Source organism: Streptomyces sp. NBC_01171, from assembly GCF_045039805.1.
Taxonomy (GTDB): domain Bacteria; phylum Actinomycetota; class Actinomycetes; order Streptomycetales; family Streptomycetaceae; genus Streptomyces.
Genome location: NZ_CP108609.1, coordinates 4100179 through 4157685, shown reverse-complemented (window position 1 = coordinate 4157685; position 57507 = coordinate 4100179). Strand labels below are relative to the sequence as shown.

Sequence of the window (57507 nt, the reverse complement as noted above, 5' to 3'; positions counted from 1 at the left end):
CTTGTGCAGGACAAATGCACTATGCGGAGTTGGCGTCCGCTTTACGAACACGTGGTACGGCCGAACGGGCGCGTGCATCACCCCAGTTCGGGTGGACCATGACTCCGTGCGCCCCCTGTGCACCGCCCCCCGGGGTGAGGCGGGGCTTACCTGGCACAGGACTCGGGCATGCACGCGAATAGAGTCGAAATGGCGCCCCCGCACACCCCCTACCCCCGTCTTCCGAGGACACGATTGCCATGCCTCGTCCGACCGTCGCACAGCTCGCCTACGGTTCCTGCACCGTGGTCCTCTCCACCGTCGCCATGCTGGCCCTGTCCCAGACCAGTTCGGGCATCGGTGTCGCCGTCATCGCGCTGGCCGCGCTCGCGCTCGGGCTGCTGGTCGCCATGACGGTGCCGCTGCCCCGGCCGCGCCCGACCCGGTCCGCCGCCGCCACCGGACCGGCACCGGCCGAGCCCGCCCGGCTGGCCGAGCGCCGCCACCCGGTCGGCGCCTCGGCGGAGTCGGTACGCGGCCGCGCGGCGTCCTGAGAGCGGCCGCCCGCCCGAGACCACACGCCGGAGCGGCGGGCCGGGGACTCCTCCCCCGCCCGCCGCTCCGGCGCGCCGCGCCCCGGCCCGGTCAGGTGGTGGCGACCACCACCGTCTTCGCCGCCTTGTCGTGCAGGCCCTGCTTGTACGGGCGGTCGAAGTAGCTCCAGCCGCCGCAGATCGCGGTCCATACACAGGCGCAGCAGAAGGCGAACGGCAGCCACAGCACCAGCGCCCGGATCAGCGAGGACTGCCGGGAGGGGGTGGCGCCGTCGTGCAGGTTGGCCACCCGCATCTTGAACCAGCGCATGCCGAGCGTCTGCCCGGTGCGGGCGATCAGGATGGTGTCGTAGGCGATGTACAGCACGGCGGCGATGATGGACTGGCCGAGCGACTTGCCGACCTCCATCCGGTCCCCGTTCACATCGTACTGGTGCACCCCGAAGGCCCAGGTCAGCAGCCAGACGGCGATACCGACGATGATCATGTCGATGATGCGGGCGACGGTGCGCTTGCCGCTGTCCGCGAGCGGGGGCATGCCGGCGAGGGGGTCGCCGGGGCGGCCGGGACCCTGGGGGCCGCCCCCGTACGGGCCACCGCCTCCGTAAGGACCGCCGCCATAGGGCCCACCCGACCCGTAGGGGCCGCCCGTCCCGTAGGGGTCACCCGACCCGTAGGGGCCGCCGCTCTGGGGCGGGGGCTCGCCGCCGGGCGGCGGGGGCTGCTGGGCGCCGTACGGGCGGTCGTACGGCGAGCCCGACCCCTCGTCCGACGGGGGCCGCTTCCTCAGCGGGTCGTCGTCGGGGGGCTGCGGTCCGGAGCCGGGGGGCGGTTCACTGCTCATGGCACCGAGTCGACCGCGAACGCGGGGCCGCCGCACCCGGCGGGGGCCGTACGGGGGACGCTATTCGGCCACGAAGGTGTGCGCCGCCTTGTCGTGCCAGCACTGGCGCCACGGCCGGTCGAACAGCCCCCACAGCACACCGATCACCCCGATGACGAGGAGGCCGGGCAGGCTGTAGACCAGCCAGCGGCGCAGCGCGGCCCCGAAGGACGGGGGCTCGTGCCCCTCGATGTCCCGCACCTGGATGCCGCACAGCCGCTTGCCCAGGGTGCGGCCCCAGCGGGCGGTCGGCAGCACCTCGTACACCACCCCGAAGACGATCAGGACACCGAGCACGAGGGCGAGCGAGACGCCGGTGGTGCCGTCGAGCAGCCAGACGGTGACGGTACGGCCGGACAGCCGGGCCGCCTCGATCTTGCTCTGCGTGTGGTCGACGGCGCGGACGCCGAGGGGCACCGCGGCGGCGGCCGTGACGGCGCCGATGAAGAGGTTGTCGATCAGTCGGGCGGCGAAGCGCCTGCCGAGTCCGGCCGGGCGGGCCTCCGCCTGGCGCCGGGCCGCCGCGAGGAACGGGTCCTCCACCGGCGGCTTCCACGGCGCCACGGGCTGCTCCTCGCCCGCCCCGGCCAACTGGTGCACCTGCTGTGCCCAGGACGCCTGCCCGCCTCCGGGACCGGGGGCGAGGGGGCCTCCGGCCCGGGGCGGGAGTACGGGGGTCACGGGGGCGGGCGCGGCCGGCTGCGGGAAGCCGGGCCGGTCCCCGCCGGGCTGTCTGCGGGGCTCCGCCGGGGCGGGCGTCCCCTGCCCCGGCACCTGGGGCGCGACGGCTGCCCGGGCCGCCGGGCCGCCGGCCGCGTCCGGGGCGGTCCCGAATCCCACCGGTCCGGCCGCAGGCCCCTGAGCCGCGCCTGGGGCCTGCCCCTGCGCCCTCGTGGCCCCGGCCTCCGCGGCGTCCCCCGCCCGCACCCGCCGGAACGTCATCGTCCCGTCGTCCCGCTGAACCCCCGCCGCCGGACCCGGAGTCGGCCGCCGGAAGAGGAACGTGTCCGGGGGTGCCTCGCCCTGGGCCGCCGGACCGTCGGCGGAGCCGCCCTCGTCGAAGAAATGCGGACCCGTCTCCTCCACAGGGGGCGTGTCGGGGCCGGAGGTTGACGGCGCAGTGAGCGGTTCGCCGTCCGCGGGGGCGGGGCGGCTGGTGCCCGGCACCCAGGCGGTGCCGTTCCAGTAGCGGACGTAGCCGGGGATGGACGGGTCCGGGTAGTAGCCCTCGCGGGGCCTGTCGTCACCGTGGGCCGGCGTAGGGGCGCTCATGTCCGTCGTCCCGTATCTGCTCGGGGGTGGAAGGGAGCCTCCACATCTATCAGACCCGGGGCGCCCCTTACCCCTCTCCGGCCGGAGCCGACCCCTTCCGGGCGATGCCGGGGACCTCCCCGGCGCCGGTTGGAAAGAAATTTCCGGGAACCCGCGTAATGACCGCGCCCCTGCCCCCTCTCTCCTGGCACGGGCCCGTCCGAGCGGCCCCCGGTCACATGAAGGAGACAGGTCATGGAGCACACGGTGGTGGAGCGCGAACTGGAGCTGCGGCTCATCCTCTCGCCCGAGCGGAGCATCCCGGTCCCGGCCCGGCTCGCCTACCGGTCCGACGACCCCTGCGCCGTCCACATCACCTTCCACATCAACTCCGACTTCCCCGTGCACTGGACGTTCGCCCGCGAGCTGCTGGTGGAGGGCGTGTTCCGGCCGTGCGGGCACGGGGACGTGCGGGTGTGGCCGACGAAGGTGAACGGCCGCAGCGTGGTGCTGATGGCGCTCAGCTCGCCGGACGGCGACGCCCTGCTGGAGGCGCCCACCCCGCAGGTGTCCGCCTGGCTGGAGCGGACGCTGCGGGCGGTGCCGCCGGGCGCCGAGGCCGCCCAGCTCGGGATCGACGACGCGCTCGACCAGTTGCTGGCCCGGTGAGGGGCCACGGCTCAGAAGAGCTTGCCGGGGTTGAGGATGCCGAGCGGGTCGAAGACGTCCTTCACGGCCCGCTGCATCTCCAGTCCCACGGGGCCGAGTTCGCGCGCCAGCCACTCCTTCTTCAGCACGCCCACCCCGTGTTCGCCGGTGATGGTGCCGCCGAGTTCGAGGCCGAGCGCCATGATCTCGTCGAAGGACTCGCGGGCGCGGCGGGACTCGTCCTCGTCGAGGGCGTCGAAGCAGACGGTGGGGTGGGTGTTGCCGTCACCGGCGTGCGCGCACAGGCCGATGGTGAGGTCGTACTTGGCGGCGATCCGCTCGACGCCCTCCAGCATCGCGCCGAGCCTGGAGCGGGGCACGCACACGTCGTCGATCATCGTGGTGCCCTTGACCGCCTCCAGCGCGACCAGCGACATCCGCCGCGCCTGGAGCAGGAGTTCGGACTCGGCGGCGTCGTCGGCGACGACCACCCCGGTGGCCCCGGCCGCCTCGCACAGGGCACCGACGGCGGCCAGGTCGGCGGCGGGTTCGGGGGTGTCGAAAGCGGCCAGCAACAGCGCCTCGGTGGTCTCCGGCAGACCCATCCGGGCGAAGTCGTTGACGGCCTTGACGGTGGTGCGGTCCATCATCTCCAGCAGCGAGGGCACATGCCCGCCGGCCATGATCGAGCACACCGCGTCACAGGCGTCGGCGGCGGTGGCGAACTCGGCGGCCAGCACCAGTTGCCGGGGCGGCTTGGGCCGGAGCCCGAGCACCGCGCGGACCACGATGCCGAGCGAGCCCTCGGAGCCGACGAAGAGCCGGGTCAGGTCGTACCCGGCGACGCCCTTCGCGGTGCGGCGGCCGGTGGACATCAGGCGGCCGTCGGCGAGGACGACGTCCAGCCCGAGGACGTACTCGGCGGTCACCCCGTACTTGACGCAGCACAGGCCGCCGGACGCGGTGCCGATGTTGCCGCCGATGGTGCAGGTCTCCCAGCTCGACGGGTCAGGCGGGTAGTACAGGCCGTGCTCCTCCACCGCGCGGGAGAGCACGGCGTTGACGACGCCGGGTTCGACGACGGCGATCCGGTCGACGGGGCTGATCTCCAGGATGCGGTCCATCTTGGTGAGGGACAGCACGATGCAGCCCTCGGAGGCGTTGGCCGCGCCGGACAGCCCGGTGCGGGCGCCCTGCGGGACGACGGGCACGCGCAGCGCGGTGGCGGTGCGCAGCACGTGCTGGACCTGTTCGACGGTGCGTGGCAGGACCACGGCGGCGGGGGCCCCGGCCGGGCAGAAGCTCGCCATGTCGTGCGCGTAGGAGGCGGTGACGTCGGGATCGGTGAGCACGGCCCCGGCGGGCAGCCCCGCCAGCAGCGCTTCGGTGAGGGTCTCGGCGGGCGCGATGTCGCCGTCGCGGGGTGCTTCGATACGGCTCATGATCACAGCGTGTCACTCGGGGCCATCGGTGTGAACCCCGCACGCGCCGCCCTTGGGCCACCCGGATGTGCTCGTCATATTGACGCACAGTGAACGGCATGGCGAAGAGACAGTACGGCGACGCGCGGCCCGGTACGTCCCTGGTGGCCGAGCCCCCGCCGCGCAGCCCCCGGCGATGGCTGCGCCGCACGCTGCTCACGGTGGCGGCGGGCGGGGCCGCGGCGGGTGTGGCGCTGACGCTGCTGCCGCGCGAGGCACCGCAGCGGGCCCCGCACCGGCCCCCGGCGCCCGCGCCCGGACCGCAGGCGCGGGCGCTGACGGCGGTCACCACCGGCGTCCCCGCGGCGCTGCCCGACCTGACGGAGCTGATCACCCGGCAGGAGAGCGGGGTACGGGCCCGCCCCGCCGACGCCCGCGCCTGGGCGGTGCTCGGCACGGCCTACGTGGCCCGGGCGAACCGCACGGGCGACGCGGCAGACCTCCCGCGCGCCGAGCGGGCGCTCGGCGCCTCGCTGACGGCGCGCGGCACGAAGAACACCGAGGCGCTGGCCGGGATGACCGCGCTGGCCAACGCCCGCCGGGACTTCGCGTCGGCCAAGCGGTACGGGGAGCAGGCGCTGAAGCTGACCCCGAAGCGCTGGTCCGCGTACCCCCCGCTGATCGACGCGTACAACGGGCTCGGTGACTACACCGCCGCCCGGAACACCCTGGACAAGCTGATGGCGCTGCGCACCGCCCCCGCGGACCGGCCGGCCGTGATGGCGCGGGCGTCGGCCGTGTACCGGGACCGGGGCTGGCGCGAGGACGCGCTGGCCCAGCTCACGGACGCGGCGGCGGCCGCCGGTACGCCCGCGGAGCAGGCGGCCTACCGCGCCGGCGTCGGCCAGTTGGCCTGGGAGCGCGGCGAACTCCCCGAAGCGCTGCGCCAGTTCACCGAGGCCCTCCGCCTGGACCCGGCCGAGGCGACGGCGGGCGCCGGCAAGGCCCGCACCCTCGCCGCCCAGGGCCGCACCGCCGACGCGCTCACCGCGTACCGCGAGGCCCTCGCGGAGCGACCGGACGCGGAAGTCACGCTGGAACTGGCCGAGTTGTACGAGGCGCTGAACCGCACCCAGGACGCCGAGGCGCAGTACGAGCTGATGCGGAAGCGGGCGGAGAAGTCGGCCTCCGACGGGGTCGACGAGGAGCTGCTGCTCGGCCGGCTGGAGGCGGACCACGGCGATCCGCAGGAGGCGGTGACCCGGCTGCGGGCGGAGTACAAGCGGCAGCCCGGCATCGAGGTGGCCGACGCACTGGGCTGGGCGCTGCACCGGGCGGGTGAGGACGAGGAGGCGCTGACCTTCGCCACCACGGCGACCGACAAGACCAAGGGCGGCGGGGTGCGCAGCGCGCTGCACGACTTCCACCGGGGCATGATCGAGTTCGAGCTGGAGCGGTACGGCTCCGCCCGGCGGCAGTTGGAGGACGCCCTGCTGGTCAACCCGGCCTTCTCGCCACTGTGGGCGCCCGAGGCGCGGGCCGCGCTGAAGGACATGGGTGAGGTGACCGAGGGGCCACTGCCCGCCGACGTGCTGTGAGTTGGGGGCGCGACCGCTCCTCGCGCCCCCAACTCAGCCTGTGCGGAGTCGGGTTACAGGTTGCCCCGCTTCTCCTGCTCCCGCTCGATGGCCTCGAAGAGGGCCTTGAAGTTGCCCTTGCCGAAGCCCATCGAGCCGTGGCGCTCGATGAGTTCGAAGAACACCGTCGGCCGGTCCTGGACCGGCTTGGTGAAGATCTGCAGCAGGTAGCCGTCCTCGTCCCGGTCGGCGAGGATCTTCATCTCGCGCAGCGTCTCGATCGGCACGCGGGTGTCGCCGACCCACTCGCCGAGGGTGTCGTAGTAGGAGTCCGGGGTGTCGAGGAACTGGACGCCGGCCGCGCGCATGGTGCGTACCGTCCGCACGATGTCGTTGGTGGCCAGTGCGATGTGCTGGACGCCGGGGCCGCCGTAGAACTCCAGGTACTCGTCGATCTGGGACTTCTTCTTGGCGACGGCGGGCTCGTTGAGCGGGAACTTGACCTTCAGGGTGCCGTCCGCGACGACCTTCGACATCAGCGCGCTGTACTCGGTGGCGATGTCGTCGCCCACGAACTCCTTCATGTTCGTGAAGCCGAGGACGTTGTTGTAGAACGCCACCCACTCGTCCATCTTGCCGAGTTCGACGTTGCCGACGCAGTGGTCGATCGCCTGGAAGGTGCGGCGGGCGGGCGGCTCGACGATCGGGTCGGCGGCGACGAAGCCGGGGAGGTACGGGCCGTCGTAGCCGGAGCGCTCGACCAGGGTGTGCCGGGTCTCGCCGTAGGTGGCGATGGCGGCCAGGACGACAGTGCCGTGCTCGTCCTTCACCTCGTGCGGCTCGGCGAGGGGGCGGGCGCCGTGCTCGACGGCGTAGGCGAACGCGGCGCGGGCGTCCGGGACCTCGATGGCCAGGTCCACCACGCCGTCGCCGTGCTCGGTGACGTGCCGGTCGAGGAACTCGCCCCAGGGGGTGGCGGGGCGGATCACCGAGGTGAACACGAACCGGGCGGCGCCGTTCTCCAGGACGTAGCTCGCCGTCTCGCGGCTGCCGTTCTCCGGGCCGGAGTAGGCGACCAGGCGCATGCCGAAGGCGCTGGAGTAGTAGTGCGCGGCCTGCTTGGCGTTGCCCACGGCGAAGACGACCGCGTCCATTCCCTTGACCGGGAAGGGGTCGGCCTGCCGGGCGGTGTCGGGAGTGTGCTGAGTGGTCTGCGTCATGCTCGAAGGGTGGCCCCGCTCTGCAAGGTGCGCAATAGTTCGCGTATTCGCTGGTCACTCTGTTCAGCCTTACGGCGGTACCGGCGGACTTTCTGTACAGGATGACCATCCGGGGAGGGCGTCGTGGCGATCGATCATCTGGACGGGCAGATCATCGTGCTGCTGGCCGAGGAGCCGCGGATCGGTGTGCTGGAGATGTCCCGGCGGCTGGGGGTGGCGCGGGGCACCGCCCAGGCCCGGCTGGACCGGCTGCGCTCGCGCGGGGTGATCCGGGGGTTCGGGCCCCAGGTGGACCCCTCGGCGCTCGGCTATCCGGTGACCGCGTTCGCCACGCTGCAGATCCGGCAGGGGCAGGGGGCGGACGTACGGGCGTACCTGGACGGGGTGCCCGAGGTGCTGGAGCTGCTCACCACGACCGGCACCGGGGACATGCTGTGCCGGCTGGTGGCCCGCTCCAACGCCGATCTGCAACGGGTCATCGACCGGGTGGTCGGCTTCGACGGCATCGTGCGGGCCTCCACGGCGATCGTCATGGAGAACCCGGTGCCGCTGCGCATCATCCCGTTGGTGGAGCAGGCGGCGGGAGAGTTCGAGGGGGACTAACAGCTCGGGATCTTGCCCGTGCCCTTCTCCAGGGCGACCAGGGAGTCCACGGCGCCGTCGAGGTTCGTGACCGGGACCAGGCGCAGGCCCTTGGGCAGGTTGGTGTGGGCGTCGGCGCACTCGGCCTTCGGCACCAGGAAGACGGTGGCGCCGTCGCGCCGGGCGGCCTGCGTCTTCAGGGCCACCCCGCCGACCGCGCCGACCTTGCCGTCCGCGTCGATCGTGCCTGTACCGGCGATGGTCCGGCCGCCGGTGAGGTCGCCCCCGCTGCCGTCGCCGTCCAGCTTGTCGACGATGCCCAGGCTGAACAGCAGGCCCGCGCTGGGCCCGCCCACGTCGGCGAGGCGCAGGGTGACCTTCACGTCGTCGGGGTCCTTGCGCAGATGGTCCAGCGCCGCGGTGGTCGCCGCGTCCTGCGACTGCCGCATCTGGGCGGTGTTGTGCTTCTCGATCTCCTTGACGGTGTCCCCGGTCGGGTACACCGCGTCGTACGGCATCACCGCGCGGTCGGTACGGAACCAGTTGTCGACCACCTGCCCGAGCGACACCCGCGTCCCCGGCGAGGTCGCCTCGATGGTCGTCATCCGCAGCTCGCCCGACGTCTTCCGGGTCTGCGCCCCCGCAACCGTGATCACCGGCGTCCCGTCGTTCTTCCCCAGCACGTTCGCCGTCATCCCCGGCTGAGCCACCGAGAACGGCAACGGCGCGAACACCGCGACCGCCACCAGCCCCACGACAGGCAGGGAGCACAGGGCGATGGTCCGGGAACGCGAGAGACGTGAGAGCACGGAGTAAATCTAACGCGCGGCTGCTGCTGCGAGCGGGGCCGGTACGCGCTACCGCAGCGCGTCCGCCACCTCGCGGGCCGCTTCCACCACACGGCGGCCCACGCGTTCCGGGACGGCGTCGGTCAGCATGACCACGCCCACGCTGCCCTCGACGCCGGTGACGCCCAGGAGGGGGGCGGCGGCGCCGCTCGCGCCGGCTTCCAGTTCGCCGTGGGTGAGGGTGTAGCCGGGGTCGGCGGCCGGGGAGTGGCGGGCGGCGAGGATGGCCTTGCCGGCGGCGCCGCGTTCCAGGGGGTGACGGAAGCCCGCGCGGTAGGCGACGTGGTAGTCGGTCCAGGTCGGCTCGACCACGGCGACGGCGAGCGCCTCCGTACCGTCGACCAGGGTCAGATGGGCCGTGGCGCCGATGTCCTCGGCCAGTGAGCGCAGTGCGGGCAGGGCCGCCTCCCGCACCAGCGGATGCACCTGGCGGCCGAGCCGCAGTACCCCCAGCCCGACGCGGGCGCGGCCACCGAGGTCGCGGCGGACGAGCGCGTGCTGCTCCAGCGTGGCCAGCAACCGGTACACCACCGTCCGGTTCACCCCGAGCCTGCCGGACAGCTCGGTGACGGTCAGGCCATGGTCCGTGTCGGCGAGCAGCTTGAGGACACGCAGTCCCCGGTCGAGCGTCTGGGAGGTCTCCGCGGTCACGACGCCCCCTCCTTCTGCGGTGAGGTCGGCGCCCTCCGAGCGGCGCGCGTCACCGAGCCCCGTCGGCGACGCGTATCAGAGGCCGCCGATCGGCAGGACGGCCCGGCGGCTGTCGGACCCGTCGCTTCACGGCTGCGCTCCGCGGCGGCGCTGCCACGGGGCGTGTGCGTAGCGGGACAGTAGCGAGCCGGTCCGCTCAGCGGAAGACTCGGTCCAGAATCCGGTCAGGGCCCGTTCCGGCCTGCCAGTGTTCGTCCGCATACGCGCCCCGGGCGCACGCTTCAGCGCATCCGGGTCGCCCACTCCCCCATCTTGGCGATGCGCTGCTTGAGCTGTCCGGCGGTCGCCTCGGCGCTCGCCGGGCCGCCGCAGACCCGGCGCAGCTCGGTGTGGATCACCCCGTGCGGCTTGCCGCTCTGGTGGACGTAGGCGCTGACCATGGTGTTGAGCTGCTTGCGCAGCTCCATCATCTCCTTGTGGCTGACCACCGGCCGCCGCTCGGCGGGCAGCTCCAGCAGGTCGGCCTCGGTGTCCGGCCGCTTCTTGCTGTGCGCGATCTGCCGGGCCTGCCGCTTCTGGAGCAGCAACTGCACCTGCTCGGGCTCCAGCAGCCCGGGGATGCCGAGGTAGTCCTGCTCCTCCTCGCTGCCGGGGTGGGCCTGCATGCCGAACTCGGCGCCGTCGTAGAGGACGCGGTCGAAGACGGCCTCGGACTCCAGCGCCTCGAAGGAGAACTGCTCCTGCTCGCCGGTGTCCTCGTCCTGCTGCTTGTTCGCCTCGTCCATCTCCTTCTCGGACTCGGCGTACGGGTCCTCCTCGCCCGCCTTCTTCGGCTTGTCGAGGGCGTGGTCCCGCTCCTTCTCCATCTCGTTGGCGAAGGTCAGCAGGTCGGGGACGGTCGGCAGGAACACGGACGCGGTCTCGCCGCGCCGCCGGGACCGTACGAAACGGCCGACGGCCTGGGCGAAGAACAGCGGGGTGGAGATGGTGGTGGCGTACACGCCGACGGCGAGCCGGGGCACGTCGACGCCTTCGGACACCATGCGGACCGCGACCATCCAGCGGTCGTTGCTCGCGCTGAAGTCGTCGATGCGCTTGGAGGCGCCCGCGTCGTCGGAGAGGACGAGGGTGGCCTTGGTGCCGGTCAGCTCGCGGATGAGCTTGGCGTAGGCGCGGGCGGAGTCCTGGTCGGAGGCGATGACGAGCGCGCCGGCGTCCGGGATGGCCTTGCGGACCTCGGTGAGCCGCTGGTCGGCGGCGCGCAGCACGCTCGGCATCCACTCGCCGCGCGGGTCGAGCGCGGTGCGCCACGCCTGGCTGACCGCGTCCTTGGTCATCGGCTCGCCGAGGCGGGCGGCGATCTCGTCGCCCGCCTTGGTGCGCCAGCGCATCTGGCCGCTGTAGCTGAGGAAGATCACGGGGCGGACGACGTGGTCGGCGAGCGCGTTGCCGTAGCCGTAGGTGTAGTCGGCGGCGGAGCGCCGGATGCCGTCGTTGCCCTCCTCGTACGTGACGAAGGGGATCGGGTTGGTGTCCGAGCGGAACGGCGTACCGGTCAGCGCGAGGCGCCGGGTCGCGGGCTCGAACGCCTCCAGGCACGCCTCGCCCCAGGACTTGGAGTCACCGGCGTGGTGGATCTCGTCCAGGATCACCAGCGTCTTGCGCTGCTCGGAGCGGTTGCGGTGCAGCATCGGGCGTACGCCGACACCGGCGTAGGTGACCGCGACGCCGTGGTAGTCCTTGCCGACCGGGCCCGCGCTGTACTCCGGGTCGAGCTTGATCCCTATCCGCGCGGCGGCCTCCGCCCACTGCTTCTTCAGGTGCTCGGTCGGCGCGACGACGGTCACCTGCTGCACGACGTGGTGGTGCAGCAGCCAGGAGGCCAGCGTCAGCGCGAAGGTCGTCTTGCCGGCGCCGGGGGTGGCGACGGCGAGGAAGTCACGCGGCTGCTCCTGGATGTACTTGTCCATCGCCCCCTGCTGCCAGGCACGCAGCTTGCTGGCGGTGCCCCAGGGGGCCCGGCCGGGAAAGGCGGGGGACAGATGGTTCGAGGCGGAAGCGGCGGTGGTAGTCACGGTCTCCGGGGGTGGGGGCGTAGGGCAACTCGGCTACGTATGACAACCGGGCCACCCTACCGGCGCCATCGGCTCCGCCGTGCTCGGACGGCGCGGGGGGTGGGGCGGGTGGGACTGAGGTCACAGTGGGCGCGAGTGGGGGCCTCGCGGGGGCCTGCACTCAGCTCGGCGTCCGCAGTCGCGTCGTCACCCACGCCCCCACCAGCGCCACCGCCGCCATGGGGAGGAAGACCGCGGCGAAGGCGGTGGCACCTGCGGAGCCCAGGGTGGCGAAGGCCGCGCCCGCTGCGGCGAGGAGGACGACGTTGGAGAGGGCGTCGGAGATCTGGAGGGCGGCGGAGTTGGCGCCGGCCTCGGAGGGGGCGGAGAGCTTGAGCAGCAGGACGCTGGTGGAGGAGATCACCAGGCCCATCCCGAAGCAGCCGAACCCCCACGCGACGGCGACGGTCCACACCGGCACGGCGGGTACGAGCACCGCGGGCGCGGTGGCGATGGCGGCGGCCACCAGCACCATCCCGAAGGTCATCAGCCGCTCCCGGTACGGCTCCATCCGGTCCCGCGACTGCACCCACGACGCCGCCGCCCAGGTCAGCCCGCCCGCGGCCAGCGAGAACCCGGCGAGCGTCGGCGACAGCCCCCGCTGGGTGACGAGCATCAGCGGTACGAAGGACTCCGCCGCGATGAACGACCCCGCCGACAGCCCGCGCAGCAGCACCACGGAGGGCAGCCCGCGCACCGCCCGGTACGTCCCCTTCGGCAGCAGCCGCAGCACGGCGGGCACCAGCAGGGCGGCACCGAGGATGCCGGGCACCAGCGAGAGGGGCCGTAGATCCTGGGCCGCGTACTGCACGAGCCCGGCGCCCAGCGAGACGGCGAGCGCCAGCCGGATGCGGCGCCGGTCGAAGGCGGGGGTACCGGCGTCGCGGTCCACGGGTCCGCCCGCCCGGCGCCGGATCTGCGGGAGGGCCAGGCCCAGCGGAAGCAGTACGAGGAGGGGAATGCCGAGGAAGACCCAGCGCCAGCCGAGGTGTTCCGCGACGGCACCGGAGGCGAGGGGGCCGACGATGGACGGCACGACCCACGCGGCGGCGAAGCTCGCCATGATCGCGGGCCGCAGCCGCTCGGCGTAGGCCCGGCCGACGACCACGTACACGGCGACGATCACCAGACCGCCGCCGAACCCCTGCACCGCCCGCCCCAGGATGAAGACCCACATCACCTGCGCTGTCCCGGACACCACGAGCCCGGCCGCGAACGCCCCGATGCCGGTGGCCAGCGCCGCGAGCGGCCCCCGCCGGTCCGCCCACTGACCCGCGAGCACCATGCCGGTGAGGCTGGTGGTGAAGTACCCGGAGAACGCGAAGGCGTAGAGCGAGACCCCGTGCAGCTCCCGCGCCGCGACCGGCATCACGGTCCCGATGGCAGTCGCCTCGAAGGCGATCAGCAGCACAACGGAAACGATCCCCACACTGAGCGCCCGATGCGCCCGCCCCAACACCCCGCCCTCGTCCCCGTGACGACCTGTACCGGCGACAACACTGTCGGAAGAATCAAGGGCGGCCATAGGGGCCAGCGTAAGGCCCGTAGCCGAGGTTGACCCCTGTCCGAAGCCCCACCGTCCGTACGACCTTCGCCGTAGGCCCCCACCCCCTGTGAACACCACATGGCAGTCACATTGCACCCCCTCGCCCACCCTTGCCCCCCTCCCCCACCCCGCCCTACGTTCATTCCACGACGCACGGCCGTGTGCCCGAGTGGCTCAGGGACTCGCCTGCAAAGCGAGTTACGCGGGTTCGATTCCCGCCACGGCCTCTGACCGGCCCAACAGGGGCGGCGCCTCCCCGAGAGGCGCCGTCCTTCTTCTTCGCAGACGACCGGGGCCTCCGGTCCGGCCAAAGGGATGACGCGGCAGCCCGGGTCCGCCGGGCCACGAGCTGGCTGCGGCCCGCGGTGCCTAGGCTGGCACCGCTGCGGAAGGGCGGTGCCATGGACGCTGACTCCCGGACCAGGGCCGCGATCGAGGAACATTGGCGGGCCTCGGAACGCGGGGACACCGAAGCCGAGCACGCCATCTACGCCACGGACGCGATCCTGGACTACCCGCAGTCAGGTGAGCGGTTCCGGGGCCGAGCAGCGATCTCGGCGCAACGCGGCGGGCACCCGGCCGACCGGCACTTCACCGTCCAGCGGATCACCGGCCACGCGAATCTGTGGGTGAGCGAATGCCTCATCACCTACGACGGTGTGCCGTCGCACTCGGTGAGCATCATGGAATTCGCCGACCAGCACGTGGTGCACGAGACGCAGTACTTCGCCGACCCGTTCGGCGCGCCCGCCCGGCGGGCCGCGCTCGCGGAGCCGATGCCGGGACGGACCATCACCGGAGCCTGATTCCTGGCCTCGCTCAAGTCCGATCGCACCTGCCGCGCACGGGCGGCACCGCCTGGAGGAGACGGGACGCGCCCCTCAGAGCACCCCGCCCGTCTCCCCCCGCAGCAGCTCCGTCCAGTAGTGCCAAGATCCCCCGGCCGACACCCCCGTCGGGTCCAGCGCGGCCAGTGTGTCGAGCATCGCCGCTGCCAACTGGTCGTAGGCGAGCGTCGTCAGCTCGTGGGACAGGTGGGCGTCGATGGTGCGTTCGTGGTGGAGGAGCCAGAGGGTGAAGGCGAGGGTCGAGACGTCGGTGTTGAGGGGGTGGAGGGTGGTGTCGGAGTAGGTGAGGATCGCGCCGGTGCGGCCGTCGAGGACGAGGGTGGTGTCCGGGGTCAGGGAGCCCAGCCGGATCAGGTGGTCGGCCTCGTACTCCTCGGCGTAGTACTCGGTGAGGGTCGGCAGCAGCAGCTCGGTGTCGACCACCTCCTCCGGCAGCCCCGTCTCCCGCAGGAAGCGCCGCGTCGGTTCGTGGGTGAGCGTGGGCGGGAAGTCGGTCTCCTCGAAGCGGGCCACGCGCCCGTGCCCGAACTCCTGGTCCAGCAGCCGCCCCGGCATCTCCAGCGCCAGCCCGGCCGACCCCGGCGCCGGGACCAGGGACAGCGGGCGGATCAGCGCCGCCGCCTTCCAGTACGCCGGGACCGCGCCGTCCGTCCCCGTCTCGAACAGCGCCAGCAGCCGGCGGGACGCCTCACCGGCGACACCCGGCCCGTACTGGCCCGCGAGGGAGGCGAACCGGCCGCGCAGACCCGCCAGCTCCTCGGTGACGGCGGCGAACCGGAGCATGGTGGTGAGCGAGGGCGCGAAGGGCCGCGTGCACGACGGGTCGACGAGGTACGCGGTGGTGATCTCCCCGGTCGCGCCGTCGAGCAGTATCGACTCGCGCTCCATCCCGGCCGGGTTGAGCAGTTCCCCGATGACCAGCCGGTCCCGCAGCTCGTCCGCGAGCCGGCACGGGCCGTCGGTGGCGTCGGCGAGCCTGCGCAGCCCGTGGGCGCGCAGCGGGGCGAAGGTCAGCGGGCCGGTGTTGGGGGGCAGTCCGGGACCGGCGAGCAGCCCGCGGGTCGGCGCGTGCGTGACCCAGCGGTCCAGCTCGGCCTCGGTCAACGTGATCGCCGTGACCCCGGCATCGGTCATGCTCATGGCTCGCTCCCCCGCGATCGGACTCGGTACGGCGGGCTCCACGCGCGGCGGCCCTCCCCCGACTCCAAGAACCCTAGACCGCACCACTGACAACGCCCCGAGCCGGAAGACGCACCGGGGCGCGTCCGCGTTGCCTCACGGAAGCGAGTTCAGCCGAACGGGCGGCTTCAGCCGTACAAAAAGCGACCTCAGCCGAACGAACAGCAGCTCACCGCGCGTTGACCACCGCGGCCTGCGGCCGGATCGGCAGCCGGTTCACCGGACGCCCCGTGGCCGCCCGCACCGCCGACGCGATCGCCGCGGGCGACGTCACCACCGGCACCGCGCTCACCGGCTTCGCGCCGAACGGCGCCACCACGTCCCGCTCCTCGACCAGCTTCACGATCTTGATGTCCGGCGCGTCCAGCGCGGTCGGCAGCGCGTACCCGGTGAGGTCGGGATGGCGGATCAGCCCGCGCGGCGTACGGAGGTTCTCGGTGAGCGCGATGCCCACGCCCTGCGTGACCCCGCCCTCGATCCGCGCCGCCAACTGCGCGGGGTTGAGCACCCGGCCCACGTCCTGAGCGACCGCCAGCTCCACCACCCGTACCGAGCCCAGCTCCACGTCGACGTCGACGACCGCGCGGATCGCGCAGAAGGCGAGGCCGACGAAGGCGTCACCCTGGCCGGCGCCGTCCAGCGGCTCGGTGGGGTGGGGGCGGCACTGGGCGGTGGCCCACAGCTCCTTGCCCTCCAACGCCTCGGTGACGGTGGTGGAGAGCACCCCGTCGTACGAGGTGATCTTGCCGTCGGTGATCTGGAGCAGCTCGGTGGACATGCCGAACTTGTGCGCCAGCGGCTGGAGGAGCTGGGTGCGGACCATCTTGGCCGCCCGCTCCACCGCCCCGCCGGACACCCAGGTGTGGCGGCCCCGGCAGCCGGGGCCGGCCGGGGGCTGGTCGGTGTCGACCGGCGCCACGTGCACCTCGTCGATGCCGAGCGTCTCCTGCACGATCTGCCGGGCCAGCGTGGTGAAGCCCTGCCCGGACTCCACGGCCGCGCAGAGCACGGTGGCGACGCCGTCGTGGACGCGTACCGTCGCCGTGGAGACCTCGTCGGTGCCCTCGGCGCCGAGCATGTGCACCATGCCGAGGCCGTAGCCGACGCCCCGGCGCACCGCGCCCGGCTCGCCCGCGCCCTCGGGGCCGCCCGGCAGCAGCCAGTCCTCCTCCGGGCCGTCCTTCGGCAGCGCCGGCAGCGGGAAGTCCCTTACCGCTGTGAGGAGTTCGGCCACCGGCGCCGGGCAGGTCACGGTCTGGCCGATGGGCAGCACGTCGCCGGTGGCCAGGACGTTGCGCAGGCGCACCTCGGCCGGGTCCAGGCCCACCTTCTTGGCCAGCTTGTCCATCTGCGCCTCGTAGGCGGCGCACACCTGCATCGCGCCCTCACCGCGCACATGGCCGGAGGGCGGGTTGTTGGTGCGTACGGCCCAGCCCTCGATGAAGGCGTTCGGGACGACGTAGGGGCCGCACGCGAAGGAGACCGCGGCGGCCAGGGCGTCGGCGGAGGTGTCGGCGTAGGCGCCCGCGTCCAGCAGGATCTGCGCCTCGACCTTGACGAGTCTGCCCTCGCCGTCCGCGTGGTGGCGGTAGCGCAGCAGGGTGGGGTGGCGGTGGGCGTGCCCGAGGAAGGACTCCTCGCGGCTCGCGGTGAGCTTCACCGGGCAGCCGGTCCTGAGCGCGAGCAGGCCGAGCGGCAGTTGGAAGCCCTGGTCCTCGCGGTCGGCGGTGGCGCCGGGCACGCCGGTGACGACGATCTTGACGCGGTCGGCGGGCAGCCCGAAGCAGGCGGCGGCGGTGTTGCGGTCACTGTGCGGGTCGGTGGAGGCGAGGTACAGCTCCACCCCGCCGTCCGGGCGCGGCACGGCGAGCCCGGCCTCGGCGCCGATGGGCGCGGGGTCCTGGCGTCCGATGCGGTACAGGCCCTCCACGACGATCTCACCGGCCGCGTCGGGGTCGCCGTGGCGCAGCGGGATGTGCCGGATCAGGTTGCCGTCCGGGTGCAGCGGCTCGGCCTCGAAGGCGCGTTCGGGGTCGGTGACCGGGTCGAGGGGTTCGTACTCGACGATGACGGCGGCGGCGGCCATCCGCGCGGTGTCGGGGTGGTCGGCGGCGACGGCGGCGATGGGCTCGCCGTGGTGGCGGACCACCTCGGAGGCGAACACCGGCCGGTCGGGGGTGCCCCGGCCGTGCCGGGAGGTGCCGGGCACGTCCTCGTGGGTGACGACGGCACGGACGCCGGGCATGGCGCGCGCGTGCGTGGTGTCGATGGAGACGATGCGCGCGTGCGCGTGCGGGGAGCGCAGCACGGCGGCCCACAGCAGGCCCTCGGCCCACAGGTCGGCCGCGTACGGGAAGGTGCCCTCGGTCTTGGCCCGGGCGTCGGCGTGGGGCAGGGAGGCGCCCAGGCCGTGCGGCAGCGGCTCGGCCGCGGGGGCTTCCGCCGCCGTGGTCGCGGTGGCGGCTTCGTCGCTCACGCCTGGCCTCCGTCCTGGCCGTGGTGCGGGTCGTGCGGGTGGTCCTGCGGGTCGTGCGGGGCGCCGAACGCGCCGAAGGCACCGGGTGCTTCGAACGCCGAGGGGTGCACGCCGCCGGAGCCGGGGCCCGCCTGGTGCGGGATGCGGGCGGTGCCGTCGTCCGGGTCGACGTCGGCGCCGATGCCGGCCTCGCGCTCGGCGACGACGTCGCGTACGGCGTCGAGCACGCCCCGGTAGCCGGAGCAGCGGCAGAGGTTGCCGCAGAGCGCCTGGCGGGTCTCCAGCTCGGTGGGGGCGGGGTTGCCCTCCAGCAGGTCGTGCAGGGTCATGGCGATGCCGGGTACGCAGAAGCCGCACTGCACGGCGCCGCACCGGGCGAGCGCCCGCTGGACGTCGGAGGGCTGGCCGCCGCTCGCCAGGCCCTCGACGGTACGGACCTCGCTGCCCGCGGCGGTGACCGCCGGGACCAGGCAGGAGGCCACGAGCCGTCCGTCGACCTGGACGTTGCACGCCCCGCACTCGCCCTGCGAGCAGCCGTCCTTGGCGCCCGCGAGGCCGAGGCGTTCGCGCAGCACGTAGAGCAGGGACTCGCCGATCCAGGCGTCGGTGACGGGGCGGTCGGCGCCGTTGACGCGCAGCACGTAGGAGGCGAGGGGGTGTTCGTCCTGGGGCGGCGGCGGTGCCTCGCCCTGGTCGTCGGCGGCCTCGGTCGTCTCGTCGGCCGCGAGGGGCTCCTCCACGGCCTCGGGAGCCACCTCGGGCTCCCCGGTCGCATCCTCGTCCGACGGGCCGTCAGAGGCACCCTCAGGGGTCTCTACGGGGCTCTCGGCGGCCTCGGCGGGCGCATCCGGTTCGGCGGACTGCTCCTCGGCCTCCGCGACGGGAGCGGCCTCCTCCTCGGGCGCCGCGGACTCCTGCGGCCCCCACGCCCCGCCGATGGTGTCCGTGACCCAGGGCGCGGCCGCGCCGCCGGGGAGGACGGGCGGGGCGGCGCCCCACTGCTCCGCCAGCGCGGAGGTGGTGAACTCGCCGGACTCGTCGGGCAGGTCGCCCCCGGCGACCGGCACGGACCACTGCCCGGTGACGTCGTGGCCGGGCGCGGCGGCGGTCTCCTCGGGAACCCAGTGCCCCTGCGCCTCGGGCTGGTAGGTGAACCGGTCGTCGCCGTGCGGCTGCTGGGCCGGGACGGTGTCCTGGGCGGGCCACTGGTCCTGGGGCGCACCCCAGCCGTTCTCGCCCTCGCCCTCGGGCGGGGTCGTTATCCGGGGCGGCACATAGCCGTGGCCCGGCGCGGCCAGCGGGCTGTCACCGGCCAGCAGGGCGTCGATGCCGCCCTCGGGGAGCTGGACGAAGGCGGTCGCGCCGTCGTCGTACTCGCCCTGGGGCAGCGGGTTCCAGCGGCCGCCGCCCTGGGACGTGTCGTCCTCGTGTCCGCGCTGGTCGTCGGTCACGACAGCGCCCTCCCCAATGCTCGTCGTGCCAGCGCGGCGACGGTGCGCCGCAGGTGCAGTACCGCGGGCGGCAGCGGGACGACCGTGCCGTCCGGCTCCGGCACCGGGTCGGGGATGCAGGCCGCGGCGACGTACTCGCCGAACGCCTGGAGGGCTTCGGGGACGAGGGCGCGGTCGTTGTCCCAGTCGATGAGCTGCGCGACCCACTGCTCGGCGTCCAGCGGGCGCAGCGGCATCGGCGCTATGGCGCCGACCGCGCACCGCACTCCACGCCGGGCGGGGTCGAGGACGAGGGCGACGGAGGCGACCGAGCGGCCGGGCCCGGTGCGTCCGGTGGCCTTGAGGAAGACCTGGGGGGCGTGCAGCAGCGGAACCCGGACGTAGCCGATGAGTTCGCCGCCGCGGAGCATCTCGACCCCGGCCAGCAGGTGCGAGACGGGTACCTCGCGCCGGGCGCCGTCCGGTCCGGCGACGATCAGCGTCGCCTCCAGCGCGGCCAGCACCGGCAGCGCGTCGCCGGTGGGCGCGGCGGAGGCGATGTTGCCGCCGAGGGTGCCCGCGTTGCGGATGTGCGGCGGTCCGGCGGCGCGCGCGGCGGCGGCGAGCGCCGGGATCAGCGCGGCGAAGTCGGGGCGGCCCATGCGGGCGTGGGTGAGGCCGGCGCCGAGCAGCGCGTGGCCGTCCTGGTACTGCCAGCCGCGGATCTCGCTGATCCGGCCGAGGCCGACCAGCGCGGCGGGCCTGAGCTGCCCGGAGTTGACGGCGGCCATGAGGTCGGTGCCGCCGGCGACGGGGACCGCGGCGGGCATGGCGGTCAGGGCCGCCACCGCCTCGTCCAGCGTCGTGGGCAGCGTGACGGCCTGTGCCGCCTGCGGTGCGTGCGTGGTCAAACCGGCTGCCCCTTCCCGCTGCCCCACCTGGTCGCGCCTGTGCTGCCGTACGGTACGTGCTGACAGGGCGGACGTGGCAACTCTGGCACATCTTCGCAAGGCTCGGACGCGCGGGTCGGCCAAGGGGTGTTGACCCACTCCATCGGGCGGATGGTCCCGTTTACACCAGCATCTTCGGGTGGGTCCGAATGACCCTCTTCGGTGACGCTCGGGCGGTTCTCCCGTTACGCGCTCGGGCGGGCGTTCGAGGACACAGGGGCCCTGAGGCCCGGCTCGACGGGCGGTCCGGCGAAGGGCCGTCCGGGTACTCCGGGGCGCCGCTGCCAGGGGTGGGGGCCGCCGGGCGGGCGGTAGGCGACGCCGAGGGCGTCAAGTCGCCGGTAGTGGGTGCCCATCCGGCGCTCGAAGTCCGCGAGGTCCCGCTCCCCGGGCGCGGGCAACGGGCTCCAGGCGACCTCGGCGAACGCGGCGAGCCGGGGGAAGACCTGGTAGTCGACGCGTCCGGCGTCCTCGGTCACCTCGGTCCACACATTGGCCTGGGCGCCCAGCACATGGCGGGCCTCGTCGGCGGTGAGACCGTCCGGTACGGGCTCGAACCGGTAGACGTCGGCCAGGGTGCGGACGTAGCCGATGGGCACGGGTTCGTCCGCACCGGGCGCCTGCCGGTGGTCCAGATAGACGTGCTGCTCGGGGCACATGACCACGTCGTGCCCGGCCCGCGCGGCGATCCGGCCGCCCCGGTGCCCGCGCCAGGAGGAGACGGCCGCGCCGGGCGGGAGGGGGCCGTCGAGGATCTCGTCCCAGCCGAGCATCCGGCGGCCGCGCGCGGCCAGCCAGGCGCCGAAGTGGCCGGCGAACCAGGAGCGCAGCCCGTCCACGTCGGCGAGCCCGAGTTCGGCGGCGCGGGCCCGCGCGGTGGCCGACTTCCGCCACTGGTCGGGCGGGCACTCGTCGCCGCCGAGGTGCACGAAGGGCGACGGGAACAGCGCCAGCACCTCCTCGAGCACGCCCTCGTAGAACCTGAGGACGGCCTCGGTGGGGGCGAGCACGTACGGGGAGATCCCCCAGTCGTCCCGGACGGTGAGGGCGGCCGTGTCGACGGCGTCGGTGTTGCCGAGTTCCGGGTAGGCGGCGATGGCGGCCTGGGAGTGGCCGGGGAGATCGATTTCCGGGACGACGGTGATATGGCGTTCGGCGGCGTAGGAGACGATCTCCCGGATGTCGTCCTGGGTGTAGTGGCCGCCGTGCGGTTTCGCCTCCCAGAGCGGGGACGAGCGGTGGCCGAATTTGGTCCGCGCACGCCAGGAGCCGAGCTCGGTGAGCCGCGGGTGGCGCTCGATCTCGATACGCCAGCCCTGATCGTCCGTCAGGTGCAGGTGCAGGACGTTGAGTTTGTGCGCGGCCAGCAGATCGAGATAGCGCAGCACGCCTTCCTTGGGCATGAAGTGCCGGGCCACGTCGAGCAGCATGCCGCGCCAGCCGAACCGGGGCGCGTCACTGATCCGCACCGGCGGCAGGCACCAGGTGCGGCCGGGCAGCGGGGCGCGCCGGAAGGCGTCGGGGCCGAGCAGTTGCCGCAGTGTCTGGGCGCCCCAGAACAGCCCGGCCGGACCGCCGCCGCGTAGGTCGGCGCCGGTGGGGGTGACGTCCAGCCGGTAGCCCTCGGGACCGAGTTCCCCGGCGAGGAGCGGGTCGACGGTGAGCCGTACGGTGTCCGCGCCGGGGCCGTCGGCCGGGGCCAGGGGGAAGCCGGTGGCCGCGCCCAGGGTGCCGCGCAGCCAGCGGGCGGTGCTCTCGGCGCCCTGCCCCGAGGCGGCCAGAGCGGTGCCGGGCCCCAGGGTGAATCCCTCGCCCGGCCCGCCGTGCGCCTCGACCGGCGCCGGAATCACATCGGGAATCTCACCGGTCACTTCGGCCCCCGTAATACCTCGGTGCACAGCCCGGAATCCGTATTACGGGGACGCTGCCCCGGCGCCCGGCGGAACACGCGCCAAAAACACCGGGAAGGGCGCCGGAGGCAATCCTCGGGACAGGACGCGTTACTTCTTGTCCTTGTCCCCGCCCTTGTCGCCACCGCTGCTCATGGACTCGTAGATCTCTTTGCACATGGGGCAGACGGGGTACTTCTTCGGGTCGCGGCCCGGCACCCAGACCTTGCCGCACAGCGCCACGACGGGGGTGCCGTCCAGGGCGCTCGCCATGATCTTGTCCTTCTGGACGTAGTGGGCGAAGCGCTCATGGTCGCCATCGCCGTGGGACACCTGCGGCGTCGGCTCGACGAGGGTCCCCGTACCAGTCCCGCGCTCGGGCTCAAGAGTGCTCATACCGCCAAGGGTACTGAAGCTCACGCGCATCAGTTGAGCGATGGGTCGTCCGGATACGTGGCCACCATCGCGAGGTCTCCGCGCTGCCGTCTCAGCACCTCGCGCCACAGCCGTTCGGGGGCCGGGGAGGAGATGTCGCCGGGCTCGGACTCGACCACGTACCAGGCGCCCTGGTCCAGCTCGTCCTGGAGCTGGCCCGGCCCCCAGCCCGCGTACCCGGCGAAGATGCGCAGCGCGCCGAGGGCCGAGGCGACCAGCTCGGGCGGGGTCTCCAGGTCGACCAGGCCGATCGCCCCGTACACCCGCCGCCAGCCCAGCGGGGCCGCGCTCTCGCCCTCCCCGCCGCCGGGGATCACGGCGATGCCGAGCGCGGAGTCCAGCGAGACGGGCCCGCCCTGGAAGACCACGCCGGGCTCGCCCGCCAGGGAAGCCCAGCCGGCCAGTACGTCGCGCACGTCCACCGGCGTGGGGCGGTTGAGGACCACGCCCAGGGAGCCCTCCTCGTCGTGGTCGAGGAGGAGCACCACCGCGCGGTCGAAGTTCGGGTCCGCCAGAGCGGGGGTTGCCACGAGCAGCCGCCCTGTGAGCGAGGACACCTCGGTCATGCCAGACATGATCCCGCATCTTGGGCCGGCATGGGGGCCGGGAGGCGCATGAACAGGCAGCACGTCCGTCCGAAGGCGCGGCGGCCCGGTGACCCGACGTACCCGCGGGGAAACCGTTCGTGTTGTGACACGGCTGGCGGGTACTCGGGCTTACGGGCGAAGGGTGATCGGCGATTACCCTGTCTCTCCGGCCCCTGCGCAAAGTGATCGGCCGACCCCTGCCCGACTCATCGGAACGCGAGATTCATGACCGTCAACGACGATGTCCTGCTTGTCCACGGCGGAACCCCGCTGGAGGGCGAGATCCGTGTCCGCGGTGCGAAGAACCTCGTGCCGAAGGCCATGGTCGCCGCCCTTCTGGGCAGCGCGCCCAGCCGCCTGCGCAACGTCCCGGACATCCGAGACGTGCGGGTCGTGCGCGGCCTGCTCCAGTTGCACGGCGTGACGGTGCGGCCGGGCGAGGAGCCGGGCGAACTGATCCTCGACCCGACCTACGTCGAGAGCGCGAACGTCGCCGACATCGACGCCCACGCGGGTTCCAGCCGTATCCCGATCCTGTTCTGCGGTCCGCTGCTGCACCGCCTGGGTCACGCCTTCATCCCCGGCCTCGGCGGCTGCGACATCGGCGGCCGGCCGATCGACTTCCACTTCGACGTGCTGCGCCAGTTCGGCGCGACCATCGAGAAGCGGGCCGACGGGCAGTACCTGGAGGCCCCGCAGCGGCTGCGCGGCACGAAGATCGACCTGCCGTACCCGTCGGTGGGCGCCACCGAGCAGGTGCTGCTGACGGCCGTGCTGGCCGAGGGTGTCACCGAGCTGTCCAACGCGGCCGTGGAGCCCGAGATCGAGGACCTCATCTGCGTACTGCAGAAGATGGGCGCGATCATCGCCATGGACACCGACCGGACGATCCGCATCACCGGTGTGGACTCGCTCGGCGGCTACAACCACCGCGCCCTCCCGGACCGCCTGGAGGCCGCCTCCTGGGCTTCCGCGGCGCTGGCGACCGGCGGAAACATCTACGTCCGGGGCGCCCAGCAGCGCTCGATGATGACGTTCCTGAACACCTACCGCAAGGTCGGCGGCGCCTTCGAGATCGACGACGAGGGCATCCGCTTCTGGCACCCCGGCGGCCAGCTCAAGTCCATCGCGCTGGAGACGGACGTGCACCCCGGCTTCCAGACCGACTGGCAGCAGCCGCTGGTGGTGGCGCTCACCCAGGCCACGGGCCTGTCCATCGTCCACGAGACGGTCTACGAGTCCCGGCTCGGCTTCACCTCGGCGCTGAACCAGATGGGCGCGCACATCCAGCTCTACCGCGAGTGCCTGGGCGGCTCCCACTGCCGCTTCGGCGCGCGGAACTTCCTGCACTCGGCGGTCGTCTCCGGCCCCACCAAGCTCCAGGGCGCCGACCTGGTCATCCCCGACCTGCGCGGCGGTTTCTCGTACCTGATCGCGGCCCTGGCCGCCGAGGGCACCTCGCGCGTGCACGGCATCGACCTGATCAACCGCGGCTACGAGAACTTCATGGAGAAGCTCGTGGAACTGGGCGCGAAGGTCGAGCTCCCGGGCAAGGCGCTCGGCTAGAAGTCCCGAGTACGCAGAATGGGCGGCCCCCTCACGGGGAGCCGCCCACTTTGCGTTGTGGGGGTTACTTGCCCTTGGCGGCTTCCTTGAGCTTCGAGCCCGCGGAGACCTTCACGCTGTAGCCGGCCGGGATGTTGATGGGCTCACCGGTCTGCGGGTTGCGCGCGGTACGAGCGGCACGGTGGGTGCGCTCGAAGGTCAGGAAGCCGGGGATGGTGACCTTCTCGTCGCCCTTGGAGACGATGTCGCCGACGACCTCGGCGAACGCGGCCAGCACGGCGTCGGCGTCCTTGCGGGTCACCTCGGCGCGGTCGGCCAGCGCGGCCACCAGCTCACTGCGGTTCATGTTCTTACTCCCGTGTTCTTCTTGCCAATGAGGCGTGAGGTGAGATCGATGCCGATGCGCTCGCGCCCAGAGACGCATCCTGCCCCTACCTGCGGCGGGAAAGCCAATCCGGCACCCGTAGGAGTCATGAGAACACCCTAGGGAGTCACACGAAAAGCGCCTGCCCCGCCGACACCCTAGAGGGCGTCACGACCGGGGAACCGACGACTCGCCGTAGGGGAGGCCGCGTCGGTCCACACAACCTCCCCGACCCTACGGCAAGCGCTGCTAGGACGCCGCTCCGGCCGCCTTGGCGGCCTCCCGGACGGCCCCGGCCACCGCGCCCGCGACCTTGTCGTTGAAGACGCTGGGGACGATGTAGTTCGGGTTCAGCTCGTCCTCGGTCACCACGTTGGCGAGGGCCTGCGCGGCGGCGAGCATCATCTCGGTGTTGACGGTGCGGGACTGGGCGTCCAGCAGGCCCCGGAAGACGCCGGGGAAGACCAGCACGTTGTTGATCTGGTTGGGGAAGTCCGAGCGGCCGGTGGCCACCACGGCGGCCGTCTGCCGGGCCACCGCGGGGTCGACCTCGGGGTCGGGGTTCGCCAGTGCGAAGACGATCGCGCCGGCCGCCATGGCGGCCACGTCGGTGCCGTCCAGGACGTTCGGGGCCGAGACGCCGATGAAGACGTCGGCGCCGCGCACGGCCTCCTTGAGGGTGCCGGTGAGGTTCTCGGGGTTGGTGTTGTCCGCGATCCAGCGCAGCGGGGAGTCGGCGTGGGCGTCCACCAGGTCCTCGCGGCCGGCGTGCACCACGCCGTGGATGTCGGCGACGACGGCGTTCTTGACGCCCGCGGCCAGCAGCAGCTTCAGGATGGCCGTACCGGCCGCTCCGGCGCCGGACATGACGACCCGGATGGACTCCATCGTGCGGCCGGTGACGCGCAGCGCGTTGGTCAGCGCGGCGAGCACCACGATGGCGGTGCCGTGCTGGTCGTCGTGGAAGACCGGGATGTCCAGGGCCTCGCGTAGCCGGGCCTCGATCTCGAAGCAGCGGGGCGCGGAGATGTCCTCCAGGTTGATGCCCGCGAAGCCGGGGGCGATGGCCTTGACGATCTCCACGATGGCGTCGGTGTCCTGGGTGTCCAGGCACAGCGGCCAGGCGTCGATCCCGGCGAACCGCTTGAACAGGGCCGCCTTGCCCTCCATGACCGGCAGCGCGGCCTTGGGGCCGATGTTGCCGAGGCCGAGCACGGCGGAACCGTCCGTCACGACCGCAACGGAGTTGCGCTTGATGGTCAGGCGCCGGGCGTCCTCGGGGTTCTCCGCGATGGCCATGCAGACGCGGGCCACACCGGGCGTGTAGACCATGGAGAGGTCGTCACGGTTGCGGATGGGGTGCTTGGACTGCATCTCGATCTTGCCGCCGAGGTGCATGAGGAACGTACGGTCGGAGACCTTGCCGAGCGTGACGCCGTCGATGCCCCGCAGTTCCTCGACGATCTCGTCGGCGTGCGCGGTGGAGCTGGCCGCGATGGTGACGTCGATCCGGAGCTTCTCGTGCCCGGAGGCGGTGACGTCGAGGCCGGTGACCGAGCCTCCGGAGGACTCGACGGCGGTGGTGAGCTGCGATACGGCCGTTCCGCTCGCGGGCACCTCCAACCGGACCGTCATCGAGTAGGAGACGCTGGGCGCCGTTGCCATGGCCGACTTCCTCTGCTTTCACCGTGTCGCGTGTTGTGCCGTCCGATCGTCGCACCTACCGCCGAGTACGTGGTAGTCGGCTCCGATTGCGGACGTTGTGTTCTCGGGCCGTCGCCCAAGACGAGAGGCCCACGTCACAGGGACGTGGGCCTCTCGCTCACATTCATGACACCGACCCGCCATGCTCGCCTCGCGGCAAGTGGTCGCTCGTAGCGACGAAGGTTGGGCCCGGGGGCTTGGATCGGGCCGGTGCCACGTCAAGGCTAACAAACGGACGCCGGGGGGCATTCCCCCGTGCGCGGGGTTCTGGAAAACAGCCTCGTTCAGTCCCGCAGCAGGTCCGGGACGCGGGCCGCGTCCGGCTCGTCGCGGTCGCCGGAGACGACGGTGAGCTGCTGGGTCGCGCGGGTGAGGGCGACGTACAGCACGCGCAGGCCGGCCGGGGACTCGTCGGCGATCTCGGCCGGAGAGACGACCACGGTCGCGTCGTACTCCAGGCCCTTGGCCTCCAGGCTGCCGAGGGCGACCACGCGGTCGCCGAGCCCGGCGAGCCAGCGGCGGGCCTCCTCGCGCCGGTTCATGGCGACGACGACGCCGACGGTGCCGTCGACCAGGGAGAGCAGCCGTTCGGCCTCCGCGCGGACCGTGTCGGCCAGGGAGTCCCCGGCGACCTGGAAGCGCGGCTGGACGCCGGTGGAGCGGACGGCGCGGGGGGACTCGGAGCCGGGCATGGCGAGAGCGAGCACCTTGGCGGCCAGCTCGGCGATCTCGGCGGGGTTGCGGTAGTTGACGGTCAGCTCGAAGCGGCGCCGGGGTCTGGAGCCCAGGGCCTCGTCGCGGGCCTCGGCCGCCTCGTCCGGGTCGGACCAGGAGGACTGGGCGGGGTCGCCGACGACCGTCCAGGTGGCGTGCCGGCCCCGGCGGCCGACCATGCGCCACTGCATCGGGGTGAGGTCCTGCGCCTCGTCCACGATGACGTGCGCGTACTCGGTGCGCTCCTGGGCGAGCCGCTCGGCGCGCTCGCGCTGGGTCTCCTCGCGCACCGGCATCAGCTCCTCCAGGCCGGTGAGCTGGTCCAGCGGGTCGAGTTCGCGCTTCTTGCGGGGGCGGGCGGGGGCGCCGAGGATCGCCTGGAGTTCGTCCAGCATGGCGATGTCGTGCACGGAGAAGCCGTCCCGCTTCAGCGCGCGGGCGACCTTGCGGACCTCGCCGGGGTTGAGCACCCGGCGGGCCCAGCGGCCGAGCCGCTTCTCGTCGGCCATGGCGGCGAGGACACCCTTGGGGGTCAGTTCGGGCCACCAGGCGTCGAGGAACGCGATGAAGGAGTCCTCGTCGGCCACGTCCTCGTCGAAGGAGGCGCGCAGCTCGGCGGCCAGTTCCGGGTCGGAGTGCCGGGAGGCGGCCCCGGACTTGGCCCACAGGGCGTCCAGCAGCAGCTTGCGGGCGCGGGGGCGGAGCAGGTTGACGGGGGCGGTGCCGCCGAGCGCGGTGCGGCGGACGGACTCCAGCTCGCCGGCCTCCAGTTCCAGCCGCCGGCCGAAGGCGACGACGCGGAGCCGGTCGGGCAGGACCGCGCCCTCGGCCCCGAGTTCCAGGGCGCCGCGCGCGGCCCGGCGCAGCACCTTCAGCATCCGGGACGAGCCCTTGGCGCGGGCGACGGCCGGGGAGTCGTGGAGCGTGGCCTCGACACCGTCGACCAGGGAGCCGATCGCGCGGATCGCGACCTGGCCCTCCTCGCCGAGGGAGGGCAGCACGCCCTCGGTGTAGGCCACCAGCAGCGGGGTCGGCGAGACGATCAGGATGCCGCCCGCGTAGCGTCTGCGGTCCTGGTAGAGCAGATAGGCCGCGCGGTGCAGGGCGACGGCGGTCTTGCCGGTGCCGGGGCCGCCCTCCACGTAGGTGACGGAGGCGGCGGGGGCGCGGATGACCTGGTCCTGCTCGGCCTGGATCGAGGAGACGATGTCCCGCATGGTGTGCCCGCGCGCCTGGCCGAGGGCGGCCATCAGCGCGCCGTCGCCGATGACGGGCAGTTCCTCGCCGTCCAGGGTGGCCTTCAGCTCGGGGCGCATCAGGTCGTCCTCGACCCCGAGGACCCGGCGGCCCTTGGAGCGGATGACCCGGCGCCGCACGACCCGGCCCGGGTCGACGGGGGTGGAGCGGTAGAACGGCGCGGCGGCCGGCGCCCGCCAGTCGATGACCAGCGGCGAGTAGTCCTCGTCCAGGACGCCGATCCGCCCGATGTGCAGGGTCTCGGCGATGTCGGCGGTGTTGTCGGGGCGCACGGCCCCCTCGGCGGGTTCGACGGCGGTGTACGCGCCGTCCGGGCCCTTCTTGCCGTCCTTGCCCTGGAGCAGGTCGACCCGGCCGAAGAGGAAGTCCTCGAACTCGTTGTTCAGCCGGTTGAGATGGATGCCGGCCCGGAAGACCTGCGCGTCCCGCTCGGCCAGCGCGCCCGGCGTGCCGACATGGCCGCGCTGGGCCGCGTCGTGCATCAGGAACTCGGCCTCGTGGATCTTCTCCTCGAGCCGCCGGTACACCCGGTCCAGGTGTTCCTGTTCGACGCTGATCTCTCGGTCCCGTACGGAGTCGCTTGCGCCGTGTACCGAGCCGACCGCGGAATGCTGAACCTGAGCGGCCACCGGGCCCCCTTCTGACGTGCTGGGCAGCCGTCAACCGTACGCGAAGAGGACCCGGCAAAGCTACGCGGGCGTGATTCTAGACAGCCACTAGGCGTCCACTTGGACGAGCTTCTTGCCGTCCAGGGTCATGACGTCGAAGTGGTCGATCTCGCCGGGCTGGAGAGCGGTGCCGCCCCCGATGAACAGCGGGTTGCGGGCCTGTTCGGTCTTGGCGTCCGGGAGGCCGTAGCCGTCCTTGGGCACGCTCCAGGAGCCGAGCGTCTGCCGCTCGCCGTTCTTGCCGACCGCGATCAGGGAGCACTTCAGCTCGCCCTTGACGCCGCCCAGCCGCAGCACGGCGTCGGTGCCCCACGCCTTGCCCTGCAGGGCGACGGTCGCGGAGACGCCGGTGCCGGCGTCCGTGCCGGTGACCTTGGTGGGCAACTGGTCGAAGTGGTCCTTGGCGGAGGCGGCCAGCGGGGTCGCCGTCTGACTCGTGCCACCACCGCTCACCGACATCACGGCCACCGGGCCGCCGATGATCAGCGCGGCCGCGGCGGCGACCAGGTAGAAGCCGCGGCGCCGCTTGCTCGCGCGCCGCTCGGAGACCTCGTCGACCAGCTTCTCGACGAGCCTTGGTGTCGGCCGCGCGGACAGCGACTCCCCGATGACCGGGGTGCTGCCGGTGCCCGGCAGGTCCGCGAGGGCGGCCAGCATGGGCTCCATCCCCGCGAGTTCGTCCAGTTGCTGGGCGCACCACTCGCAGCCCGCGAGGTGCGTCTCGAACGCGGTCGCCTCGGTGTCGTCGAGAATCCCGAGGGCGTAGGCGCCGACGGTCTCGTGCTCGTTCGGCACCGGAGATCCCTGCATGGGGCCAGACATACCCGTACTCCCCGCGCCGAATCCTCGCATTCCCCCGTACACGCTCATCACGCCGTCACCCCCCGCTCCTCCAGCGCCAGCTTCATCGATCGCAGGGCGTAGAACACCCGTGAGCGGACTGTGCCGCTGGGTATCCCGAGGGTCTGGGCCGCCTCGTTGACGGTACGCCCCTTGAAGTAGGTCTCGACGAGCACCTCCCGGTGGGCCGGGGTCAGGTCGTCGAGCGCGTCCGTCAGCGTCATCAGCCACAGCGCCTTGTCGATCTCGTCCTCCGCGGGGATGACCTCCAGCGGCGACGGATCGACCTCCTGCGGCCGGGCCTGCCGGCTGCGGTGGCCGTCGATGACGATGCGCCGGGCGACCGTCACCAGCCAGGGGCGTACCGAACCGGTCGCCCGATTGAGCTGACCGGCGTTCTTCCAGGCACGGATGAGCGTTTCCTGTACGACGTCCTCGGCGCGCTGCCGGTCACCGGCGACCAGCCGGAGGACATAGGCGAGGAGCGGTCCGGCGTGCTCCCGGTACAGGGCACGCATCAACTCCTCGTCGGGTTCCGACGACTGTGAGGGCTGCGAGGACATGCGATGTCGGGCCCTCGATCCACGTTCATTGGCCACGGCCGCATCCTTGCGCACGCCCACCTCCGGTGTCCGGGGCTTGCCCCCGTCGGTCGCTCGCCCCTTCGTACGGGGCGGGAGGCGTGGTTGTTCAAGGTGAGGTGGTGTTTTTCTCAAGGGCGGTGTGACGAGCGGGACATGCGCGCACATTCTCACCGCTCGATCTTTACATTTCCGACACGGAGTCAACCGGGCTCGGGCTGCCCTGACTTACGGTCAGGCAAACGCGGTGTAGCAGAGATCACAACCCTCAAGTGGATGTGTGTTTCCGGCACTTGGCCCGTACCCGGACGTTCAGGACCGGGCGAGCGCCACCCGCCTCCGATGCCGGGCGACCCGCTCCCGGTTCCCGCACCCCTCGCTGGAACACCATCGCCTGCGGCGCCCGCGCGAGGTGTCGAGATACAGCAACGGACACCCCTCCCCCGCGCATTCGCGCACGGCCGCCCGCGCGAGGGGGTCGGTGAGGAGGTCGATGGCGTCGCGCGCGAGGAGGGAGAGGAGGGCGGCGGCCGTGGGCGCCTCGGCCAACTCCCTTACGAGCAGCCCGGTCTGCTGGGTGACGGCACGGACGGCCGGGGGCGCGGCGGTGCCGGCGGCGCGGTTGATCCGGTCCAGGGAGTCGCCGGGAGCACGGGGGGACCGCACCAACCGTCCTAGGTACCAGCGGAGTTCGAGGAAACCCGCCACCCAGCACCCGTCGACGTGCCCGAGCGGAGTCCCCTGCGGAACCAGCCCGGCTCCCACGACCCAGGCCGCCAACTCCCCCGCCGTGCCGATCCGTTCCTCCGGGTGCGCGGTGGCCAGCAGGTCCAGGCAACTTCGCCCGGCGTCGAATCGTGGCGTACCGGGTGCCATGCGCTGCGTCACCGCCTAGACAGGAGGGTGTCTTCTCGCTCCCCTCCACAGTGCTCCTCCCGCCCGGCGGCCGTAACCCCCCGTGCCCGGCCCGGTCAGGCCGCGCGGTGGCGGCTGGCGGGGCGTGGGCGCCCGTCCGGCCACAACTGCGGTCTCCGCCTGGCCGCCAGATCCTCCGCCCAGCCGAAGGTGACGACGCAGGCGCAGATCAGGGTCCAGGTGAGGGCGAGGACGGGCCAGGGGCTCTCCAGGAGCCAGGGGCATTTCTCGTCCAGGACGTCGTAGCGCCAGAGCTGGTCCCAGAGGGTGGAGGCGACGAGGATGCAGAGGTTGTGCCAGAGGTAGATGGTCACCGCGCGGGAGTTGAGCAGGGTGACCAGGCGGTCGAAGGGGCGCAGCAGGCGCGGCCACTCGGTCCAGGTCGGGCTGATGTGCAGCAGGAGCAGCACGGTGGCGAGGGACCAGAGGGACTGGGCGAAGGGGATGTCGTCCAGGTCGTGCCCCTGCCGGAAGCCGTGGGTGAGCGCGTACCAGAGGCCGAGGCCGGCGACGAGCGGGGCGACGGACGGCACGACGTAGCGCGGGATGCGGTTCAGCACCCCCTGCTGGTGGGCCATGCCGAGAATCCAGCAGGCGCCGAAGGTGCTGAAGTCTGTCAGCGCCGACGGGATGCGCTCGCCGGGGATCTGGAGGTGGCCGAACTCGAAGGCGGCGGCCAGCGTGATCGGTGCCAGCACGGTGGTCCACGGGATCGCCTTCAGCGCCCTCAGCAGCACCGGGGAGAGCAGCACGAACCACAGGTAGGCGCGGATGTACCAGAGCGGTCCGGCCAGTTCGGCCGCCCAGTCCGGCCCGAGCACCCCGTGGATGCCGGGCAGCGTGCCCGCGTACGGCGGGTCGCTCAACGGCAGCACCCAGAAGGCCAGGTGGACGAACCACCAGCCGGGGTGCCCCTCGGCGTCCGGACGCCAGCCCTGGAGCACCATGCCGGACACACCGAGCGCGCCCAACAGCCAGAGCGGGGGCAGCAGTCGGCGCAGCCGGCCGCGTACGACGTCCACCGGGGGCCGCTTCAGCGAGCGGGCCATGAGGTTGCCGGCGAGGGCGAACATCACGCCCATGGACGGGAAGACGACGGGCAGCCAGGCCCAGCCCATGAGGTGGTAGAAGACGACGCGGAAGAGGGCGACCGCGCGGAGCAGGTCGAAGTAGCGGTCCCGGAGCGGGGCCCGCCGCTGTACGGGCTCCGGCGTCAACTCAGGCGTGGATACGGTCAGTTCGTGTGACGTCGTCATCGCAGTGCTCCTTCGGCCGGGACCGGGGCCGACACCCCGCCCTTGCGGCGGAGCTTCTGCCAGCGCAGCCGGCCGCCGGTGAGTGCCGTGATCCAGGACTGGAGCAGCACGACGTACATGAGCTGGCGGTACAGGAGTTGCTGGAGAGGCAGGGAGATCAGCGGGGTGAGCCGCTCCCGGTCCAGCGCGAAGGCGTAGGCCGCGCAGACGGCCTGGACGGCCAGGACGGCGAACCAGGACGCGATCGTCCTGCCGGTCGGGCCGAAGACCAGGCCGTAGACGAGGAAGAGGTCGATCAGCGGGGCCAGCAGCGGGGCGACCACCATGAACAGGGAGACCAGCGGCAGTCCGACCCGGCCGAACCTCCCGGAGGGACCGCGTTCCAGCACGGCCCGGCGGTGTTTCCAGATGGCCTGCATGGTGCCGTAGGACCAGCGGTAGCGCTGGGACCAGAGCTGCCGTACGGACTCCGGGGCCTCGGTCCAGGCGCGGGCCTTCTCCGCGTAGACCACCCGCCAGCCGTCGCGGTGCAGGGCCATGGTGATGTCGGTGTCCTCGGCGAGGGTGTCGTCGCTCATCCCGCCTACCCGCTCCAGCGCGGTACGGCGGAACGCGCCGACGGCGCCGGGGATGGTGGGCATGCAGCGCAGCACGTCGTACATCCGGCGGTCCAGGTTGAAGCCCATCACGTACTCGATGTGCTGCCAGGCGCCGATGAGGGTGTCCTTGTTGCCGACCTTGGCGTTGCCCGCGACCGCGCCGACGCGCGGGTCGGCGAAGGGCTGCACCAGCTCACGGACGGTGGAGGGCTCGAAGACGGTGTCGCCGTCCATCATCACGATCAGGTCGTGAGCGGCGTTCGCCAGGCCCCGGTTGAGGGCGGCGGGCTTGCCCGCGTTGTGCTGCCGTACGACCCGGACGCCGGGCAGCGCGAGCCCCTCCACGATGCGGGCGGTGCCGTCGGAGGAGCCGTCGTCGACGACGATGACCTCCACCGGATGCTCGCCGCCGACCAGGGAACGCACGGTGTTCTCGATGCACTTGGCCTCGTTGTACGCGGGCACCAGCACGGTCGCCGGTTCGGTGACCGGTTCCGGGCCCCAGCGGAAGCTCAGGCGGCGGGTGCGGCGGGCGTGCGCGGCGGACAGCAGCAGCATCAGCCCGAACCGGCCGAAGACCAGTACGCCGATGACGGCGAGGCCCACGACGAGCACGGTGGTGATGCCGTCGGACGCCTTCACCAGCGTGATCCACGCCTTGCCGGTCCACAGGCCGACCCCGGTGACCGGGGTGTCCGCGCTCGGCGCGTCGAGGGCCTGGGTGAGGGTCTGGAAGCGGTAGCCCTCGGCCTGGAGCCGGGGCAGCAGGGTGTCGATCGCCCGGACCGTCTGGCTCCGGTCGCCGCCGGAGTCGTGCATCAGGACGACCGCGCCCTGGCCCTTCCCGGGCGTGGCCCGGCGGATGATCTCCGCAACGCCCGGCCTGCGCCAGTCCTCGCTGTCCCGGTCGTTGAGCACGATGAGATAGCCCCGCCCGCCGATGTACCTGGCCACCGGCCAGGACCGGTCGTCCATCGCGGAGGCGAAGGACGAGTACGGGGGCCGGAACAGCGAGCTGCGGATGCCGGCCGCGCCGGCGAGGGCCAACTGCCCCTGGGACAGCTCCCAGTCGACCCTTCGCTCGGACTGGTAGGAGAGGTCGGGGTGGTTGAACGTGTGCAGGCCGACCTCGTGACCCTCGGCCACCATGCGCCGGACCAGCTCGGGATAGCGGGAGGTCATCGTGCCGGTCACGAAGAACGTGGCCCGCGCGTGGTTCCGCTTGAGCGCGTCGAGGACCTGGGGCGTCCAGGTCGGGTCGGGGCCGTCGTCGAAGGTGAGCACGATGCGCCGCTTCGGCACCCGGAGGCTGTCGGTGCGCCCGTTCCGGGTGTCGACGACGGGACCGCCGTCGGTGACCTTCGCGGGTACGTGCCCGCCGGGCGCCTCGGGCCTCACGCGGTGGTCGGCGAGGATCTCGTTGTGGACATAGCCGCGCAGCATGAGCATGGCCAGCGTGGCGAGCAGGAACAGGAAGGCCAGCAGCGGGCGCAGCGGGAGCCGGCGGCGCCGGGGCAGCGCCCGGCGGGCGGTTCGCGGAGTCATCGGAGGTTCTTCCGGTCTTGGGACGCGGCGCGTCATCCGGCGGCGGGCCGGCCGGCCGAGCCCTGGGGCTGCGGGCCGCCCGCGCCTGCCGGGGACTCGGTGGCGACCGGGCTGGGCGCGGTGGTGCTCGGCACCGGGGACGCCTCCGTGGACGCGGTCGCGGTGGGCGTCGGCTTCGGGCTGCCCCCGCCGGGCGCGGGCGGCGCGGAGCGCCGGGGCGTCGGGCTCGCCGCGGCGGGCGGCCGGGCCGCCGGGGTGCCGGTGGCGGCCGGGCTCTGCCGTCCCGGTACGGGTACGGCGGCGACGGTGGCCGGCGCGGTGCCCGGCGCCGCCGGATCCGTACCGCTGCCGGTGCCGGTGCGGCCGCCGCCCGCGGGCGCGGCCGGGGCCGAGGCGCTGGGCACCGGCGAGGAGTCGACGCGGCTCGCGGGCTTGTCCTCCTTCTGCGGCACCGGCAGCCAGGGCGCGTCGGAGCTGCCGGAGAGCAGGGTGACGCCGATGACGACGGCATACCCCGCGCAGAGCCCGGCGACCAGCAGGCCGAGACGGCGGAAGGTACGGCTGCGGCGGCCGGACTCGTCCACGAACACCGGCCGGTCCGAGGCGTCGGCGCCGCCCGCCCGGTCGGCGTCCTCGGCGCCGTCGACCTGTACGGAGTCGAGCTGGACGGTGACCTCGTGCGGATCGTGGGCCTCGGAGCCGGGCTGGGCGGGCAGCATCGCCGTCCGCTCGATGCCGGACCGGTCGCCCGAGGGGCGGAACTCGGCCGCCGCGCGCGGGGTTCCGGCGCGCGGGAGCAGAGCTGTCGCGTCGGCCCCGGCGAGGGCGGCCGGGCCGCCCCGGAGTATCTCCGTCGCCGCGAACACCCCCGCGTCGGACGGGCGTACGACCCGTGGGAACGCGGCGCGTCCACCGCCCGGCCGGTCCCCGCGCGGGGGCGCCGAGTCGGCCTCCGCGATGGTTCCGGTTTCCGGAAAAGCCAGGGTCGAACCCCCTGCCACCTGCATGTCTCGTGCCGCCGAGGCCACGTCGGGCCATTCCGGTCGGCGTTCTTCCCGCCACTGTTCCATGTGCGCGCATCCCCCCACGGGACTGTTCCGGGGTGCGCCGGCGACACCGAGCACGCGCCGGCCGGACCAGGCCCCCACCCGGTCCGAGCGCCCCCCTCTACCCCAGTGCTCGGGTCCCCGAATGTAGCGCAAGGTGAGTTCGCGTGTGCTCGGAGTGTCAGAACGGGCGGCTCATCACCTCGAAATCCATGGCCGGAATCCATCGGTCGCCGGGCGGCGAAAGCCACCTTTCGGTGCGGGCCAGCTCGGCCGCCGCCGCCTTCAGCGCCTCCAGCGCCGGATGGACCAGCCCCTTCCGCCACACCAGCGAGACGGGCGAAAGCGGAACCGGATCGACCAGCGGCCGCAGCGCCGCGCCCGACATGGCCGGAAAATCCACCACCGCGAGCACCGGCATCCGGCTCGCCGCCATCACGCGGGCGAACTCCTCGGCGCCGAGAACCACCGGATGGGGTGGCGCGAGCCGGATGCCGCGTCCCTCGAAGAGCTGACGCGCCAGCTCGGTCCACTCCCGCGTGCCGGGGTTGCCCGCGCCGGCGTACACCGTCTCCCCGGCGAGCGCCCCGAGCGGCACCTCCGGCAGCGCGGCCAGCGGGTGGTCGTCCGGCAGCAGGACCGCCATCGGCTCGTAGCGCACGGGCTGTTGGGCGAGGCCGGAACGCAGCACCGGGTCCAGACCGGCGTAGCGGCCGAAGGAGACGTCCAGCCGCCCGGCGAGCAGCGCGGCCGCCGCTCCGGTGAGCCCGCGCTCATAGCGGGCCAACAGCTCGTGTCCGGCTGCCAGTTCGCGGGCCCGGAGCAGCACCCGGTGGGCGGTGAGGGGGCCTTCGGAGTTGACGTCGACCAGCAGCGGGCGGGCGCTGTCGAAGGCGGCGAGGAGGTCGTCCTGGGCGGTGAGCACCCGCCGGGCGTGCGGCAGCAGGCGCTCGCCGTCCGCGGTGAGCGTCACCTGCCGGGTGGTACGGACGAACAGCTCGGCGCCCAGCTCCCGTTCGAGCCGCCGTACATCCCGGCTGAGCGCCTGCTGGGCGACGTAGAGCCGGGCGGCGGCCCGCGTGAAGTGCAGTTCCTCGGCGACGGCCACGAAGGCGCGCAGCAGCCGGGGTTCGATCGCGGCAGGCATGGCGGCGAACTTACAACGCGGGCGCGTGAATCGGGGCGGAACAGGTGTTGGACCGGCGTCCGGCGCACGGGAGAACGTGAGCGGCATGTCCCCGCAGACCGCACCCGCCTACCGCCGGCTCTTCGCCCGCCCCGGCACCCTCGCCTTCACCGCCGGCAACCTGCTCGCCCGCCTCCCGGTGGGCATGGCCGGGGTGAGCGCGGTGGTGATGATCACCGGTGCGCGCGGCTCGTACGCCCTGGCCGGTGCGGTGAGCGCGACCGGGCTGGTGGCGAGCGGGCTCGCGGGCCCCTGGCTGGCCCGCCTGGTGGACCGGTACGGGCAGGCCAGGGTGGCCCGGCCCGCGACCCTGGTGGCGGCGCTCGGCGCCCTGGCCCTGCTGCTGTGCGTGCGGTACGACGCCCCCGACTGGACGCTGTTCGCCGCCTACGCCTCCTGGGCGGCCACGCCCAACGTCGGCGGGCTCTCCCGCGCCCGCTGGGCCCATCTGCTGCGGGACGACCCGGACGCCCGGCACACCGCGAACTCCTTCGAGCAGGCCGCCGACGAGCTGTGCTTCATGCTGGGCCCGGCCCTGGCGTCCTTCCTCACCGGCACCTTCTTCCCCGAGGCGGGCACCCTCGCCGGGGCGGTGCTGCTGGCGGCCGGGATGCTGCTGTTCACGGCCCAGCGCGCGACCGAGCCCCCGCCGAGCCCTCGCACCAGGGCGCCCTCGCCGCTGCGCGCCCCCGGCGTCCGGCCCCTGCTGGTCTGCTTCACGGCGACCGGGGCGGTGTTCGGGTCGATGGAGGTCGTCACGGTGGCGTATGCCGACGCCCAGGGGCAGCGCGCGCTGGCCGGGGTCGTGCTCGCGCTCCAGGCGGCGGGGTCCTGCGCGGCGGGCCTGCTGTACGGGGCGCTGCCGCCGGGGCCGGCCGCGCGGCGGCTCGGGCGGTGTCTGCCCGTGATGGCCGCGCTGATGACCCTGCCCTGGCTCGCGGCCACCACCGGCTCGCTCCGGGTGCTGGCGGGGGCGCTGCTGGTGGCGGGCACAGCGACCGCGCCGACCATGGTGACCGCGATGACACTGGTCCAGGAGCGCACCCCGGAGGGCCGCCTCAACGAGGGCATGAGCCTGGTCGTGACGGCACTGCTCACCGGCATCGCCTGCGGCTCGGCCTCGGGCGGCTGGGCGGCGGACCACCTCGGCGCGGCGACGGCCTACGCGATACCGGCGCTGGCCGCCTCCGCCGCGTGTCTGCTGGGCTGGGCGCTGCGGGGGACCCGGTAAAAGACGAAGGCCCCGCCGCTCATCGCGACGGGGCCTTTGCCCACATGGGTTCCGGAGGCCCGAGGGCCTCCCGATCGTGGAGATGGCGGGAATCGAACCCGCGTCCACCGGTGCAGAAACAGGGCTTCTCCGTGTGCAGTCCGCTTCGATTTTCTCGGCCCCGGAGATCACGCGGACAAGTCTCCGACGGGCTCAGTCACTGTTAGATTTCCCTCTTCACCCCGTGACCGGGATCAAGGTTTAGTTCCCTAGCTGATGCCAGGATCCGGGTCGGGAACAGCCCCGGGCTGACACTTCGCAAGTCGCTACTTAGGCAGCGAGGGCGAAGGAATCGCGCTTGGTGTTGGCGATTATTTTTTGCGACATATGGTTTACGAGATCATTGCCGCTTCCTCGACACGCTTCCCCTGCTTCGACATCCGCTGTCGAAACCGATCATCCCCATGTTGTTTTTTCAATGCCTCCCGCAGGAGGCGGCGCACCCTCGATGGGGTGCTGTGCCATCGTACGTGACCAACGCGGGAGTGTGCCAGCCTATTCCCGCCGGCCCGGTCAGACGCCGCGCTGCTTGCGCTTGGCGGCCGCGATGGCCCGGTCCGACTCGCGCCGGTCCTGCTTCTCGCGCAGGGTCTGCCGCTTGTCGAACTCCCTCTTGCCGCGTGCCAGCGCGATCTCCGCCTTGGCCCGGCCGTCCCTGAAGTACAGGGCGAGGGGCACGATGGTGTGGCCCGTCTCCTGGGACTTCGCCTCCAGCTTGTCGATCTCCTCACGGTGCAGCAGCAGCTTGCGCTTGCGGCGCACGGCGTGGTTGGTCCAGGTGCCCTGGCTGTACTCCGGGATGTGGGCGTTGTGCAGCCACGCCTCCTTCCCGTCGATCTGGACGAAGCCGTCCGCCAGCGAGGCCCGGCCCTGGCGCAGCGACTTCACCTCGGTGCCGGACAGCACGATCCCGGCCTCGTAGGTGTCGATGATCGCGTAGTCGTGCCGGGCCTTCTTGTTCTGGGCGACGAGCTTGCGCTTGCCGTCCTTGACCTTGCCCTTGGCGGAGGCCGCCCCGCCCTGCTTGGGCTGGGACTCCTTCGGTACGTACATTCCCTTGCTCATAGTGCCGCCCATTTTCGCACCATGGAGGGGGGCGAAGGGAAGCGGATTAGGGGGGAGGTCAGGGGCTTGTCAGGGCACTATCGGGGATCACCCAGGCCCGTGAGGACCGTTTCCGCCCGCTTCAGGGCGCTGGGGCCCGGGTCCAGGTCCGGGGTGATGCCCCGGCCGTCGACGGCGTGGCCGGAGGGGGTGCGGTAGTGGCCGACGGTGAGTTCGGCCACCGAGCCGTCCGGCAGCGCGGTCGGCATCTGCACCGAGCCCTTGCCGAAGGTGCGCGAGCCGATCACCACGGCCCGGCCCCGGTCCTGGAGGGCGCCGGTGAGCAGCTCGGCGGCGCTCATCGTCCCACCGTCGACCAGGGTGACCAGCGGGCGGGCGGTGTCGCCGCCGGAGGCCGCGTGCAGGGCGCGCTGGGCACCGTCCACGTCGTAGGTGGCGACCAGGCCGCCGTCGAGGAAGCAGGAGGCGGTGGCGACGGCCTCGGTGACCAGGCCGCCGGAGTTGCCGCGCAGGTCGAGCACGACCCCGCTGCCGGCCGGGGCGTGCCGCAGGGCGTTGCGCACGGCCTTCGCGGAGCCCTTGGTGAAGGCGGACACCCGGACCACGACGACCCCGGCGACCGGGTCGGTGACGGTCACCGGGTCGGTGGAGAGCCGGGCCCGGTGCAGGGTCCGGGACCAGGAGTCGCCGCCGCGCTGGATGCCGACCGTGACCGGGGTGCCGGCGGAGGCGTCGTCGGCGTCGCCGCGCAGCAGGGAGACCACCTCGGTGACCGGACGGCCGTCGACCCCGCGGCCGTCGACGCTGCGCAGCCGGTCGCCCCTGCGGATGCCCGCGTCGGCGGCGGGCGAGTGGGACCTCACGCGGCTCACGGTGACCCGGCCGTCGCGGGCGCGCTTGGCCCACAGCCCGACGCCGGTGTACTCGCCGTCCAGGGCGTCGCGGAACTCGGCGTACTCGTCCTCGGAGTAGACGGCGGCCCAGCGGTCCCCGCTGCGGCTGACGGCCTGTTCGGCGGCCTCGGTGGGCGACTCGCCCTTCGCCATCGCCTCGGCGGCGGCCCGGCGGACGTCCTCGGGACGGGGCTTCCCGGTGCCCCGACTGCCCTGCGTGGAAGGGGATGTGGCGTCCAGGCGGCGGGCCTGGGCGGTGTCCGGCAGGGAGCCCGTGACGGCCCCCGCGGTCAGCGCTCCGGCGAACACCAATGTCAGGGCGGCCCCGCGGCGTTTGCGGCGGGGCTGACGGAACAGGGCGCGGCCTGACATGGCGGTGAGTCTAGGACAACGCGAAGGGCCGTACAGACGGATGCCTGTACGGCCCTCTTGGCATGTGTCACACCTTCAGGTACTTGCGCAACGCGAAGAACGCCGCCAGGGAAGGCATCAGCACGCTGGTCGCGAGGATCAGCGGCAGCTTGGTCAACACCGAGTCCCAGCCGATGAAGTTGATGAGCGTCAGTTTGCTCGACAGCGCCATGCCGTGGTCGATGGTGAAGTACCGGCCCAGCACCAGGAAGACGCACGCGAGGCTGCCGCCGATGAGGCCGGCGACCGCGGCCTCCATGATGAACGGCGCCTGGATGTAGAAGCCGGAGGCGCCGACCAGCCGCATGATCCCGGTCTCCCGGCGGCGGCTGAACGCCGACACCCGCACGGTGTTGACGATCAGCAGCAGCGCCACGAACAGCATCAGCGCCATCAGGAACAGCGCGGCCCGGTTCATCAGGTTGAGCAACTGGAAGAGGTTGTCGAGGATGCTCCGCTGGTCCTGTACCGACTGCACACCGGCACGCCCGTTGAACGCGGTGGCGATCACCTGGTACTTCTGCGGGTCCTTGAGCTTGATCCGGTACGACTCCTGCATCTGGTCCGGCGTCAGCGAGCTGGCCAGCGGGGAGTTGCCGAACTGCTCCTTGTAGTGCTTGTAGGCGGTGTCCTGCGACTCGTAGGTGACCTTCTCCACGATGGAGGACATCTTGCCGAGGTCGGCCTGGATCTGCTTCTTCTGGTCCTCGGTGGCCGCGCCCTTGGCGCAGTTGACGTCCGACTGGGCGTCGCTCTTGTTGCAGAGGAAGATCGAGACGTTGACCTTGTCGTACCAGTAGCCCTTCATGGTGCTCACCTGGTCGCTCATCATCAGGGAGCCGCCGAAGAGGGCCAGGGACAGGGCGACGGAGACGATGACGGCGAAGGTCATCGTCAGGTTGCGGCGGAGACCGACACCGATCTCCGACATGACGAACTGGGCGCGCATGGCGTCTGGTCAAGCCTTTCCGTCGTGAACTTGCTTAGTGCTGGTAGCCGTAGACGCCGCGGGCCTGGTCGCGCACGAGGCGGCCCTTCTCCAGCTCGATGACGCGCTTGCGCATCTGGTCCACGATGTTCTGGTCGTGCGTCGCCATGATGACGGTGGTGCCCGTCCGGTTGATGCGGTCGAGCAGCTTCATGATGCCGACGGAGGTCTGCGGGTCGAGGTTGCCGGTGGGCTCGTCGGCGATCAGCAGCTTGGGTCGGTTGACGAACGCCCGTGCGATGGCGACACGTTGCTGCTCACCGCCGGACAGCTCGCCCGGCATGCGGTCCTCCTTGCCGCCGAGCCCGACGAGGTCGAGCACCTGGGGCACGGACTTGCGGATCTCGCCGCGGGACTTGCCGATGACCTCCTGCGCGAAGGCCACGTTCTCCGCGACCGTCTTGTTGGGCAGCAGGCGGAAGTCCTGGAAGACCGTCCCGAGCTGGCGGCGCATCTGCGGCACCTTCCAGTTGGACAGCCGGGCGAGGTCCTTGCCGAGGACGTGCACCTGGCCGTGGCTGCACCGCTCCTCGCGGAGCACCAGCCTGAGGAAGGTCGACTTGCCGGAGCCGGAAGACCCCACGAGGAAGACGAACTCGCCCTTCTCCACTTCCAGGGACACCTCCCTGAGGGCGGGGCGGGTCTGCTTGGGGTAGACCTTGGAGACACTGTCGAATCGGATCACGGATGCACCACGGGTCGCCGGGGAATGATGAGCGTGACCATACGCGAACCGGGAGTGCCTACGCAGGGCCCGGTCGCCGTTGGGACAGACTTGTGCCTTTTTGTGCGGGCAGCCTTCCCGCTTTCCGGAGCGCCCGCGCTCTTTCGGGGGGAACCTGGCAGAGTGGAGGGGGAACGTTCTCGTTCCCATCGGCGTTGTACGGGGTTGAGGGCCTGGCACGAGGAGGGCGAGCGCATGACGTACGACCGGTTGGTGTGCGCGAACTGCGCGGCGCCCGTGAGTGAGGGCCGCTGCCCGGTGTGCCGGGCGAGCCGTGAGCGGCTCCAGCAACAGGCGGGGTTCCTTGGCGGGGTGAGCCCGGCGGCTCTGGTCGCGCTGCTGGTGGTGTTGATAGCGCTGACGGCGCTGCTGGCGCACCAGACCGTCTAGGTCTTCGAGGACGTCCCCCAGGACACGAGGAAGGGCCCGGAGCGGGTGCTCCGGGCCCTTCTCTTTCTCCGCTCACATTGCGCGGAGTGACGTTTCGACTACCCTCAGGCGGCCGTACCGCCGCCGCGGTTGCCCGCCAGGCGCGGCAGGACGCGGAAGGCGACGCCGCCCGCGATCATCGTCGCGGCGCCGACCAGCAGGAACGTGGTCTCCCCCGCACCGGTCTCGGCAAGCTGCTTGCCGTTCCCGGTCTGCTGCGCGGCGGTGTCCGACCCGGTGTCGGTGAGGGCGGAGGTGCCCTCTTCCTGGGAGACGTTGTCGTTGCCACCGTCGGGGGTGGTGCCGCCGGTGGCGTCACCGCCACCCGTGGTGGAACCACCGGAGGTGCCGCCGGTGGAGTCGTCGCCGCCCGTGCTGGACCCACCGGTGGTGGAGCCGCCCGTGGTGGAGGAGCCGCCCGTGGAGCCGCCGCCGGTCGTGGAGGAGCCGCCCGTGGAACCGCCGCCGGTCGTGGTGGAACCGCCCGTGGAGGAGTTGCCACCGGTGGTGGTGGAACCGCCCGTGGAGGAGCCGCCACCGGTCGTGGTCGAGCCGCCCGTGGAGGAGCTGCCACCGGTGGTGGTGGAACCGCCCGTGGAGGAGTTGCCACCGGTGGTGGTGGAACCTCCCGTGGAGGAGTTGCCACCGGTCGTGGTGGAACCGCCCGTGGAGGACCCGGAGGACTCGCCGCCGCCGATCACGCCGCCGATGACCCCGCCGATGCTCACGTCCCCGCCCTCGGAGCCGCCACCGGTCGTACCCTCGGTACCACCGGACGAGTCGCCGCCGGTCGTGCCCTCGGTGCCGCCCTCGGTGGTGCCGCCGTCGGTGGCGGGGTCCGGGTCGGTGCAGGTGCCGAGGATGCCGCAGGACGGGTCGGGCTCGGGGCCCGGGTCGGCGGAGGCCACGCCGGCCACCATCAGCGACGCGCCGGCGGCCATCACGGCGCCGGCGGCTATGCGTGCGACGCGGACGCGCGTCTTCTTCGTCATATGGTTGCTACCCCCAGTAGCTAATTGTCGATGTGGCGGCGCATGGGGCGGGCCGTGCTCGACGGAGGTAGCTGACGACACCGGTACCGGCTATCGGCCGGCACCTGGCGCTCTCCCGTTCCCCCGGTTCACATGCGCCCCACGGATACGCATGCCGCGCTTCACCTTTCCCATTTTTTTAAGCAACGTCAAGGCCGTTGCGGGCGCAATGTCCCATGGGGGGTGCGTTTGGCGGGAGTTGGTTGATGTGACTGTGACCTAATGCCTACACATAAAACAACTGCCGCCCATTGGACGGCAGTTGTCGAAGGTTGTCATGTCGACAAACTTACTTCTCCTGCTGCTTGCGCCAGCGAATTCCGGCCTCCAGGAAGCCGTCGATCTCACCGTCGAGCACGGACTGCGGGTTGCCGACCTCGAACTCGGTGCGCAGGTCCTTGACCATCTGGTACGGGTGCAGGACGTACGAACGCATCTGGTTGCCCCAGGAGCTGCCGCCGTCGCCCTTGAGGGCGTCCATCTTGGCGCGCTCCTCCTGTCGCTGGCGCTCCAGCAGCTTGGCCTGGAGCACGTTCATGGCCGTGGCCTTGTTCTGGATCTGCGAGCGCTCGTTCTGGCAGGAGACCACGATGCCGGTGGGGAGGTGGGTGAGGCGGACCGCGGAGTCCGTCGTGTTCACGCCCTGGCCGCCGGGGCCCGAGGAGCGGTACACGTCGATGCGCAGGTCCGACTCGTCGATCTCGACGTGGTCGGTCTGCTCCACGACCGGGAGCACCTCGACGCCCGCGAAGGAGGTCTGACGGCGGCCCTGGTTGTCGAACGGCGAGATGCGCACCAGGCGGTGCGTGCCCTGCTCCACCGACAGCGTGCCGTAGGCGTACGGGATCTGGACGGCGAAGGTGGTCGACTTGATGCCGGCCTCTTCGGCGTACGACGTCTCGTAGATCTCGGTCTTGTAGCCGTGCCGCTCGGCCCAGCGCAGGTACATGCGCTGGAGCTGCTCGGCGAAGTCGGCGGCGTCGACGCCGCCCGCCTCGGCGCGGATGTTGACCAGCGCCTCGCGGGAGTCGTACTCGCCGGACAGGAGGGTACGGACCTCCATCTCGTCCAGCGCCTTCTTCACCGCGACCAGCTCGGACTCGGCCTCGGCGAGGGTGTCCGGGTCGTCCTCCTCCTCGGCCATCTCGAAGAGGACGGCGAGATCGTCGATCCGGCCGCGCAGCCCCTCGGCCTTCCTGACCTCGGCCTGGAGGTGGGAGAGCTTGCTGGTGATCTTCTGCGCCTCGTCCGGGTCATCCCAGAGGGACGGCGCGGCCGCCTGCTCCTCGAGCACGGCGATGTCTGCCCTCAGCTTGTCGAGGTCCAGGACGGCCTCGATCGACTCCATGGTCGAGGAGAGGGACTTCAGCTCTTCGGATACATCGACGACTGCCACGCCCCCAGCGTAACGGCTCCGCCGGGTGGGGTCGGTCCTCGGCGGTCGGTACCACCGGGGTGCGGGGTGTCGCGGCGGGCGTACCAGGGGCTGCCGCCCCCGGGCCCCGGCCATCGGCCCCTGCGGAGCCTCGTCCTCGAACGCCGGACCGGCTGGATATGGCCGGCCTGGGCTGCGTGGCTCCCCGCGCTCAGGGTGCCGACGTGCTCCGCGCCGGAGCCGGAGCGTCGTCCGCTCCACTCGTCGCCGCCCACGCGCCCGCTCCCACCGCTGCCGCCAGCAGGACCCCCGCCACGGTCAACGTGATTCTGCGGCGCCGGGCGGCGGCCCTGTGGCGGGCCGAGCCGGGGCGGGGGGCTCCGGGGGTGCGCGGGGCGCGGGCCGTGCCGTGGGCGCCGCCGGCCAATTCGTCGGGGGCGGGGACGCGCATGGAGGTGTGGGTGTCGCGGTTGGAGTCGGGTTTGGCGCCGGGGACCAGGGAGACGGCGCCTCGGCGGCGGACCGGTTCGCCCGCGGGGAGGGGGGCGGGGGGTTCCTCGGGGGCGGCCTCGGGGTCGGGCTCGTCGACCTCCAGCGGGGGGATGCCCGCGAGGGTGGGGAGCTGTTCGCGCAGGCGGGCGGCGAGTTCGGAGGCGCGCAGCCGGGAGGCGGGACCCTTGGCGAGGCACTGGACGATGAGCTGCCACAGCTCCTCGGGGATGCCGGGGAGCGGGACGACGGTCTCGGTGACGTGCCGGCGCAGCACCGCCCCGGGGTGGCCGCCGCCGAAGGGGGTGAAGCCGGCGAGCAGTTCGTACAGGACCGTGGCGAGGGCGTAGATGTCGACGGCCGCGCGCGGGGGCAGACCCTCGACGATCTCGGGGGCGAGGTAGTCGGGGGTGCCGATGATCTTCGTCGCGCGGGTGCGCCGGGGCGAGTCGATGAGCTTGGCCACGCCGAAGTCGGTGAGCAGCGCCGGGTGGGCGCCGCCGGGGCCGAGCGGGCCGCGCATGTCGAGGAGGATGTTCTCGGGCTTGACGTCCCGGTGGACGACACCGGCCGCGTGTGCGGCGGCGAGCCCGTCCGCGACGTCGGCGACGATCGCCACCGCCGCCTCGGGCGCGAGACGGCGCTCGCGCTCCAGGCGGGTGCGCAGGTCGGTGCCGCGCACGATGTCCATGACGAGGGCGAGGTCGTTGCCGTCGACCACGAGGTCGCGCACGGTGACGATGTGCGGGTGCTCCAGGCCGAGCAGCGCGGTGCGTTCCTGCACGAAGCGGCCGACCAGTTCCTGGTCGGAGGCGAGGTCCTCGCGCAGCATCTTGATGGCGACGGGCCCGTCCGGTCCCTCGCCCAGCCACACTGTGCCGGCGCTGCCCCGCCCCAGGATCTGGTTCGCGGTGTACCGGCTGCCGATCTTCCGTGCCAAGACTGCTCCCACAGACGCGTGTTGCACCGGTCGACAAAACTACGCGCCCGTCGGGCCCGCCTTCACCGCGGAGCCGGAAATCACCCGCTGGGTGTCGACAAGTCCCCAGAACCGGCTCCGGGAGCGGCTGTTCAGTTGCCGCCCGAGGAACTTTCCAGGCTCTTGAACCAGTCGGCGACGGAGCCGGCCCAGTCGCTGAGCTGGTCCCAGTAGCCCTTGCCCTGGCCGACCCAGGTGTGCAGCGGGGTCAGCTCCCAGATCAGCCAGCTCGCCACGACCAGGATGAGAATCGTGAACAGGCAGCCCTTGAGGCAGCCCAGGCCGGGGATCTTCATCGGGTTGGCGCTGCGCTGCCGGGCCGGGCGGGGCTCGCGCGCGGGCCGCTGCGGCTCCGGGGCGTACCGCTGGGGCTGCGGCGGCGGGGAGTACTGCTGCGGCTGCGGGGTCGAGCGCCGGGGCGCCGGGCGCTGCTGCGGCTGCTGCTGGCGGGGCTGCTGGGGCTGGTGCTGCGGGCGGGCGGCCTGCCGCTGGGGGCGGCGGCGCAGCGGGTCCTCGTCCGGGTCGAGGTACTGGACCTGGGTCTGCTCGTTGCGGTCGCGGGCGGCGCGGAGCTGGGTCTGCCAGGGGTGCGGCTGGTCGGGGTTCTGCGGGTTCTGCTGGTTCTGCCCGTAGGGGTCCTGCGGGTCGTACTGGCCCGGCCGGCCCTGCGGCATCGGGGGCATGACCGTGGTGGGGTCGGCGGCGCCGGTGCTGGGGAGCACGGTGGTCGGGTCGGCGGCGCCCTGCGGACCGGAGGTGTGCGGCAGGAAGCTGGTGGCCGCGTTGGGGCCGTAGGCCGCCTGGGCGGTGTTCGGGGGCAGTACCTGGGTGGCGTCGGAGGCGCCGGGCACGTCCGGTACGGGGGCCGGGGCGGGGTCGGGCGCGAGGAGGGCGGCGACACCCTCGGCCGCGGCGATCTGCGCCGGGTTGGCGTGCACCCCCACGCCCTCGGCGACCACGCGCAGGGCGCGGGCGAGGTTCTCGGCGCTGGGCCGTTCCTCCGGGTTCTTGCGCAGGCAGCGCTCTATCACCGTCCACAGCGGGTCGGGGATCGTGGAGGGGCGGCGCGGTTCGGCGCTGAGGTGCTGGTGCAGCACTTCCAGGGCGGTGGCGCCGGAGAACGGCGGACGCCCGGTGACCAGCTCGTACAGCAGGATGCCGGCGCCGTAGACGTCGACGGCGGAGGTCTGCGGGCGGCCCTCGGCGGACTCCGGGGCGACGTAGGCGGGGGTGCCGACGAACTCGTGGGTGCGGGTCAGGCCGGGTGAGTCGGCCAGCCGGGCGATGCCGAAGTCGGTCAGCATCGGGTACATCTGGCCGTCGTACTGGCGCAGGAGCACGTTGGCGGGCTTCAGGTCGCGGTGGACGACGCCGTCGGCGTGACTGGCGGCGAGCGCGTCGGCGACCTGGGCGGTGAGCAGGGAGGCGGCGACGGGCGAGAAGGTGCCGTTCTCGCGCAGGTAGCGGTGCAGGTCGGGGCCCTCGACGAGGTCCATGACGAGCGCCAGCAGATCGCCCTCGACGACCAGGTCGCGGACCCGGACGATGTTGGGGTGGGTGAGCCGGAGCAGTACGGAGCGCTCGCGCAGGAAGCGCATCACGATGTCCGGGTCGCTCGCCAGCTCCTCCTTGAGGACCTTGATGGCGACCGTCTCACCGGGCTGGCCCGCCACGGCCGCCTCGGCGCCCGCCGTCTCCCGCTGGCGGGCGCGCCAGACGGTGCCCGTGGCGCCGCGTCCGAGCGGCTCCTCGAGCAGGTACTTGCTGCCGACTGGCCGCACGTCACGCGCTCCCTGCTGCTTGCTCGCTGATTGCCACCGGTGTTCCGGCGTTCCGACCACTGTAGTGGCCTGTCCGGAAGCCGCCCCCTGAGTACTACGCGCGGCTTCCGGTCCGCGTTCGTCCGTGTTCGGAGAAAAGACGCTCACCTCCGTCCGCAGGTTGCCGCTTCGGGTGCGTGACCGATCTCAAGTGATCGCCGCCGCGTTACTGGTCAGGCACTTTTGGGGGCAGAGCTGACCAATCAAGATCACTTCGCACCGGGACGCGGGCGGGAGGGCCGCGACAGGTGCGAGGATGCGTGCAGTACTGGCCTACGTGCCCGTGCGGAGTGGGGGACCTCCGCGGCCGGGCGGAAGGGACCGCTGACGGCGATGCAGATCCGGCTGACCGTCGTAGATCCGCAGGGCGCGTCCCCGAGGCGGGGTGGCGCCGCGACGCGCGACGTGCTGGTCACGGCGCCCACCGGCACCGAGCTGGCGGCGGTGGCGCCCGCGCTGGCCTCGTCGGTCACCGGGGAGAGCGGGGCCGGCCGGGACGGCGGCGCCCCCGTGGTGCTGTACGCGGGCACCGACCGCCTGGACCCGCGCCGCCACACCCTGGGTGAACCCCCGCTGGTCGACGGCGCGGTGCTGTCGCTGGGCGCCCCGGTGGCCCCGGAGCCGCATCCCGAGCTGGACGACGCCCCGACCCAGCTCCACGTGGTCGCGGGCCCGGACGCGGGCGGGGTCCATCTGCTGCACGGCGGCCGGATAACGGTGGGCCGCTCCGCCGACGCCGACGTACCCCTGGACGACCCGGACGTGTCCCGGCTGCACTGCGCGGTCACGGTCACCGCCGAGGGCCGGGTCTCGGTCGCCGACCTCGACTCCACCAACGGCACCACGCTGGACGGTGCCCGTGTCACCGACCGCCCGTCGCGCTTTCCGTCGGGCGGTCTGCTGCGCCTGGGTGAATCAGCGCTCAGGGTGACCCCGTCGGGGGGACCCGGAGCCCGGGTGCGCACGGTGCCGGACGGCGAGGGCTGTGTCCGGGTGCCCCTGGAGGAAGCCCCGGACGCCTGCCCCTGGGAAACCCCGGACACCACCCCGGCACCGGCCGCGACCGCGCCGGACGGCCCGACCGGGCACGCGTACGGCACCGCCGGCCGGGTCGGCGCCGAGCGCATGGAGCGGGCCGCCGTGCCCGAGCAGGGCCGGGCGCCCCGGATCGAGCGCCGGGCCCCGGACCACCTCACCGGCGGATACCGGGAGCACGACACCCACGCCGGTCACCGGCCCGACGACGCCCACCCCGACGAGCTGGACTCCCCCACCCGTAAGGGCACCCCCGTCCGGGGCACCGAGATGCCCGCCCGGCGCCGGGGCATAGGCGCCTGGGCGCGCAAGCTGACCGGCGGCCGGGGCGAGCACCTCCCGGCCGAGGAGGCGCCGTACGCCGAGGCGGCCCCCGCCCTGGTGCCCGAGGCGTTCCGGCGCCCGGAGACCTGGCCGGACCCGGCCGCGCTGCTGCTGACGGCGCTCGGACCGGGCCCCCGCCTCTGGGAGCGGGGTCCGGGACACCGCGAGGCGCTGGCCGTGCGGCTCGGCACCGCCGACCGGACCGCACCGGACGGCTCGGCGCTTCCCGCGGTGCCGGTGACGGCCGCGCTGCGCGAGGCGGGCGCCCTGGGCCTGGCCGGTCCGCGCCCCCGGCTCGCGGGGCTGGCCCGCGCGGTGCTGGCTCAGTTGGCCGCGCTGCACTCGCCCGACCTGCTGGAGATCGTGCTGATCAGCGCGGACCGCGCCCGCTCGGTGGAGGAGCGCACCGCCGAGTGGTCCTGGCTGGGCTGGCTGCCGCACGTCCGGCCGGGCCACGGCCAGGACTGCCGGCTGCTGCTGGCCTACGACCGCGAACAGGCGGCGGCCCGCACCGGCGAGCTGCTGCGCCGCGTCGAGTCCAACGCCGACCCCGCCGCCTTCCGCGCCGACGGGCATCCGGGGCCGTACACGGTGGTCGTGGTGGACGGCGACCCCGGCGGCTCGGCGCTGCGGGAGGACTTGGCACGGCTGGCGGTGAGCGGGCCGCGCGCCGGCGTGCACGTGGTGTGCCTGGCCGAGACCGCGCCCGCCTCCCCCGCCTCCCCGCTGATGGAGACCTACGAGGCGGCCTGCGCGGTGACGCCCACCTTCCGCGAGTGCGGCGCGGTGGCCCTGCTCAGCGGGGACGTGGCCACCGCGCTGCGGTTGATGCGAGTGGCGCCGACCGGTCCGGTCGGGCCGGGCACCCTCGCCGCCGTGGACGCGGTGTCGCCCGCCTGGGCGGAGCGGTTCGCGCGGGCACTGGCCCCGCTGCGCCCGGACGCCCCGGAGGACGACCGGCACACGCGCGTGGCGGTGCCGCTGCCGCTGTCGGCCCGGCTGCTGGACGAACTGGGGCTGGCCCGTGCCACCCCGGCCTCGCTGATGGCCCGCTGGGCGGACGCGGCCGACGACACCGAGTCGCTGGGCGGCCGGGCCCGCGCGGTGCTGGGCGCCGGTCCGCGCGGCCCGGTCATCGCCGACCTGGTGACCGACGGCCCGCACCTGCTGGTCGAGGGACCGCCCGGCAGCGGCCGTACGGAGCTGCTGCGGGCGGTGGTGGCGTCGCTGGCCGCCGCCGAGCGCCCGGACCGGCTCGGCATGGTGCTGATCGACGGCCGGGACGGCGTCGGCACGGCGGCCGGGGTCGGCGAGGGGCTGCGGTCCTGTACCGACATACCGCATGTGACCACCCATCTGATCGCCAACGACCCGGTGCGCATGCGGGAGTTCGCGCAGTCGCTGAGCGCGGAGCTGAAGCGCCGGGCGGAGCTGGTCGGGCTGACCGACTTCGCGCACTGGCACACCGCGCACGAGGTGTCCGGCCGGATGGTCGCCCAGCGCGGCCCCGGCGGCCCCGGCGGACGCGGAACGGGCAACGGCGACCTGGAGGCGCCGCCCAGCTCCACGCTGCGGCTGCGGCCAGGTGCCGCCCGGCAGCAGACCGAGGCGGCGCCCCCGCTGCCCCGGCTGGTGGTGGTCGTCGACGACCTGGACGCCCTGGTCTCCCCCGCGCTGGGTTCGCCGGGCAGGCCCGCCGCTGGATCGGTCGTCCGGGCGCTGGAGGCGGTGGCCCGCGAGGGCGAGCGGCTCGGCGTGCACCTGGTGACCGCGTCCGGCACGGGCGGCCGTACGGCGGAGACGGAACCGGCGCGGCGGGCCACCCTGCGGGTGACGCTGGACGCGCCGTCCGGCGGGCGCGGTACGGGCGCGGCCGAGCGGGGCGCGGAGGGCGAACCGGCGCCGGGACGCGGGGTGCTGGCGTACCCGGACGGCCGGGTCACCGGGGTGCAGGGCGGCCGGGTGACGGGCCGTATCCCGCGCACCGCGACCCAGCGGCCGACCGTGCTGCCGCTGGACTGGCAGCGGATGGGCGATCCCCCCGCCCGGCGCCCGGTGCGCGAGCTGGGCAACGGCCCCACCGACCTGGCCCTGCTGGCGAGCGCGGTGGAGCGGGCGGCCCGCCAGGTGTCGGCCGGTCAAGTGCCCTCGCTGCTCTGACCGCCGGGGCACCGGAACCGGTGGTGCCCGGCGCGCATAGCCCGATGATCACGAGCCGGTCACGATGCGTGGCCGGACCGTGCGGGTGCTCTTGCCGCACCGGGGCGGCCCGGCGTACACCGGAGCGCACAAGCAGAGTTCACGCGTTCAAAGAAGAACGACGAACGGGGAAGTGATGCGCAAGCCGAGCGACACCATTCGAGGGCACCGGGCCGGAGCCGCCCTCGCCGCGCTGCTGGCGGGGGCCCTGACGCTCACCGCCTGCTCCGGCGGTGACGGGAAGAAGGACGGCGACGAGGGCGGCGGCGGTGCCACCGGCTCCACGGTGACCCTGCCGAAGCTGAACGGCACGGAACTCGAGGTCGCCGCCGTCTGGACCGGCACCGAGCAGGCGAACTTCAAGAAGGTCCTGGCGGAGTTCGAGAAGCGCACGGGCGCGAAGGTGACGTTCGTGCCCGCGCAGGATCCGATCATCAACTTCCTCGGTTCCAAGATCGCGGGCGGGCAGCCGCCGGACGTGGCGCTGCTGCCGCAGCCGGGCGCGATCAAGCAGGCGGTCGAGAAGAAGTGGGCCAAGCCGCTCGGCCCGGACGCCGTGAAGGAACTGACGAAGAACTACTCGCAGGGCTGGCAGGACATCGGCAAGGTCGACGGCAAGCCGTACGGCGTCTACTACAAGGCCGCCAACAAGTCGCTGATCTGGTACAACGCGCCCGTCTTCGAGAACGCGGGCGCCAAGGAACCCAAGACCTGGGCCGAGCTGCTGACCGCCGCGCAGGCGGTCTACGACTCCGGGGTCACCCCCTTCTCGGTGGGCGGCGCGGACGGCTGGACGCTGACCGACTGGTTCGAGAACGTCTACCTCTCCCAGGCCGGCCCGGAGAAGTACGACCAGCTCGCCAAGCACGAGATCAAGTGGACCGACCCCTCGGTGAAGCAGGCGCTCACCACGCTCGCCCAGATCTGGGGCAAGAAGGACTATGTGGCGGGCGGCGCGGACGGCGCGCTCCAGACCGAGTTCCCGGCCTCGGTGACGCAGACCTTCACCGGCGGCGACCAGCCCAAGGCCGCGATGGTCTACGAGGGCGACTTCGCGCAGGTCAACATCGGTGAGACCAAGGCGAAGGTGGGCGCGGACGCCAAGGTCTTCCCCTTCCCGTCGGTCGGCTCGACCGCGCCGGTGGTCTCCGGCGGTGACGCGGCGGTGATCCTGAAGGACTCCAAGGGCGCCCAGGCGCTGGCGACCTTCCTGGCGTCCCCGGACGCGGCGACGGTTCAGGCCAAGCTCGGCGGCTATCTCTCGCCGAACAAGAACGTGCCGGACTCGGCCTACCCGAACGACACCCAGCGCACCATCGCCAAGGCCCTGATCGCCTCCGGCGACGACTTCCGCTTCGACATGTCCGACCAGGCGCCGCAGGCGTTCGGCGGGACGCCCGGCAAGGGCGAGTGGAAGGACCTCCAGGACTTCCTGAAGAACCCGAAGGACGTCGCGGGCACCCAGGCGAGGCTGGAGAAGGACGCGGCGGCCGCGTACGGGAACGGGGGCTGATCCGGTCATGGCATCGGCAGTGGCGGCCGGCGCCCCTCCGGGCCCGGCCGCGCCGAAGAGCCGCAGGAGCGTGACCGGGACGCGCAGGGTGGTGGCGGCGCTCTTCCTGCTGCCGGCCCTGGTGCTGCTCGGCGCGCTCGTGCTCTACCCGATCGGGTACTCGGTCGTCCGCAGTCTCTACGACTCCTCGGGCGACCAGTTCGCCGGGTTCGACAACTACAAGGCGCTGTTCACCGACGACGGCATCCGCACGGCGTTGAAGAACAACGTGATCTGGGTGGTGTTCGCGCCCACCGTCTCCACCGCGCTCGGCCTGGTCTTCGCCGTGCTGACCGAGCGGGTGCGCTGGGGAACGGCGTTCAAGCTGGTCGTCTTCATGCCGATGGCGATCTCGATGCTGGCCGCCGGGATCATCTTCCGGCTGGTGTACGACCAGGACCCGGACAAGGGGGTCGCCAACGCCGTGTGGGTCGGGGTCCATGACTCCTTCGCCCAGGCGTCGGCGTTCCCGAAGGCGCACCCCGGCCGCGAGTCGCCGCTGGTGGGACAGGGCGGCGCCTTCGTCACCAAGGACCCGGTGCGGGCGGGCACCCCGGTCGCGCTGCCGATGGTCGGCGTGGCCCCGGACCAGTTCCCGGACGACGCGAAGCGGGCGGCGGCGGCCCGGCCGGAGCCGGGGAAGATCACCGGCACGGTCTGGCAGGACTTCACCCGCGGCAAGGGCGTCGGGAAGCTCGGCGCCCCGGACCCGGCCGAGCGCGGGTACGCCGGGATGCGGATCGAGGCCGTGAAGGACGGCGAGGTGGTGGCCTCGGCGAAGGCGGCCGGCGACGGCACCTTCACCCTGCCCGCCTCGGCGGACGGGGCTCGGCTCAGGCTTCCGGCGGCCAACTTCAAGGAGGCGTACAACGGCGTCGACTGGCTCGGCCCGGCCCTGGTCACCCCGGCGATCATCGGCTCTTACGTCTGGATGTGGGCGGGCTTCGCCATGGTGCTGATCGCGGCGGGGCTCGCCGGGGTGCCGAGGGAACTGCTGGAGCAGGCGCGGGTGGACGGCGCCAGTGAGTGGCAGGTGTTCCGCAAGGTGACCGTGCCGCTGCTGGCGCCGGTGCTCGCGGTCGTCGCCGTCACCCTGATGATCAACGTGCTGAAGGTGTTCGACCTCGTCTACATCATCGCGCCGGGCTCGTCACAGGACGACGCCAACGTGCTGGCGCTGGAGCTGTACCGCAAGGGCTTCTCCGAGGGGCGGCCCGGTGTGGCCAGCGCCATCGCGGTGTTCCTGTTGCTGCTGGTGATCCCGGTGATGCTGTTCAACATCCGCAGGCTGCGGCGGGAGGGCGGGCGATGAGCACGCACACCGAGAGCGCGGGACGGGTGCGCGAGCTGCCCGCCAAGGACACCGTGCGGGGCCGGCGCTCACTGGGCGCCCGGCTGGTGGAGGGGCTGGGCGGCGGGCTGGTCCAGTTCGTCCTGGTCGTGGTGGCCCTGTTCTGGCTGGTGCCGACGATCGGGCTGCTGATCTCCTCGCTGCGCTCGCCGGAGGACATGAACGCGAGCGGCTGGTGGACGGTGTTCACCGAGCCGTCCAAGCTCACCTTCGAGAGCTACGGCAAGCTGCTGGAGAACGGCGACATCACCCACTCGCTGGTCAACACCGTGCTGATCACGGTCCCGGCGACGCTCGGCGTGGTGGTGATCGGCTCGCTGGCGGCCTACGCCTTCGCGTGGATGGAGTTCCCCGGCCGCGACTGGTGGTTCCTCGGCGTGGTCGCGCTGCTGGTGGTGCCGGTTCAGGTGGCGCTGATCCCGATCGCCGAACTCTTCGGCGAGGTCGGGCTGTTCGGCTCGATCCTGGGTGTGGTGCTGTTCCACATCGGGTTCGGGCTGCCGTTCGCGGTGTTCCTGCTGCGGAACTTCTTCGCGGAGATCCCGCGCGAGCTGCTGGAGGCGGCCCGGCTGGACGGCGCGGGTGAACTGAGGCTGTTCGCAAGGGTGGTGATGCCGCTCGGCGCGCCCGCCATCGCGAGCCTCGGCATCTTCCAGTTCCTGTGGGTGTGGAACGACATGCTGGTGGCGCTGGTGTTCACCAAGTCCGGCTCCCAGCCGATCACGGTGGCCCTCCAGACCCAGGTACGGCAGTTCGGCAACAACATCGACGTGCTCGCGCCCGGCGCGTTCCTGTCGATGGTGATCCCGTTGGCCGTGTTCTTCGCCTTCCAGCGGCAGTTCGTGTCCGGGGTGATGGCGGGAGCGGTCAAGTAACCGTGCTCGCACAGGTGTTGCCCGGGGGAATCCGTACGGCTCCCCCGGGCTTCCCCCGTATGCCGTAGGAGCCGTAACCAAGTCCCCTGGGCGGCCGTTGCCGGGCAGAAGGCCCGCGCCGACCGACCCATGGATGTGCCTTGCCCAGGTTCAGCGTCATCGTCCCCGCGTACGAGGTCCAGGCGTACCTCGCCGAGTGCCTGGACTCGGTGCTCTCGCAGTCGTACCCGGACTTCGAACTGATCGCGGTGGACGACCGCTCGCCGGACGACTGCGGCGCGATCATCGACGAGTACGCGGCCCGCGACCCCCGCGTGCGGGCCCTGCACCTGCCGCGGAACGCGGGCCTCGGCAGGGCCCGCAACGCCGGTGTCGAAGAGGCGAGCGGCGACTACCTGCTCTTCCTCGACGGCGACGACACCCTCACCCCGCACACCCTGCGCGCGGTGGCGGACCGCCTCGCGGCGACCGGCGATCCGGACGTCCTGGTCTTCGACTACGCCCGCACCCACTGGGACGGCACCGCCCTGCGCAACCGGCTCGCGGACCGGCTCACCGAGGACGGCCCGGCCCCCTTCACCCTGGCCGACCGGCCGGGGCTGCTGCGGGTGCTGATGGTGGCGTGGAACAAGGCGTACCGCAGGGAGTTCGTCACCCGCGAGGGCTTCCGATTCCCGCCCGGCTACTACGAGGACACCCCCTGGACCTTCCCGGTGCTGATGGCGGCCGGGTCGATCGCCACGCTGGACCGGGTCTGCGTGCACTACCGCCAGCGCCGCCGGGGCAGCATCCTGCGCACCACCAGCCCCCGCCACTTCGACGTGTTCGACCAGTACGACCGGGTGTTCGCGTACCTCGACGAGCGGCCCGAACTGGAGCGCTGGCGACCGGAGTTGTACGCCCGCATGCTCGACCACCTCACCACCGTCGCCACCCGCCGGGACCGCCTCCCGCGCGGCAGCCACCCCGCGTTCCTGCGCCGGTCCCGCACCCACTGCCGCCGCCACCGCACCCCAGACACCCCGGTACCCCCCGGCCTCCGGCGCGCCCTGGTCCGGCACGGCCTGCACCGCACCTTCCGCACCCTGCGCCTGGCCGCCGCGCTCCGCCGCCACGCACGCGCCTCGGCCCGCCGCTGGACTCAGGCCCTGCGGACGGCCGCCCTGCGCCTGCACTACCGGGTCCAGCGCCGCCTCCCCCTGCGCGCCGACCGCGCCCTCTTCGCCGCCGAACAGGCCCCCGACCACGGCTGCGACCCGAGCGCCCTGGAGGCCGCGTTCCACGCGCACGCCCCGCACATCCGCACCGCCTGGCTCGGCCGCCCCGGCACCGCCGCCCACTTCACCGCGCTGGCCCGCTCCAAGTACCTGGTGCACAACGCCGGTTTC

46 protein-coding genes, 1 tRNA gene and 1 other RNA gene (1 of these 48 only partly in view) are annotated in these 57507 nt (G+C 72.8%); 14 read left to right on the top strand and 34 right to left on the bottom strand.

Features of this window, described 5'->3' with window-relative positions; genetic code table 11:
* Positions 1 to 239 precede the first annotated feature (239 nt).
* Positions 240 to 533: a hypothetical protein gene (locus OG448_RS19160; RefSeq protein WP_405555373.1), complete on the top strand. Its 294-nt coding sequence runs from the start codon at positions 240 to 242 to the stop codon at positions 531 to 533.
* Positions 534 to 624: 91 nt separating this feature from the next.
* Here the strand turns inward: OG448_RS19160 and OG448_RS19155 are convergent, their stop codons facing one another.
* Complete coding sequence (locus OG448_RS19155) at positions 625 to 1377, bottom strand: RDD family protein (protein ID WP_405555372.1); 753 nt, start codon at positions 1375 to 1377, stop codon at positions 625 to 627.
* A 60-nt stretch (positions 1378 to 1437) separates the two neighbouring features.
* A complete protein-coding gene (locus OG448_RS19150; RefSeq protein ID WP_405555370.1) occupies positions 1438 to 2688 on the bottom strand; it encodes an RDD family protein in 1251 nt (416 codons plus the stop codon).
* 234 nt (positions 2689 to 2922) lie between these two features.
* Between OG448_RS19150 and OG448_RS19145 the strand changes: the two genes are divergently transcribed.
* Positions 2923 to 3336, top strand: coding sequence for an SsgA family sporulation/cell division regulator (locus OG448_RS19145; protein ID WP_405555368.1), 414 nt, complete (start codon positions 2923 to 2925; stop codon positions 3334 to 3336).
* 11 nt (positions 3337 to 3347) lie between these two features.
* On the opposite strand, the gene OG448_RS19140 is transcribed toward OG448_RS19145, so the two are convergent.
* Positions 3348 to 4763, bottom strand: coding sequence for an FAD-binding oxidoreductase (locus OG448_RS19140; protein WP_405555366.1), 1416 nt, complete (start codon positions 4761 to 4763; stop codon positions 3348 to 3350).
* Between the two features lie 92 nt (positions 4764 to 4855).
* Here OG448_RS19140 and OG448_RS19135 point away from each other — a divergent pair, with 92 nt between their 5' ends.
* Positions 4856 to 6334, top strand: a complete 1479-nt coding sequence (locus tag OG448_RS19135) for a tetratricopeptide repeat protein (protein ID WP_405555364.1) — start codon at positions 4856 to 4858, stop codon at positions 6332 to 6334.
* A gap of 53 nt (positions 6335 to 6387) precedes the next feature.
* Here the strand turns inward: OG448_RS19135 and hppD are convergent, their stop codons facing one another.
* Positions 6388 to 7533: a 4-hydroxyphenylpyruvate dioxygenase gene (gene hppD, locus OG448_RS19130; protein ID WP_405555362.1), complete on the bottom strand. Its 1146-nt coding sequence runs from the start codon at positions 7531 to 7533 to the stop codon at positions 6388 to 6390.
* A 123-nt stretch (positions 7534 to 7656) separates the two neighbouring features.
* Between hppD and OG448_RS19125 the strand changes: the two genes are divergently transcribed.
* On the top strand, positions 7657 to 8136 hold the full coding sequence (locus OG448_RS19125; RefSeq protein ID WP_405555360.1) for an Lrp/AsnC family transcriptional regulator: 480 nt from the start codon (positions 7657 to 7659) through the stop codon (positions 8134 to 8136).
* Here OG448_RS19125 and OG448_RS19120 read toward each other — a convergent pair.
* The 4 genes from OG448_RS19120 to OG448_RS19105 form a co-directional block, all read right to left on the bottom strand.
* Complete coding sequence (locus OG448_RS19120; protein WP_405555359.1) at positions 8133 to 8924, bottom strand: S16 family serine protease; 792 nt, start codon at positions 8922 to 8924, stop codon at positions 8133 to 8135. The genes OG448_RS19125 and OG448_RS19120 overlap by 4 nt on opposite strands.
* Positions 8925 to 8972: 48 nt before the next feature.
* Complete coding sequence (locus OG448_RS19115; protein WP_391292178.1) at positions 8973 to 9614, bottom strand: helix-turn-helix domain-containing protein; 642 nt, start codon at positions 9612 to 9614, stop codon at positions 8973 to 8975.
* 281 nt (positions 9615 to 9895) lie between these two features.
* A complete protein-coding gene (locus tag OG448_RS19110; protein ID WP_391292180.1) occupies positions 9896 to 11689 on the bottom strand; it encodes a DEAD/DEAH box helicase family protein in 1794 nt (597 codons plus the stop codon).
* A 160-nt stretch (positions 11690 to 11849) separates the two neighbouring features.
* Complete coding sequence (locus tag OG448_RS19105; protein ID WP_405555357.1) at positions 11850 to 13253, bottom strand: MFS transporter; 1404 nt, start codon at positions 13251 to 13253, stop codon at positions 11850 to 11852.
* Between the two features lie 176 nt (positions 13254 to 13429).
* On the opposite strand from OG448_RS19105, the gene OG448_RS19100 reads away from it, so the two are divergent.
* A tRNA-Cys gene (locus OG448_RS19100) sits at positions 13430 to 13501 on the top strand.
* A gap of 174 nt (positions 13502 to 13675) precedes the next feature.
* A complete protein-coding gene (locus OG448_RS19095; RefSeq protein ID WP_405555356.1) occupies positions 13676 to 14080 on the top strand; it encodes a nuclear transport factor 2 family protein in 405 nt (134 codons plus the stop codon).
* 75 nt (positions 14081 to 14155) lie between these two features.
* On the opposite strand, the gene OG448_RS19090 is transcribed toward OG448_RS19095, so the two are convergent.
* The 7 genes from OG448_RS19090 to OG448_RS19060 all read right to left on the bottom strand — a co-directional run bounded on the left by OG448_RS19090 (position 14156) and on the right by OG448_RS19060 (position 23047).
* Positions 14156 to 15262 carry an SUKH-4 family immunity protein gene (locus OG448_RS19090; protein WP_405555354.1) on the bottom strand — a complete coding sequence of 369 codons (1107 nt, stop codon included), beginning with the start codon at positions 15260 to 15262 and terminating at the stop codon, positions 14156 to 14158.
* Positions 15263 to 15470: 208 nt separating this feature from the next.
* The gene (locus OG448_RS19085; RefSeq protein WP_405555352.1) at positions 15471 to 17777 is read right to left on the bottom strand and encodes a xanthine dehydrogenase family protein molybdopterin-binding subunit; all 2307 of its coding nucleotides are present in this window, start codon (positions 17775 to 17777) and stop codon (positions 15471 to 15473) included.
* Positions 17774 to 19228, bottom strand: a complete 1455-nt coding sequence (locus OG448_RS19080) for a 2Fe-2S iron-sulfur cluster-binding protein (protein ID WP_405555350.1) — start codon at positions 19226 to 19228, stop codon at positions 17774 to 17776. The genes OG448_RS19085 and OG448_RS19080 overlap by 4 nt, the downstream gene beginning before the upstream one ends.
* On the bottom strand, positions 19225 to 20118 hold the full coding sequence (locus OG448_RS19075) for a xanthine dehydrogenase family protein subunit M (protein WP_031182629.1): 894 nt from the start codon (positions 20116 to 20118) through the stop codon (positions 19225 to 19227). The genes OG448_RS19080 and OG448_RS19075 overlap by 4 nt, the downstream gene beginning before the upstream one ends.
* A gap of 224 nt (positions 20119 to 20342) precedes the next feature.
* The gene (locus OG448_RS19070; RefSeq protein ID WP_405555348.1) at positions 20343 to 22028 is read right to left on the bottom strand and encodes a beta-N-acetylhexosaminidase; all 1686 of its coding nucleotides are present in this window, start codon (positions 22026 to 22028) and stop codon (positions 20343 to 20345) included.
* A gap of 129 nt (positions 22029 to 22157) precedes the next feature.
* Positions 22158 to 22442, bottom strand: a complete 285-nt coding sequence (locus OG448_RS19065) for a DUF3039 domain-containing protein (RefSeq protein WP_030810948.1) — start codon at positions 22440 to 22442, stop codon at positions 22158 to 22160.
* Positions 22443 to 22471: 29 nt separating this feature from the next.
* Positions 22472 to 23047, bottom strand: a complete 576-nt coding sequence (locus OG448_RS19060) for a YqgE/AlgH family protein (RefSeq protein ID WP_405555346.1) — start codon at positions 23045 to 23047, stop codon at positions 22472 to 22474.
* A 246-nt stretch (positions 23048 to 23293) separates the two neighbouring features.
* Here OG448_RS19060 and murA point away from each other — a divergent pair, with 246 nt between their 5' ends.
* A complete protein-coding gene (murA, locus tag OG448_RS19055) occupies positions 23294 to 24634 on the top strand; it encodes a UDP-N-acetylglucosamine 1-carboxyvinyltransferase (protein WP_405555344.1) in 1341 nt (446 codons plus the stop codon).
* Positions 24635 to 24698: 64 nt separating this feature from the next.
* On the opposite strand, the gene OG448_RS19050 is transcribed toward murA, so the two are convergent.
* The 10 genes from OG448_RS19050 to OG448_RS19005 form a co-directional block, all read right to left on the bottom strand.
* Positions 24699 to 24980 carry an HU family DNA-binding protein gene (locus OG448_RS19050; protein ID WP_067001509.1) on the bottom strand — a complete coding sequence of 94 codons (282 nt, stop codon included), beginning with the start codon at positions 24978 to 24980 and terminating at the stop codon, positions 24699 to 24701.
* A gap of 267 nt (positions 24981 to 25247) precedes the next feature.
* A complete protein-coding gene (locus OG448_RS19045) occupies positions 25248 to 26663 on the bottom strand; it encodes an NAD-dependent malic enzyme (RefSeq protein ID WP_405555342.1) in 1416 nt (471 codons plus the stop codon).
* Between the two features lie 323 nt (positions 26664 to 26986).
* The gene (locus OG448_RS19040) at positions 26987 to 29302 is read right to left on the bottom strand and encodes a HelD family protein (RefSeq protein WP_405555340.1); all 2316 of its coding nucleotides are present in this window, start codon (positions 29300 to 29302) and stop codon (positions 26987 to 26989) included.
* Positions 29303 to 29389: 87 nt separating this feature from the next.
* On the bottom strand, positions 29390 to 30211 hold the full coding sequence (locus OG448_RS19035) for an anti-sigma factor family protein (RefSeq protein WP_381145084.1): 822 nt from the start codon (positions 30209 to 30211) through the stop codon (positions 29390 to 29392).
* On the bottom strand, positions 30211 to 30804 hold the full coding sequence (locus tag OG448_RS19030) for a sigma-70 family RNA polymerase sigma factor (RefSeq protein WP_030810966.1): 594 nt from the start codon (positions 30802 to 30804) through the stop codon (positions 30211 to 30213). Before OG448_RS19030 ends, OG448_RS19035 begins: the two co-directional genes overlap by 1 nt.
* A 270-nt stretch (positions 30805 to 31074) precedes the next feature.
* Positions 31075 to 31638 carry a CGNR zinc finger domain-containing protein gene (locus OG448_RS19025; RefSeq protein ID WP_405555338.1) on the bottom strand — a complete coding sequence of 188 codons (564 nt, stop codon included), beginning with the start codon at positions 31636 to 31638 and terminating at the stop codon, positions 31075 to 31077.
* Between the two features lie 95 nt (positions 31639 to 31733).
* Positions 31734 to 32933, bottom strand: a complete 1200-nt coding sequence (locus OG448_RS19020) for an acyltransferase (RefSeq protein WP_405555336.1) — start codon at positions 32931 to 32933, stop codon at positions 31734 to 31736.
* Entirely contained in the window at positions 32930 to 35077 is a 2148-nt protein-coding gene (locus tag OG448_RS19015) for a bifunctional polysaccharide deacetylase/glycosyltransferase family 2 protein (protein ID WP_405555335.1), read from the bottom strand. Before OG448_RS19015 ends, OG448_RS19020 begins: the two co-directional genes overlap by 4 nt.
* A 32-nt stretch (positions 35078 to 35109) precedes the next feature.
* On the bottom strand, positions 35110 to 36084 hold the full coding sequence (locus tag OG448_RS19010; RefSeq protein WP_405555333.1) for a hypothetical protein: 975 nt from the start codon (positions 36082 to 36084) through the stop codon (positions 35110 to 35112).
* 220 nt (positions 36085 to 36304) lie between these two features.
* A complete protein-coding gene (locus tag OG448_RS19005) occupies positions 36305 to 37270 on the bottom strand; it encodes a LysR family transcriptional regulator (protein WP_405555331.1) in 966 nt (321 codons plus the stop codon).
* An 85-nt stretch (positions 37271 to 37355) separates the two neighbouring features.
* Between OG448_RS19005 and OG448_RS19000 the strand changes: the two genes are divergently transcribed.
* Positions 37356 to 38540 carry an MFS transporter gene (locus OG448_RS19000; RefSeq protein ID WP_405555330.1) on the top strand — a complete coding sequence of 395 codons (1185 nt, stop codon included), beginning with the start codon at positions 37356 to 37358 and terminating at the stop codon, positions 38538 to 38540.
* A 74-nt stretch (positions 38541 to 38614) separates the two neighbouring features.
* Here OG448_RS19000 and ssrA read toward each other — a convergent pair.
* The 5 genes from ssrA to ftsE all read right to left on the bottom strand — a co-directional run bounded on the left by ssrA (position 38615) and on the right by ftsE (position 42621).
* Positions 38615 to 38983, bottom strand: a transfer-messenger RNA (tmRNA) gene (gene ssrA / locus OG448_RS18995).
* A gap of 109 nt (positions 38984 to 39092) precedes the next feature.
* Positions 39093 to 39644, bottom strand: coding sequence for an SsrA-binding protein SmpB (smpB, locus tag OG448_RS18990; protein WP_391292218.1), 552 nt, complete (start codon positions 39642 to 39644; stop codon positions 39093 to 39095).
* A gap of 77 nt (positions 39645 to 39721) precedes the next feature.
* Positions 39722 to 40909, bottom strand: coding sequence for a S41 family peptidase (locus tag OG448_RS18985; RefSeq protein ID WP_405555328.1), 1188 nt, complete (start codon positions 40907 to 40909; stop codon positions 39722 to 39724).
* A gap of 67 nt (positions 40910 to 40976) precedes the next feature.
* Positions 40977 to 41897, bottom strand: coding sequence for a permease-like cell division protein FtsX (gene ftsX / locus OG448_RS18980; RefSeq protein ID WP_030810990.1), 921 nt, complete (start codon positions 41895 to 41897; stop codon positions 40977 to 40979).
* Between the two features lie 34 nt (positions 41898 to 41931).
* A complete protein-coding gene (ftsE, locus tag OG448_RS18975) occupies positions 41932 to 42621 on the bottom strand; it encodes a cell division ATP-binding protein FtsE (RefSeq protein WP_030810993.1) in 690 nt (229 codons plus the stop codon).
* 234 nt (positions 42622 to 42855) lie between these two features.
* On the opposite strand from ftsE, the gene OG448_RS18970 reads away from it, so the two are divergent.
* Complete coding sequence (locus tag OG448_RS18970) at positions 42856 to 43050, top strand: hypothetical protein (protein ID WP_030810994.1); 195 nt, start codon at positions 42856 to 42858, stop codon at positions 43048 to 43050.
* 104 nt (positions 43051 to 43154) lie between these two features.
* Here OG448_RS18970 and OG448_RS18965 read toward each other — a convergent pair whose 3' ends face one another.
* From OG448_RS18965 to OG448_RS18950, 4 genes are all read right to left on the bottom strand, one after another.
* Positions 43155 to 44081, bottom strand: coding sequence for an LPXTG cell wall anchor domain-containing protein (locus tag OG448_RS18965; protein ID WP_405555325.1), 927 nt, complete (start codon positions 44079 to 44081; stop codon positions 43155 to 43157).
* Positions 44082 to 44409: 328 nt separating this feature from the next.
* A complete protein-coding gene (gene prfB / locus OG448_RS18960; RefSeq protein ID WP_161202827.1) occupies positions 44410 to 45516 on the bottom strand; it encodes a peptide chain release factor 2 in 1107 nt (368 codons plus the stop codon).
* 190 nt (positions 45517 to 45706) lie between these two features.
* The gene (locus OG448_RS18955; protein WP_405555323.1) at positions 45707 to 46924 is read right to left on the bottom strand and encodes a serine/threonine-protein kinase; all 1218 of its coding nucleotides are present in this window, start codon (positions 46922 to 46924) and stop codon (positions 45707 to 45709) included.
* Between the two features lie 131 nt (positions 46925 to 47055).
* Positions 47056 to 48744, bottom strand: a complete 1689-nt coding sequence (locus OG448_RS18950) for a serine/threonine-protein kinase (RefSeq protein ID WP_405555321.1) — start codon at positions 48742 to 48744, stop codon at positions 47056 to 47058.
* Positions 48745 to 49116: 372 nt separating this feature from the next.
* Here OG448_RS18950 and OG448_RS18945 point away from each other — a divergent pair, with 372 nt between their 5' ends.
* From OG448_RS18945 to OG448_RS18925, 5 genes are all read left to right on the top strand, one after another.
* Positions 49117 to 52302, top strand: a complete 3186-nt coding sequence (locus OG448_RS18945) for an FHA domain-containing protein (RefSeq protein WP_405555319.1) — start codon at positions 49117 to 49119, stop codon at positions 52300 to 52302.
* A 175-nt stretch (positions 52303 to 52477) separates the two neighbouring features.
* The gene (locus OG448_RS18940) at positions 52478 to 53854 is read left to right on the top strand and encodes an ABC transporter substrate-binding protein (protein WP_405555317.1); all 1377 of its coding nucleotides are present in this window, start codon (positions 52478 to 52480) and stop codon (positions 53852 to 53854) included.
* Positions 53855 to 53861: 7 nt separating this feature from the next.
* Complete coding sequence (locus OG448_RS18935; protein WP_405555316.1) at positions 53862 to 55205, top strand: carbohydrate ABC transporter permease; 1344 nt, start codon at positions 53862 to 53864, stop codon at positions 55203 to 55205.
* A complete protein-coding gene (locus OG448_RS18930) occupies positions 55202 to 56119 on the top strand; it encodes a carbohydrate ABC transporter permease (RefSeq protein WP_405555314.1) in 918 nt (305 codons plus the stop codon). The genes OG448_RS18935 and OG448_RS18930 overlap by 4 nt, the downstream gene beginning before the upstream one ends.
* A gap of 140 nt (positions 56120 to 56259) precedes the next feature.
* A protein-coding gene (locus OG448_RS18925; protein WP_405555312.1) for a CDP-glycerol glycerophosphotransferase family protein crosses the window boundary here: on the top strand, positions 56260 to 57507 show its 5' portion. 957 nt of this gene lie beyond the right edge of the window; only the first 1248 of its 2205 coding nucleotides appear in the window; it begins with the start codon at positions 56260 to 56262; the stop codon falls past the right edge of the window.

Bases quoted from the DNA above. Each gene is read 5' to 3' on its own strand.
- OG448_RS19015 (WP_405555335.1), bottom strand. From the start codon at position 35,077: ATGACTCCGCGAACCGCCCGCCGGGCGCTGCCCCGGCGCCGCCGGCTC.
- OG448_RS18985 (WP_405555328.1), bottom strand. From the start codon at position 40,909: ATGTCAGGCCGCGCCCTGTTCCGTCAGCCCCGCCGCAAACGCCGCGGG.
- OG448_RS18945 (WP_405555319.1), top strand. From the start codon at position 49,117: ATGCAGATCCGGCTGACCGTCGTAGATCCGCAGGGCGCGTCCCCGAGG.
- OG448_RS19020 (WP_405555336.1), bottom strand. From the start codon at position 32,933: ATGACGACGTCACACGAACTGACCGTATCCACGCCTGAGTTGACGCCG.
- OG448_RS18970 (WP_030810994.1), top strand. From the start codon at position 42,856: ATGACGTACGACCGGTTGGTGTGCGCGAACTGCGCGGCGCCCGTGAGT.
- OG448_RS19145 (WP_405555368.1), top strand. From the start codon at position 2,923: ATGGAGCACACGGTGGTGGAGCGCGAACTGGAGCTGCGGCTCATCCTC.
- hppD (WP_405555362.1), bottom strand. From the start codon at position 7,533: ATGACGCAGACCACTCAGCACACTCCCGACACCGCCCGGCAGGCCGAC.
- OG448_RS19005 (WP_405555331.1), bottom strand. From the start codon at position 37,270: ATGCCTGCCGCGATCGAACCCCGGCTGCTGCGCGCCTTCGTGGCCGTC.
- smpB (WP_391292218.1), bottom strand. From the start codon at position 39,644: ATGAGCAAGGGAATGTACGTACCGAAGGAGTCCCAGCCCAAGCAGGGC.
- OG448_RS18930 (WP_405555314.1), top strand. From the start codon at position 55,202: ATGAGCACGCACACCGAGAGCGCGGGACGGGTGCGCGAGCTGCCCGCC.
- OG448_RS19060 (WP_405555346.1), bottom strand. From the start codon at position 23,047: ATGACCGAGGTGTCCTCGCTCACAGGGCGGCTGCTCGTGGCAACCCCC.
- OG448_RS19035 (WP_381145084.1), bottom strand. From the start codon at position 30,211: ATGAGCGTGTACGGGGGAATGCGAGGATTCGGCGCGGGGAGTACGGGT.
- OG448_RS18965 (WP_405555325.1), bottom strand. From the start codon at position 44,081: ATGACGAAGAAGACGCGCGTCCGCGTCGCACGCATAGCCGCCGGCGCC.
- OG448_RS19000 (WP_405555330.1), top strand. From the start codon at position 37,356: ATGTCCCCGCAGACCGCACCCGCCTACCGCCGGCTCTTCGCCCGCCCC.
- OG448_RS19025 (WP_405555338.1), bottom strand. From the start codon at position 31,638: ATGGCACCCGGTACGCCACGATTCGACGCCGGGCGAAGTTGCCTGGAC.
- murA (WP_405555344.1), top strand. From the start codon at position 23,294: ATGACCGTCAACGACGATGTCCTGCTTGTCCACGGCGGAACCCCGCTG.
- OG448_RS18940 (WP_405555317.1), top strand. From the start codon at position 52,478: ATGCGCAAGCCGAGCGACACCATTCGAGGGCACCGGGCCGGAGCCGCC.
- OG448_RS19045 (WP_405555342.1), bottom strand. From the start codon at position 26,663: ATGGCAACGGCGCCCAGCGTCTCCTACTCGATGACGGTCCGGTTGGAG.
- OG448_RS19065 (WP_030810948.1), bottom strand. From the start codon at position 22,442: ATGAGCACTCTTGAGCCCGAGCGCGGGACTGGTACGGGGACCCTCGTC.
- OG448_RS18935 (WP_405555316.1), top strand. From the start codon at position 53,862: ATGGCATCGGCAGTGGCGGCCGGCGCCCCTCCGGGCCCGGCCGCGCCG.
- OG448_RS19135 (WP_405555364.1), top strand. From the start codon at position 4,856: ATGGCGAAGAGACAGTACGGCGACGCGCGGCCCGGTACGTCCCTGGTG.
- OG448_RS19010 (WP_405555333.1), bottom strand. From the start codon at position 36,084: ATGCAGGTGGCAGGGGGTTCGACCCTGGCTTTTCCGGAAACCGGAACC.
- OG448_RS19155 (WP_405555372.1), bottom strand. From the start codon at position 1,377: ATGAGCAGTGAACCGCCCCCCGGCTCCGGACCGCAGCCCCCCGACGAC.
- OG448_RS19050 (WP_067001509.1), bottom strand. From the start codon at position 24,980: ATGAACCGCAGTGAGCTGGTGGCCGCGCTGGCCGACCGCGCCGAGGTG.
- OG448_RS19105 (WP_405555357.1), bottom strand. From the start codon at position 13,253: ATGGCCGCCCTTGATTCTTCCGACAGTGTTGTCGCCGGTACAGGTCGT.
- OG448_RS19150 (WP_405555370.1), bottom strand. From the start codon at position 2,688: ATGAGCGCCCCTACGCCGGCCCACGGTGACGACAGGCCCCGCGAGGGC.
- ftsX (WP_030810990.1), bottom strand. From the start codon at position 41,897: ATGCGCGCCCAGTTCGTCATGTCGGAGATCGGTGTCGGTCTCCGCCGC.
- OG448_RS19095 (WP_405555356.1), top strand. From the start codon at position 13,676: ATGGACGCTGACTCCCGGACCAGGGCCGCGATCGAGGAACATTGGCGG.
- OG448_RS19090 (WP_405555354.1), bottom strand. From the start codon at position 15,262: ATGAGCATGACCGATGCCGGGGTCACGGCGATCACGTTGACCGAGGCC.
- OG448_RS19160 (WP_405555373.1), top strand. From the start codon at position 240: ATGCCTCGTCCGACCGTCGCACAGCTCGCCTACGGTTCCTGCACCGTG.